Genomic DNA, 57671 nt, shown 5'->3' on the forward strand with positions numbered 1-57671 from the left:
ACACCACCACTTACACAGACAGATTGACAGGCTCCGACCTCGCGGGCGACCGTGACTCGCTGCTCTTTCAGCTCCCTCACCTGACCAGCCACTCTGGGGATCACGAGCTCGACCGCCGCGGTCGCCGGCACCCTGTCACTGTCTGCTCGCCCAGCGCCGTGAAGATCTGGTCGATGAGTGCTTCCGGATCGCGGCGCGAGTGGGAGCGCGCGAACCTCAGAACTCTGCCCCGACCAGCCGTGTTGAGCCCGGTGGGGCCGCCGAACTTCTCCAGCAGGTCCAGTACCAGCGCTGTGGAGAGGCTGCTGCCGGCGAAGACCCGCTCGAGCGCGGGATGGATCTGTGTGAGCAGGGTCCGGATGCGATTCAATGCCCGCGTGGTCTCGTGAGCGAGGTCTTCGTCGAACCCGGCAAGGACCTTCAACGAGGAGAAGACCTCGCTGTCACGATCGACGCTGCGGAGCGTGTGGGGCATGGCCCGGGCAGCGTCAGCGATGATGAACGCATCGCGCGCATCAGTCTTTGACCTGCCCGGATAGAGGTCCGCGGCCTTCCGCATCGCCAGCCCGGGCAGATAGGCCACGGTGCAGCCCGCGTCCCAGGCGACCTCGATCGCCAGCGCGCCGATGGTGTTGGGCTGATCGACGACCATCAGCACCTCGCCGTGCTCCTGCAGGCTGATGAACAACTCTCGAAGCTCGGCCTTGTCCTGGACGAGGGGCTTGTCGAACAGACGGTTCCCGTCCGGGTCGAGAGCGCAGGCGTGGTGCCCGCTCTTCCCGACGTCCAGGCCGATCACAACCGCGAATCGGGCCTCCATGATGCTGTCCCTCCTTGAACGCATCGCTGCTGGTCGCAGTCACGACACCCGATGCCGACACCCACGTTACGAAGAGACCTCAGACTGTGCTGGACCGTGCCCCCCCCCCCCATCGGCGGTCAACGCGTGTTTCCCGACCGGGCGGCAACACCCCCGGATCATCAATGGCAGGGCAGAAAAGCCATACCCGGCCGAGCGACCAGACCCCGTCCCTCGGGGCCCTCACAAGGTACGGGCTTCGACGCCGCCACCACTTGGACACCGGAAATGAGAAACACACTTCGAGGGCGTGGTGTGAAAAACGAAACTCCGAGGCAAGCCTCGCGTCCGGTCGCCTCCTCTCGAGCGCTTGCGCAACCGGGCGCTGTCTTCCAGTGGCGTGAGCGGATGCCGAGTTATGTCGCGGAACGGATCGCCTCACGTCGGGTCAATGTCGAGATATCCACCCATCCTGCCGTCATGTGTCAATATAGTGCCCTCACTATCAGGTCATATTTCACTACCTCTAGTTAGAACAAAATGGAGTGTCACGGTTACCGCGCAGAAAGATCATAAAGAACCGCTTCGAGCGCAGAAAAGTGCAATTTTTTGGGGAGGCCACGAACCACTTCGGTTGCGAAGCTTTCAGACGATGCATCTACCATGCCTGCAAGTCCCGCGATGGCCTCATCGACATTTGTGACCCACTTTTCGCCAGAGTGGCGAACGACCGATCTATAACGGCGAGCCCAATCGGGCTTGACGCCAACGAGGTCGAGTTCATCGATCAAAAAGAGAACGGATGCCACGCCAGATGCGAATCCGTGGTTTTGCGTGGTTTCCCAGGCGTTGCATCCAGCGAGACCGAGGCAACTGAGGGGGTACTCCATATCCGAGGCGCTGTGGATTGGAACTCCAGGTATATCGGCAATACTCAAGAGGCCGTAATGAACATTTTCGACGAAGCGATCCTTCGATCCTAATGCCACGCCGTACTCGTTGAGAGCGATGCGCAACGAGGTTTCCCGGTCAGGAGCCTGCCATGAAGTAGAGATAGCGTGCTCGCCGAGATCGATTGCGTCTTCGACTCGATCCGCTCGCCTGTACGAACTGCTCAACCTGGCGGAATAGGAGAGGCGGGCGGGGCATTCGTCGTAGGCGGCCTCGGCCGCTAGGGTGGCCAGTTCTCTGTCAGGGATGTTCCTTGAGATATACGCCACGTCAATCAATTCTGGACTGTAGCCATCCTCCTCGATAAGAGACACCGCCGCTTTAACGAGCCTTGACACCGCGTCGCCCAGCGAGAAGCCCTCTTCGGCGGAGACATCAATAATCGCCTCAGCGATTGCCCTGTGTCGCGCATACACGTGCGATCCTGAGACCGACAAAGGGGCCTCGTCGCCCAGTGCGCGTAAGACAAGAGTATCGAGTTCAATTTTGGATAGGGCGAGCGCCCTGGCCAACACTCTCTTAGGGACCCCTGCGTTACCGTAGATCTGTGGAATCGACGCAAGGAAAAGCGGGTAGGCAAGTGAGGACTCACGAACACCAGAATTGGCTGAAGGGGCATCTGAAAGTATATCGGAGAGCCGTAAGACAAGTTCTCTAACGTGCGATCTCAAACCTCCGCCGTAGCGGATCTCCAGCGAGGCCCCGAAGAGTGTGCTGCTCTCCCCGTCTCCAGATCTCGAGAGCCGGATAAGCTCGCTCACCTTGGCATCAAAACTCGGCTTTGATGCTAGATCGCCGAGTGCCCTTTCGCCAAGCTGTTCCCACGAGCGGACGATCGAGCTCGCGTCGAGGTGTGTGAGGCCCTTCAATCGGTACGACTTGTAGTCCAGATACCTCGCCCATGGAAACCGGAAACCCCCGACGGATGCCCAATCCGTATCCCTGGCGACCGCAATAATGTGGAGGGGGCGCGGTGACTCGTCGTTGAGCTTCTGTGCAAGTGCGCGTAGCTGCCCGAAGGACTCATGGGCGTGGTCGAGCACAATCACGGTTTGCTGATTCGTGGACGCCGTAAGAACAGCATCTGGAGAAAACTTCTCATTCCTTGAGTAGAGGACGGCGTTTGCATCAACTTTTGAGAGCCGGGCCGCCAATTGGCATGCAACTGTCGACTTGCCCTCGCCGGCCGCACCTGTAATGAAGGTTAATGTCGGAACCCCGTTGGCAATTCTGGCGGCTAGTTGATTGTGCGCGGTAGGCACTGCGTCTAGAGACGCGATTAATGGGTTAAAGCCGTCGCGGATGGCGGGTTCCCTGCCGTCCAGGAAGGAAAGGGCCCTCGATTCGAGGTCTTGCTTGGATTGATCGCCGTGTTGTGCGGGGTCGACAAGGTCGAAACCTGTGATGCTTGATCGACTCGCACTCGATCGGCTGTTGTCCCCATATCTCAGATATTCGGCAACGGACATCTCGATATCGGGGATCCACGCGTTTGCGTCGCAGCCAGAATAGAAGGTGACCGAGGGGGAGCGCTCCAAGCGCGACAACACGCGACTGTCGTCTATGGTCGTCCTCAAATTGGGCGCTTGTCCGTAACTGCACCAGAGAATATCAAGCGTGTCCCGCGACGCCTCCGAGACCACTGCATCCAAGGCATTAGTGACGACATCATTCCATCCCGAGTAGCCAAGGACTATGAGTGTATGGCGAGTCAGCAGTGCCCGCAAAGAAGCAGATAAGAGTGGTCGCGCACCAGAAAGCTCGCTCATTCTGCTTAGCGTTGCACCTTCGCGCCAGAATCCATGGATATGCATAACGGCGGCGCTCTCACTCAGTTGCGGAGCTTGCTGGAGGCTCCCATCCCTGTCAATTATGTGAGTCGAGGCGGGCATTCCTGCTCTGCGCAGAGACACTTCAAACAGCGGGTCAAAATTCGTGGTAATAACCGGGCCTCGAAGGTGAGCCGGAAGGCCAGCCCAAATTCTTCCCAGTGCAGCTTGCCCTGGAGGCAACATCCAGCTGTCTGTGTCTATTTCGGCAGCGTACAATTCCTCTCCATTGAGGCGCCTTTCTGGGGTGTTGCCATCTTTTTTGTATGCACTAAGGACGGCGCTTGCAATTATTCGGTCCAGGTATTCACGCGGGCGTCGTAGAGATAAAAATTGAAATGCGCGTTGATACTTCTCTCCGGAGGATGACGCGGCGCTGAGATATTCGTCGTATTCTTGCCGGTCCCCGACGTCCAGGCTCTTTCTGATCGCTATTGCGATCTTCTCCACGCCCGGGACGGAGGGGGTTGAAATTCCGGATCCGAGCAACAGTGCGAGCGGTCTCATTTCGACAGAAGGGTCACTGGGCGACAGTGCAAATTTTATTCGCGCACTGAAGTCGCGGAATGTTCCGAAAGAGTTGTGATCCACTTGCCCTCCATTGGGTTGCGTCGAGGGGTATAATGTCGAGGGGTATAATATAGAGTCTCGCGGGTTCGGGTGGTAGTTGTCTTGCAGTTTGAGCACAGGTCCTGTTGTCGCTGATAGCGGCCGCCGAGTCGACGATCGAGGCGCGACCTGGAACGGACTCAGTGCGGCCAGCAGGACCGTAGAGTCCGTTCGTGCGGTCTGTCCGGGGCTTTGTGTCCTCTTCCGGGGAAGGCTTTGGGTAAGTCACGGCGGATTCCGTGGCCCGTTATGATCCAGCTTCGTGGATCGGTGGAACTGAGGACGCTGGGGTCGTCCCGGTAATGCTTGAGAGTCTGCGTGGTATGCGTCAGCTGTCGTCATGTCTCCGACTACTGGGTCATGGGAGCAGGTTCCTGTGCCGTTTGCTCAGCTCCTCGGACAATCGATTGGAACCTCTCACGTAGCCAGGGGTCCACCACATACACGTACGTCCCCCGCATCCCTCGCGTCAGTAGCACCCGGTACACGTTGGTGATGTAGCGCAGCAACTCCTCGTCCGACGTCTTCTGCCCACGCATCGTGTTGTTGGCCTTGCCCTTGGCGTCGAAGTAGTTCTTGCGGTCGGCGACGAGGCGTCCGGTCTCCGGGTCGATGCGCAGGTCGCCGCCGATGATGACTCCGGCGTAGTTGAGGTCGTATCCCTGGACGGTGTGGATCGAGCCGACCTCCTCGAGCGAGGTCTTCGAGGCGATCCAGTCGACGTCGGAGACGTTCCAGTCCAAGGCGACGCCGTCGAGCTCGATGTCGTGCAGACCGCTCTTGCCCTTGCTGCGCCACTTCCAGGCGTAGCCAGCTACGAGACGTGCGAGTCCGAACTCGGCGTCCCGCTCGCGGATCCTCTCGTGCATCGCGCCGAGGTCGTCGAACAGCTCGAACTCGTAATCCCCGAGATCCGGGAGCTCCGACGGCGGGTCATCGGAGACGAGAGCGCGGGCGAACTCGAGGTACTCCTTGCCGCCCTTCACACGCATCTGCGTGTCCAAGGGGTACAGGCGCTTCTGCTCCCTGGTCTCGGTGAGCACGCGCTCGAAGACCTCGGGCTCGATGTCGATCGGCCGTACGCTCTGCGCCGTGTCGAGCAGCAGGATCGTGTGGCGGGAGCGCTTGCGGATCCAGTCGAGCTGGTTGATCGCGAGGTCGTCCTCGCCGAAGAGGCGACGGGTGATCTCGCCGTACCGCGCGGTGAGCGTGCCATGAGCCTGAGCACCGCGCTGGGTGAGGCGGTGGGCCTCGTCGACCACGATGACGTCGAAGTCCTCTTCTGCGTCGGCGACCTCGTAGGGCGTGAGCACCTCCGCATCGCGCAGCGCAGGCACCTTCTTGAAGACCCTGCTGATGGACTTGCGCAGGGACTTCTGCGGGATCACGAGCCCGATGCGCAGGCCGCTGAACAGGTCGCGGTTCCCCTCGACGAAGAGGTCGGAGAACATCGAGTCGCCCTCGACCTCGTCGGTCGGGTCGAAGACCGCGAGGTCGCGCATGAGCTTCATGAGGTAGATGCCGACGATGGTCTTGCCGGTCCCGGGATCGCCCTGGATCGCCGCGATGGTGCGCACCTCGGGATGGTGCAGGTCCTCGACCAGACCCTCCATGATGTCGAGGACGGCGACGCCCTGCTCGGTGTTGAGCGCCTTGTACGGGGACAGCTTGAACAGGTCGGAGTTCTCGATCTCGGGGATCGAGCGCTCGAAGTAGCCCCGGCTGCGGAGCTCCTCGAAGATCTCCTTGAAGGTGTCGTTGTACTCGCTGCGCTGGAAGTAGTCCTGGTTGGTGATGCCCTCGTTGCGGTTCAGCACCTCGTACTTGCCGTCCCCGCCCAGGAGCCGGATGAGGAGCGACTCGAGGTCCAGGCAGGCGGAGCCGTTGAACCGCTTGTCGAAGACGATGCGCACCTCCTTGAGGTGCTGCTTCTGCTCGGACTTGAGGTGCTGGCGCATCCGACGGTCGGCACTGCCCGTCTCGCCGACGTAGATGTCGTGGCCATCCTCGATGAGGTAGACGACCGGCCAGTTCGAGAACCGCGGAACGCGTCCCCTGGTCTCCTCGACCGACTCGGGAGTGAAGCGGAGCTCCTCGATCTCAAAGGCGGTCATACTTCGTGCTCCGTCCCTTCGCCTTCTCGACCGGGTACTTCCGACCGGTGCGCTCGAGCTTGTCGAGGACGATCTGCTCGGGGTCCAACTCGAGCCTGTCCGCGAGCAGCAGCGCGTAGGTGAGGACATCGGCGAGCTCGCCGGCGACCTCGTCGCGGTCGGCATCACCGTCCCACTGGTAGCACTCGAGCAGCTCGGCGGCCTCGATCGAGATCGACTTCGCGAGGTTCTCGGGGGAGTGGAACTGGCCCCAGTCGCGCTCAGCCATGAAGGTTCTCAGGGCCTCGATCGTGCGCTCTGTCGACATGATGGTGAACCTAACAGCATTCGTGGACTGTGCGGGAGGGTGTGAGGGCGTTCTGGGCGGTTGCCGCTCAGCGTGCGGCGCCCTGGAACGGAAGGGTCAGATCACCTCCAACAGCCCCCGAATGAACTCCTCATACGTCCCCGCCCGCCTCGCGAGCCGCTCCACGTTCCCCCGCTTGGACAGCGCCCGGATCAGCGCTTCGAACAGCTCGCCGAACTCCTTGCGGCTGTCCTTGCTGAAGGCCATCATCACGACGGTCGAGACCTCGTTCTCGCCCCGTGCGATGGGCTGCTTCGGCACGTAGACGGCGATCGACGGGGTGTGGGCGTCGATCTTCGTCGAGTGGGTGGGATGCGACGTCCGTGCCCAACGACGTCGGGGGCATCTTCTCGCGCTCCAGCACTCCGCGGTGGAAACTGAACTCGACCATCCCGGCCTCGCCGAGCACCGCGCGCACGCGAATGTTTCACATTCCGGCACGATCTCAAGGACTTGTTGTCGCACTTGTCTAACGTGTTGGAAGCCGCGAAGCATAGGGGGTTATGACGGCAGAGTCAGGGGCCCGCGGGGCTGCTGAGGGGGAGGGGAGGGCCAGGGGCCCACCGGGAGTCGGCGAGATGAAGTCTGGGAGTGCTGGGGTGCTCGGCAGTTGGGGTGGGCAGTCGCCATCCTCGATGCGTCGCGCACTTCATGGGTGTGCGACGCTGAGAAGTGACGATGTGCACGGGAAGGACGTGTCCATGTTGGTGTGGATGATCGTGGTTGCGGCAACGGCTTCCTATTCGATTGTGCTCGCCGTTGGCGGGATTGCGAACATGATGACGCCGCGGCGGGTTCCGGCGCGTGAATCGTTTTCGCAAATCAGAGGCCGCGCGATCCAGACAAGGGACATTGTTTTGCCTGCTGTTGCGGCGGCATTTCTTGGGTTCATCGTCAGTCTCGCAGCCAGTTTTGTGAACGAGGGATTTCGGTCACCATTCGCTTCACGACTTGGCGTTCGGGGCGTCGACTACCTGCTCTTGCTGGTCGTTGGTGGCGCGCTATGCCTCTTGGGTCTGATTGTGCTCGTGGAAAGAACTCGGGTAGGCGCAAGAGACCTTGCGTGTCATCCGGCGGCGATCAATCGAGTGGCAGTACTGATGGGCCGGGGCAATGTTGTTGAGGACCTTGACTTCACTGATCTTGAGCGCAATTTGCGAACGTGGGAGGCGGGTAGGGGGCGTTCTGCTGTCGGGATTGTTTTCGGGAAGAAGGCGTCGCCGCACCTAAATAAGCTACTCGCGGGTGCGGGTGCGGGTGCGGGTGCGGGTGCGGGTGTTGGCCGTCGACGGTCGCCGTCTTTTGAATTTTCGATTCGATTGGCGATTGCGATGGCTGCAGACTATCCCGCCAGGGGCGCGGTGGTGCCCGTTACGTTCTTGGTGGGATTTGTTTCGACCGCGCTCTCGTCGATCTGGGTGTCAGTGATGCCCCACGATGGAATGGGGGTGTCGACGGCGGTTGCCGTTGCGATTATTTGTGCAGTCTGCCAGACGGGGGCGTTGGTGTTTTACTTACAGACTCGTGCGCGGCAAGTGGTGGCGACTTACCGGATTGATTCAATAGAGCTGATGGCGGCCAAGAGAAGGGTTGATTCTCTACGTCGCCAATTGCATTCTTTGGCATCGCATGATCCGGGCGTCTCTATGTCGAATTCTGGCATACGGTGTTGGGCTGTACGGGTCCGTCATGCATTTGTGGCTCGTTGCCGCAGGCGATAGGACGCCGTGCCAACGGGGCGCGGTAGAGCGAAGGGTGGGGTTTTTCGGGCAGACAGGCTCCCGAATACCGGGATAGCGTGCCTGCCCGAGATTGGAGTCTACAGGCGCGTCAGTCGATCTCCGCCCCACCACTCTCGATGACCCGCCGGTACCAGGCGTACGAGTCCTTCGGGATGCGGCGACCGCTGCCGTTGCCGGCATCGTCGAGGTCTACGTAGAGGAACCCGTACCGCTTGCTCATCTCGCTCGAGGAGCACGAGACGATGTCGATCGGCCCCCAGGGGAACCAGCCCCGCAGGTCGACGCCGTCCTGGATCGCCTCCCGCATCGCGCGCACGTGCTCGCGCAGATAGTCGATGCGGTAGTCGTCGTGCACGGTGCCGTCGGCCTCGAGGACGTCCCGTGACCCGAAGCCGTTCTCGGTGATCATGATCGGCACCTGGTAGCGGTCCCAGTACTCGTTGAGGGCGCGCCGCAGTCCGAGCGGATTCTTCGTCCACCCCCACTCGGAGGCCTCGAGGTGCGGGTTCCGGAAGCCGTCGTACTCGCCGCCCTCCCACGTCTGAGCATCGATCGCATTCGTGTAGTAGTAGGAGAACGTCAGCAGATCGGCCGTGCCTTCTGCGAGCGCTTCGGCGTCGCCCTCTCCGAATTCCACCGTGATCCCGCGGTCGCGGAAGTGGCGCCATGCGTAGCCGGGGTATCGCCCGCGCAGGGCGACATCCGCGAAGAAGTACTGCATCTGGTTCTGCTGCGTGGCAGCGAACAGATCCTCCGGCTTGGGGGAGATGGGGTCGGCGAGCGTGTGGCACAGCATGACGCCGAACTGCAGATTCTTACCGAGGCTGTGGCCGTAGGCAGTGATCCTCGCGGCGCTGACCATCTCGTTGTGCACGGCCTGGTACTTGGCCGACGGCAGGTCCTCGACCTTGTCCGCGGCGACGCCCAGGTGGTTGAAGGACTCATGGGTGATGAGGTTGATCTGGTTGACGACGATCCAGTGCTTCACACGGTCCGCGTACCTGTCCAGCAGCACCTTCCCGAAGCGCTCGAAGAAGCCGATGACCTCCCGTGAGTACCACCCGCTGTACTTCTGGGTCAGTGCCAGCGGCATCTCGTAGTGGGACATCGTCAGGACCGGCACCATCCCGTGCTCGATGATCGAGTCGATGAGGCGGTCGTAGAACTCCAGGCCCTCCTCGTTCGGCGTCGTCTCGTCGCCCTCGGGGAAGATCCGCGCCCAGCTGATGGAGGTGCGGAAGGCGTTCATCCCGGTGCCGGCCAGGAGCTCGAGATCGGAGTCGAAGGTGTGGAAGAAGTCGATCCCCTGGCGCTTGGGGTACCGGCCCTCCGCGTCCTCCTGGTGGAAGCGGACGCGATCGCTCGTCATCTCCTTGTTGGAGCGCTTCTCGGGCGGGACATCGCCCCGGTATTCATTGATGTCCGCGAGGCTCCAGCCCTTGCCGCCCTCCTGCCAGGCGCCCTCGGCCTGGTTCGCGGCGATCGCGCCTCCCCAGAGGAAGTCGTCGGGGAAGGCATCCGCGCCCTGAGCCTGCGTGTCCGTGCGTGTCATCGGTTCTCCTCCAGTGCGGTCAGGCGGTCGTCGAAGCTGCTGAGGACGGGCAGGATGCGCTTGATGATGCGGTACTCGCTGTAGGCGGTCATCATCGTGTCCTGCGCGTGGCTGAACAGCATGGAATGGTCGGTCTGCTTGTCCGAGGCCTCGGCCTGGATGGTGTCGGTGTGGACCTTGTGCGCGACCTCGAGCTCCTCGTGGGCCTGGGCGAGGTGCTCCGCGGCCGCGCCGAAGTCGCCGGACTCGACGGCTCGCAGGCTGCGATAGACCGAGGAGCGTCCTTTCCCGGACTCGATGAGGATGGTCATGGCGGTCTCGACCAACGAACCGGCGGTCATTGGTTCCGGGCCGACGGGGATACCGGGGTCGGTCATCACGCATCACCCTTCGTGGTGGAGGACTTCGCTGCGGCCTGCAGCGCGGGGGAGAGCCGCTTGGACGAGCGGCGGATTCCGTTGTCGGCGCGCGCCCCGGCGGAAGGAGCCGACGGACCGTCCGAGGGCGGAGCGGCGGCCTGAGCGGCCGCTGCCGCCGTCTCCTTGCGGAGGGTCTCTCGGTCGTGGACCCGGAAGAACGGGAACCAGATGAGGCCCGAGACGACGAAGATGATCGCGACGAGCACGATGGCGCCGAGCGAGCTCGTGGACAGCCAGGTGGCCACGGGGAACGGCGTGTACCAGAGCGCGAAGGAGCGGGTGGGCACCGGTGCCAGCGGTACGACCTTGATGAAAAACCACATGATGAGCGGCAGGATCAGCCCCTGCAGCCACATGCCGATCATCATGGTCGGGTTCCAGGCGATGGTGCCGAAGATGATCGGCTCGTTGATGTTGAGGATGCTCGGGACGAGGCTCGCCCTGCCGAGTGCCTTGAGAGAGCGGGAGCGGGCGCGGAACGCCATGAAGAGTGCCAGCGAGAGCGTCGCGCCGATGCCGCCCACCCAGAGGTAGGTCGCGTAGATGGACGAGTAGGTCGCGAAGTTCTCCGCCGTGCCGGCGACGTTCTGGGCGTCCGCCGCGTAGAGCGCGGGGATGATCACGGGAGTGAGGACCCACGCGGAGATGCCCATCGAGTAGATGAAGCACGTGATGAACATGGCCGCCATCAGACCGAGCGGGTTCTGCAGCATGCTCGACAGCGGGCTCAGGACGAACTGCACCACTCCGAACAGGTCGAAGCCTGCGACCTGGACGAGAAGCCACATGGGGACGACGGTGAGCGCGATCGGGAGCATCGAGTCGAACCAGGCGCGCACGAAGTCCGGCACGGGCGAGTCGTCCTTGAAGAACGTGAACGAGCCGAAGATCTTCATCACGAGGCCGACGAACAGGCCGGTGACGATCGCGACGAACATGCCGCCGGCCCCGAGGGCGTCGTGCTGCAATCCGGGCTCGTCGGCCTTCAGCACCTGCGGGGTGACCGAGATGAGGAAGACGACGATGCCGGTGAGGCCTGCGATCTGACGCTGCTTGCGCAGCTTGAACTTCTCCATGAGGTTGAAGGGGAGAAGGAACGACACGAACAGGCCGATCATCCCCATCGTCCATCCGAACGGCACCCAGAAGCTCGGCAGCCACGAGATGTAGTCGTTGAGGACCGCGAGCATCGCGAACACGGACCCCAGGAAGATGAACGGAAGGGTCTGCATGACCGAGTCCTTGAGGGACACGATCCACGGATTGTTGTTGACGACGTTCAGGCGGGGGCCGAACGAGTGCTCGAGCCAGTGCATGAAGCCCTTCATGACGCACTCGCCCCGTCGTCCTCGGTGAACGCGCCGAGCAGGTGGTCGAGCGCCGCATCCCCGTCGAGCGCCGCGTAGTAGTCGGGGCGCATGAGCACCACGGCTACGTCCGCATCTCCGATGTAGTCATCGGCCTCCTCGAAGAGGTAGGCGAGATGCGGGCCGATCATGAGGGCGTCGATCTCCGACACGTAGTTCTCGATCTCGCTCTCGCCTCGCGCGAACGTCTCCACGCTGAGACCCCGCGATGATGCGGCTTTGCGGATGTTGCTTGCCATGAACCCGCTGCTGGCTCCTGAGCCGCAGACGAGCATCACGCGCAGATCAGCCATGATCCTTCTCCTTCGAACACGTCCCTGTGCTGGTGCTCCCATGATCAGAGCCCGCGACCCGTGGGAACCAGGCAAGTTTTCTGCCGCACCCCCGGCAGAGATCTACTCGAGAAGGCGCAGGAGCTGATCCAGGAAGGCGTCGAAGTCCCCGCCGAGCGCCGCCAGTCGCAGGACGTTCTCCGGGTCGGACAGCACGGAGATCAGAAGCTCCAGGACATCCCGGAAGGCGGGGAGTCCGTCGGGCGCGATGGAGAACAGCATCATCAGGCGCACCGGCGTTCCAGCCCAATCGATGTCCCGATCAGAGGTGAGCACGCAGATGGTGGTGCGCACGGCGTCGTGTCTCAGCGAGTGCGGGATGGCGAAGCGTCCTGGGAAGGCGGTGGGGGAGCGCTGGTCCCGTTCGAGAACATCGGTCTCGAAGGACGCGGGTACCGCGCCCACGTCGTGCATCGCGGAAGCCCCGTGACGCATCGCCGATTCGCCAGTGCGGACGGATGCGTCGCGGAGGAACAGCGCCGGGTCGAGCAGCCTCACGAGCCGTGCTCGCGCGCGGTCCCGGCGCTGTCGGTCCTGCTCGAGACGAAGCGCTCGCTGCACGGCCTGGAGATCCTGTTCCGTGAGCAGCGGGGAGACGCGGACGACGGGAGTGCCGCTCAGCTCCGGCAGGGGCACTGTGGTCACCACCAGGTCGGAGGTGATCGTCCCCAGGCGGGCGGCGTCCTGTATCCGATGCTCGATGACGGCCGATGGGTCGACCGCTACGCCCAGGCGGTCTGCGAACGAGCTGGTGACGGTTCCGTACCGGGGAGCGACAAGGGTGATCGTGACGCGTGGTCCGCTTTCCACCTGGAATCGGAACTCGGTTCCCAGATGGAGGGACAACAGCTCGATCTCTCCCTCGGTGAATCGCAGTCCCGTCCGCCGCTCAAGGTGATGGACGAAATGCACCGTGATCTCGTGGACCATCGGAAGGGTCCGCTGGAAGTCATGGCCGAAGGCGGACTCGATCTGACGACCGGCACGTGCCCGTTCGACGAGCAGTCGGGTATGGCGCGCGAGGGCGGTCCGCGAGCTGGAGCGCCCCCACTGCAGGCCGAACTCGCGGGCGACGGTGTCGAGTGCATCGTCGAAGCACATCATGAAGTCGTCGTCGAGCGACCTTCCCTGCGGATCCGCTGAAGGATGGCCGGTTCCGGTGGTGATTGCCTGGCTCAGGATGTCGAGCTCTCCGGCGGGCAGGTCAACACCGGTTGCCGTGCGGATCCGCGCCATGACGTCGGCGGCGACCCCATCGTCCGCTGTCGTCGAGGTCGAGGTCGAGGTCGATGCTCGTGCAGCAGGTGGCGTCGGATCGTCCACGGGCTCGCGATGCTCGATGGAGACCGCGAGGTGCACGAGGAGGTCGGAGAGCAGATACGGGTTCATCTCGCGGCCGTGGGCGCCGAGTCCGCCGGTGACCGCCCCGTGCAGCAGGGCGAGCAGACCTTCGGGGTCCTTCCGCACTGCCGCCATCACGTCGACGGGCGCACCGTCCTCGCGACTGAACAGCAACGAGCGCAGCAGGCGCCTCCGATCCCGATCCGTACCGCTGACCCGCAGTCGGTCACGGTGCCGGCGGAAGGTCAGAGCGTGACTCTTGAGGATCGCCCTTGCCTTGGTCAGATCCCCCTCCAACGTGGAGTCGCTGACGTGCAGCGACTCGGCGAGCTCATAGACGTCGGTCGACTCCGCGCTGATGATCGTGCGCAGGACCTGGTCGAGACGTGCCTGGGGGCCGCCGTCCGCGATCCCGCCGACCTGCGGGAGCGCACGTTGTCGATTGAGAGCGTCGCGGCTGAGCCGATAGCCGCGCTCATCGGAGAGGATCGCGGGAGATGGCGCCGTCGAATTGATCCGTGCGACGTCGTCCCGGATGGTCCGCGGAGCGGCCCCGAGGGCGGCCGAGAGCCTCCGCGCGGACAACGGCGCGTCGGCCTCGTTGAGCAGATCGAGCAGCGATCTCTCACGCTGCTCGCGGGTGCGGGCGATGGTGGTCTCCTTCGACCTCGGGGTGGTACTGATAGCTGACGATGCCTTCCCAAAGTAGCCGAGGAGGTGAGTGGCCGCGAGATCGGTAGATTGTGGGCCCTGGGCGCCGAGATGACTCACTCGCAAGGAACGATCGGCCTGATGGGGGAGTTGGAGCTCGACCTCGCCCCATACCCTGTCCCCATGCCTCCGCTGCTCTGCCTCGACCTCGGCACGTCCTCCGCGAAGGCGGCGCTGATCGACCTCGAGGGCCGGCCCCTCGCCACAGCCAGCGCTCCGTACCCCACCACCTCGACGCCCGACGGCGGCTCCGAGCAGGATCCCGCGCAGTGGATCCACGCGGCCCGCACGGCGATCGCGCAGGTGCTTCCGCGATCGGCCGACGTCGCGGCGCTCTGCCTCACCGGCCAGATGCAGGACCTGATCCTCGAGAGCTCGGCAAGCGGCGATCACGGCGCGGTCCGCCCCGCCGTCCTCTACACCGACCTCCGCGCGAGCACCGAGGCCCGCGAGATCCGCGAGGCCCTCGACCGTGCTGGCGAGGACTGGGACGTACTCGCCGGCAACCAGCAGGACGCGAGCAGTTGCGCCGCCATGTTCCGGCGACTCGTGCGTGTCGAGCCCGAGGTCGTCGGCCGAGCCCGCGGCATCACCTTCGGGCCCGCCGGCCACCTCGCGCGCCGCCTCGGCGCAGGCACCTGGTGCGACCCGACCACCGCCTCGACGACGGGTCTGCTCGATGCCCGCACTCGCGACTGGTCGCCCGCCGTCGCCCGCGCGGCCGGCATCGACCCGGTCCTGCTGCCGCGCCTCACGCGCGGGATCGGCGAGGTCGTCGGCCGCACGGGCGAGAGTGCCCGCGATCTGCTCGGCCTCCCGTCCGGCATCCCGATCTTGCTCGCCCCCGGAGATGCGGGCGCCGCGGCCATCGGTGTCACCGGCACCGCGCCCGGACGCGACCACGCTTCCCTCGGAACGAGCGGCTGGATCGCAAGGATCCGCGACGTGCCAGCCGAGCGCGCCTCGTCGGTTGACGCCTCCCACCGCCTCGCGCTCGGTGACCTGGAGCTCCGCATCTCCGCCGTCCTCGCCGCCGGCGCGGCCGCCGCGTGGGCCCGCGAGACCTTTCTGCGCGGTGCCTCGCCCGCCGGGGCCGACGCGCTGCTGGAGCAGCGGGAGCGCGAGCACGGACGCGGTCCGACGGGACTGCTCGTGCTGCCCTCGCTCGGCGGGGAGCGCTACCCCGTGCGGGACGACGCGCTGCGCGGCGCCGTGCTCGGCCTCGACCCCACGACCCGCCCCGTCGACCTGTACGCCGCGACCCTCGAGGGCCTCGCCCTCGCCCTCTCGCACGCGCTCGAGCCCGCGCAACACGGAGTTGCCCCAGCCGGAGGCGACGCCGCCAGTCCACCAGGCGATGCCCTGCTCACCGTGTTTGGCGGGGGAGCGGTCTCTGCTCCCTGGCGACGGATCCTGGCCGACGCCACCGGCCGACCCGTCCACAGCATCGAGCGCGACGGCCAGCAAGCCGATGCCCGGACGCCGGAGACCGCACAGGTCGACGCGACCCTGCTGGGCGCGGCGATCGCGGGCGCTGATGCCCTCGGACTCCCGCACCGGATCGCTCCGCTCGCCGAGCGCGACGGCGACCTCACCGACCCGGACCAGGCCTCCGCGGGGGCGTATGCCCGGCTGCGACCGGCCCACCGCGCGCTGTACGACGCGGCGGCGCAGATCGGCCGCCTGCGGTAGGTTCGGAAGCCGCTGCACGACGGACGGCCTCCGCGGCGCTTCCGGGTCGTTCCGGGGACGCGCCGACGCGGCACCGGTAACACTGCGCCGGCACCACGGCGCCGACGACCGGCCAGGGGGCGCGCCGCCCCGCATCAGCGGCGCAGTCACCGAGGAGGGAGCATCGCGTTGACACCATCACCGGAGCACACCGACCTCCACCGGACCGATCCCGCGGACCTCCTCGCGACCGTCGACTGGCGGCGCACGGTGTTCGACCTCTACCGCCGCGTGCGCGAGGCCGCCGACCCCGAGACGGGGCATCGGCTCTGGCGCGCCGAGCGCGATCGGCTGTTCGCGCACCACCCCGCCTCCCCGCTCCTGCCCGAGGACGCCGCGACCTTCCGCGGGCTCTCTGTCGCCGACTACGACCCCCGGTGGCGGTTCCGCGCCCGGATCGAGCCCGCGCCGCCGCAGTCCTTCGCGGTCACCACCGGCACCGACGGTGTCGTGACCTTCGAACGTCTTGGGTTCGTCCGGCTCGCGGACAGAGGGACCCTCGACGTCTGGTCCCACACCGGCTATGGCGGAGGCGTGTTCGGCCCGGTCAAGGACGCCGGAGCCGGAAGTACGACCTACGGCGGCGGTCGCTACCTCATCGACACGATCAAGGGCGCCGACCTCGGCGACGGCGACGACCTCGTGCTCGACCTCAACTTCGCGTTCAACCCGTCGTGCGCGTACGACCCGATGTGGGCGTGCCCGCTGGCGCCGTCCGGCAACATCCTCGCCGACGTCGTCCCCGTCGGCGAGCTGCACTCGGCGCACTGAGCCCGCCTCCGTAGGACGCTGCCGGGCGCAGTCCGGACCCCCTGTGGAGCACACGATCCGGAGCCGTCGGCCGCGTCGGTGGGTTCGTCCCGAGATGATGCACCGGTGCCCTCAGAACGGCGCCAACCGCTCCCGCGACCGATCCTCGGTCGCCACCAGCACGTCCAGCAGGAACGCCTGCATCTCCGCTCGTGTCTCCCGTGCTGACGCCTCGTCCCACAGGTTGTGCAGCTCGTCCGGATCCGCGGCGAGGTCGTAGAGCTCCCCGGTGCGTTCCCGGTCGGTCGAGGGACGCCCGTGGTGCACGACGATCTTCCACGTGCCCCGGCGGACCATCGTGGTCTGCACGGGAGGGTCGTACGCCCAGCAGCCGTCGCGGTACTCCGAGAGCACCCAGTCGCGATCATCGAACCGACCGCCCGACCACAGCGGCGCGAGGTCGCGCCCCTGCGCCCGCGGGAGCCCGTCCGATCCCGCCGCCGCGAGCAGAGTCCGCGTCAGGTCGATCCACTCCACGAGCTCGTCGGCGACCATGCCTTCGGGGATCCGCCCGGGCCAGCGCACGAGCAGCGGCACCTTCACCGAGCAGTCGAACATCATCGGCCCCTTGAGCAGCATGCGGTGATCGCCCAGCATCTCCCCGTGGTCGCTCGTGAAGACCACCAAGGTGTCCTCGGTCAGCCCCTCGCGCTCGAGGGCATCGAGGATCCGCCCCACCTCCTCGTCGACGAGAGTGACCATCGCGAAGTACTGGGCCTTGATCTCCTGGAGATCCTCGGGGGAGTAGTCGTCGAACCCCGGCATGTGCCCCGCGTAGGACTTCGCGGACTCCTGGGCATAGATCGGAGGCTTGGTCGCGAGCTCGTCCTCGATCGTCACGGGCGCCGGCAGCGCAGTGGCGTCGTACAGGTCCCGGAACCGCTGGGGCGCCTCGAACCCGTGATGGGGATCGAAGAAGTTCGAGATGAAGCAGAAGGGACGATCCTTCTGCCGCGAGTGACCGAGGAACTCGATGGTCTCCTCGGCGACCCAGTGCGAGTAGTGCGCCTCCTGCGGCAGGGAGTCGATGGACCTCTCGCGCCGCGCCACGGCGCTCTCGAACAGGTCCGGATGCGTGCGCCGCAGCCAGTGGTGGTACTCGTTGCCTGCCGAGCGCAGGTACGGGTCGTGCGCCCAGCGGAACACGCGCAGGCCGTCGTCCAGACGCGGCTCGATCCTCCCGTCGAACGCCGATCCGAGATGGAGCTTGCCGGCGAGACCGCAGTCGTACCCCTCGTCGGCGAGGGTCTTCGTGAACAGCTGCTCGCCGGGGTCCATGTCCACGCCGTTCGCCCACAGGCCGTGGTGGCGCGGGTACCGCCCCGTCATCAGGCTCCCTCGGGAGGGAGCGCAGATCGGCGACTGCGTGTAGCAGTTCGTGAACCGCGCGCCCTGCGCGGCCAGACGATCGAGGTGCGGGGTGCGGATGTGCTCGTTGCCCGCGGCGCCGAGCGCGTCAAAGCGCTGCTGGTCGGTGCACAGGAACAGGATGTTGGGACGGGGCATGGTTCCTCCGGGGCTGTCGTTCCGGGCCGCTGCGGACATCGGATCCGGCAGCGGGCGAGGGGGAGTGGGGCGCGGTCGTCTCGCGCAGGAGCAGGATGATGCGGGTCAGTTCTTCACGGCACCGGCGATCCCCTCGACGAAGTAGCGCTGCAGGAGCAGGAACAGCAGCACGATCGGCACGAGGGAGATCGACGCGGCGGCGGCCAGCCCCGCCCAGTCCGTGGAGTTGGTCCCCTGGAACGCCATCATGCCGACGGCGAGCGTGCGGTTCTGCGGAGTGCTGAAGGTGAACACCAGCGGCAGGAAGAAGTTGTTCCAGCTCGCAAGGAACGTCAGCACCACCACCGTGGCCGTCACCGGTCCCGACAGCGGCAGCATGACCCGGAAGAAGACGCGCAGGAAGCCCGCTCCGTCCATCACCGCCGCCTCCTCGAGCTCCTTCGGGACGCGCGAGAAGAAGCCGACGTACAGCAGCACCGCGGCGACGTTCCCGCCTCCCGCGATCGCGAGCACCAGGCCGGTCCGCGTGTTCAACAGTCCGAGCAGGTCGCTGAGCTCTACGACCGGCACCACGAACAGTCCGGTGGGAATGAACATGGTCGCCACCAGCACCGCGAGGACGACCCTGCGCCCCAGGAACCTGAAGCGTGCGATCACGTAGCCCGCCATCGCGCACCGCACCACGACCAGCACGATGCTGCCGGCGGTGATCAGCACCGTGTTGAGCATGTACCCGGAGAAGTTCGCGTCCCGCCAGGCCCGCAGATAGTTCTCGGGGTGCCAGGAGTCCGGGAGCAGTCCGAGGCCGCCCGAGAAGATGTCGAGAGAATCCTTGAACGAGGCCGCCAGCACCCAGAGCAGCGGATAGATCCACAGCAGGCCCAGAGCTCCCAGGACGAGGGTCTGCGCCCATCTCCCGAAACGCCGCCGCCCGCGGCCGCGGGTTCTCGGATCCGATATCGGTCGGCCGTGGCTGCGTCCGGGCTCTCGACGGGCGGGGAGGTCCCGCGAGGGCTCCCGTGCCTGTGTGGTCGTCATCTCTGCTCCTGTCGTCGCTGTGCCAGTCGCATCACGAGCGTGAGCAGCACCATCAGCAGGACCGTCAGGACGCCGAAGGCGACCCCGATGGCCGATGCGTAGCCCAGATCCGGTCTGGCCGCGCCGAACGCCGTGTCGTAGATATAGACCTCGGTGGCAAGGGTGGAGAAGTACGGGCCGCCGCCCGTCATCGTGACCACCAGGTCGAAGATCTGCATCGTCTCGATGACGGTGAGGACCACGATGATCACCGCGAAGGGACGCAGCAGCGGCAGGGTCACATGGCGCAGCCGTGCGGCGGGCCCCGCTCCGTCGGTCTCGGCGGCTTCGAGGAGCTCGCGCGGAACGGTCTGCAGGGCGGCGAGCCAGTAGATCAGGGTGACGCCCAGCCATTTCCAGACGTGCACGCCCATGACCGCCCACAGCGAGGTCCGCGAACTGCCGAGGAAATCGACAGGACCGGCGCCGAAGATCGAGAGCACCTCGTTGATCGGGCCCGCCGACGGGTCCAGGACGAAGCCCATGACGATGCCGACGATCGCCGTGGTCGCGACGACCGGCACGAAGAACGCGGTGCGCAGAAGACCGGCGAGCGGCAGCCGAGGATTGTTGAGCACGAGTGCGAGGAGGAGCCCCGCTCCCACCCTCAGGGGCACCGTGACCACGATGATCAGCAGGGTGATCCACAGGGACTTCCAGAACAGCGGATCCGTCAGCAGGCGCCGATAGTTCTCGAGGCCGGTGAAGGAGCGCTCGAGGCCCAGTCCGCGCCACTCGAGCGTCGAGTACACCAGGCTCGAGACGCTCGGCCACACCGTGTACATCCCGAAGAGCACCACCGTCGGCGCCAGGAATACGTAGATCCAAAGGGAGGGCCGGCGTCGCCTCGGGACCGTGCGCGCGGCGGCGGGAGTCGCTCTCGCGGCTCCCGGCTCAGTAGTCCGTGACATCGTAGTCATCGCCGCTCCTGTACTCCTCGAAGATCCAGTCCTGCACGGACACGTCCCCACCGGCGCCGTTGACCACGTCGATCGCCCGGTCGCGCTCCGCCGACAGACGATCGTTGAAGCGGGTGAGCTCCTTCCCGAGGTCATCGATATCGCCGCCCAGGTACCCCTGGGTGATGTCACCGAGGTCGGGCCGGATGTCGTTCATCTCCGCGATCACGGAGCCCACGGCGGGGTTCCGCACCACGGGGCTGGGCGCTGTGCGCACGTTCTCCTCGAGCAGCCGCACGGCGCGCGAGTACAGAGCGGGGACCTCGGCCCTGTCCAGGGCGTGCGGGTCCGCCGGCGGCTGATCCATGTTCTCGGCGAGCGCCACGGCGAACTCCGGCCGGGTCAGCAGCGAGAACAGCTCCCCGACCTCCTCGCGGTGGTGCGACGTCCCCGCGCACCAGAACTGGCCGTCGGCGGGCGGCCGCGCCGTGAGTCCGTGCCCGTCGGGAGAGGGCGGGCCCGACACGCGCACACCCTCCATGAACTCGGCGAACTGGCCGTTCAGGACGCCTGCGTTCCAGGGGCCGTCGAGGAAGATCGCGGCCTCGCCCGACGCCCAGCGCACGCGCGCCTCCCGTGCGTCCAGAGAGGTGGACGCGGGGAGCATGAAGCCATCCGATATCAGCGAGTGCAGGAAGGCGAACGCCTCGAGGAAGCCTTCGTTCGCGAAGGGGAACTCCCCGGTCCTGGCGTCGGTGATCCCGTTCCCGCTGGATCCGACCATCGCCAGGCTCTGACCGGCGGACTGCGCGAGGTCCACCAGATGCTCCTGCATCCGATCCGAGTGGGCGAGCGGCGCCACCCACGGATGCTCCGTTCCGGAGGCCACGAGGTCGCTGCAGAGGGTCCGGAAGTCGTCCCACGTGCCCGGCAGATCCTCCGGTTCGTGGCCGGCCTTCTCCAGCAGCCGGGAGTTCGCCCACGTCAGGGTGGAGTTCTGGCGATGGCTGAAGATCGGGACGGTGAAGATCTTCCCGTCGAACGTGTGCACTCCCTCGAACAGCGACCCCTCCAGCCCGCGGCGCGCCCCGTCGCTGAGCTCCACGGGAGCGACCGTGCCCCGATCGACCAGGGACGCGGAGGGTGCGCCGAAGAGATTCGTGAACACGTCGGGGAGCTGGTCGCTGCCTTCGGCCAGCTGCAGCGCCTGCCCCATGCTGTCCGGGTTGTAGACCGTCCGCTCGACCGCGACGCCGGCGCTTCCCTCGAACTCGTCGAAGAGTCCGGTCAGTGCCGACTTCAGGGGGTCGAAGTGATCCCACCACTGCAGGGAGCCCGCCTCGCCGTGAGCGACGCCGCCGCGTGTCGAGGATCGTGCGCAGCCGCTCGCCGTCAGGGCGGCGCCGGCGGCGAACAGCGCGAGCGCGCCCCGTCGGGGAATCCTCTCCATCACAGCTCCTCCACCCGGTACATCGGTGTACTGCGAGGACCGTATGCGGTGCGCAACGGGCCGTCAATGCTCAAGAGGCAGAAAAAGGCCAGGCAGAAACACTATGTGCCACGCTCGCGTACGACGTATGTGTCAGTATTCGTGCAACAATGCTGTCGCGGAACAGAAGACGGAAAGGGGACGGATGGGACGGGGACCTGCGAAAGCGCTCGGACTGCGCTCGGGCGACGAAGAGGTGCTCTCGTCCGCCGTGAGGAGGGCGGCGCCGGCCGTCGCACGGCGGGCAGGGATCCTGCTGCTCGCGGCGCAGGGATTCTCGAATGCTGAGATCGCGACGATGGAGTCGACCAGTCGCGGAACCGTCATCCGGTGGAGGGCGAGGTACGAGTCGGAAGGGGTGGACTGCCTCGGAGATCGTCCGCGTGGAGGTCGCCCGCCCGTGGCTGACCCGCGGCACATCGTCCTGCGCACGCTGGAGCCGCCCCCGTCCTCGTCGGGAGCGCGGAGTTTCCGGTGGACCACGCGGTCGCTCGGGGCGGCGCTGGGCGTCAGCGCCTCGTCGGTCTCGAGGGCCTGGAGCCTCTACGACGTGAGCCCGGCGCGCGGCGGCGGGGTGCGGCTGCCCGGCCGTCCGGGGCTCACGGTCACCGCCGGAACCATCGTCGGGCTGGTCCTCGATCCGCCGCGGGCCGTGCTCGCCTTCGCGCCGGGCGGCTCGGAGCGCGGAGCGCCGCGACCCTCCGCCTCCGCGCCGACGCCGTCGGTGGCGCTCTCCCGCGCGGTGCGCGAGCACGCGGAACGCCTCGTGGACCCCTCGGGGAGCGTGTCGGGCGCGGGTCGCGTGGGCGAGTGCGCCCCGTCGGCCGATCTCGAGGTGCGGGCCGCACTCGAGGCGTTCGTGCGATCCGGGGCGCAGCTCGTCTGCACCGGCATCACGCCGCCGACCGATGGCACGGACGGCGGCGAGATCGCCGCGGTGGACACCTTCTCGCAGTGGCTCAGGGTGCTGGACGTGCTCGCCCTGGCCGCGCACCGATCCCGGTCCGGGGCGGCTCTGGGGCGGGCCGTGCGCGCGGTACGTGCCGCACGGCCCCGCGATGGCGCCCTGGTCTGGTCGGAGCTCGGTGCTGAGCACGGGGCCGAGGCGGAGTATCGTGCGGACCGAGGGGAAGGGGCGCCGACCTCGCCACCCGGGGAGAGGGCTCCCTCGGGCGCGTCGGCGGACCCGGCGCGACGCACCGCTCGCGCCCCGCAGGACGCCTCGGGCGCAGGTGGCACCGAGCACGGGGACGACCGCGTCGCGCGGCGCCCGATCATGAGTGACGTCGCCGCTCGAGCAGGCGTGTCGGTGAAGACCGTGTCCAATGTGCTCACCGGCGCGAAGCATGTCTCCGCCTCGACGCGTGCGCGCGTGGAGGAGGCGGTCGGCGCGCTCGACTACCAGGTGCATCCCGCAGCGCGCCAGCTGCGCACCGGCAGACCCCGTGCGCTCGTCCTGGCGCTGCCCGAGCTCGGGCTCAGCTACTTCGCACAGCTGGCAGAGCAGGTCATCGCCACGGCGGCCGCCCGGGGCCTCGGGGTCCTCGTCCAGACCACGGGCGGACGGCGCGAGCGCGAGCTCGCGGCGATCGACATGGCGCGCCATCAGGCCGACGGGCTGATCATCGCGGCGCACGGTCTTCGCGAGGACGACATCCGGCGGGCCTCGTCGACGGTCCCGTTCGTGCTCCTGGGGGAGGGGGTGCCCCAGCACCGGGTCGCCCAGATCACGATCAGCAATGCGGACGCGGCGAGCACCGCCATGCAGCACCTGCTCCGCACGGGACGACGCCGGGTCGTCCTGCTCGGCCTCGCCCATCGCGCCGTCGCCGAGGCGCGGGTCCGCGGCTGTCGCCGCGCTGCCACCATGCACGGTGCGCAGATCGCCCCGGCGCTCCTCGCGCCCGCCCCGCGCTGGGATCGCGAGAGCGGAGAGCATGCGATCCACGAGCTCCTCGACCGGGGCGCGCGCTTCGATGCGGTCATCGGGTTCAATGACGAGCTGGCGCTCGGCGCGCAGCGCTCCCTGCTCTCCCGTGGACACGATGTGCCCGGCGAAGCGGCGATCATCGGCTTCGACAACTCGGAGGACGCGCGCTACAGCACGCCCAGCCTCTCCTCCGTGGCCCCAGCGTTCGACGTCATCGCCGACGCCGCTCTGGAACTGGTGACGGGACACGGCCAGCGCACCCCGGAGAAGCAGGCCGGCGCGCCGGCCCGCCAGCACATCACCGCCCCTCATCGGCTCGTGGTGCGCGAGTCGACTGCGGGGGTCGTGGTGCGCTCGGGCGACGTTGAGCTGCGATGAACCGAGACTCCTGGGTCCGACCCGTCTTCACCGCGGCGCCGCCCGCATCCACCGCGCTCGCCGTGGCGGGTCGCCGTGCAACCGTTGACAGCCGTGGCTAACGGCCGTAACTTTACGGGCGTTGGCGCTCAATGCATCGCTGCACATCGAGCAGGATCACGCTCGAGCTCGCAGGGGCGAGGACCCTCGTGGGGCCGGAACGCGGTGCCGGCGATGCCATGCCCCGAGGGGAGCCCGTCGTGGTCCTCTCGGACTTCCCCTCCCACGCGCAGATTCACGTGGACCGGCTCCCGGATCCATCGGGAGCCCCGATCCCATCCCCACCATCGACAAGGCCGTCATCGACGTCATCGACGTCATCGCCGCATCTGCGGCGTGAACTCAACCGTCGTCGCACCCGTCAACGGAAAGGCCCCACCCATGACCACGGAGCACTACGACACGATCATCGTCGGCGCCGGAACCGCCGGCTGCGTGCTGGCCTCGAGGCTCAGCGAGGACGAGCACCAGTCGGTCCTGCTCCTGGAGGCCGCGGAGGCCGTGCCGGACGCGGCGACACAGACACCCGGATCGGCGTTCTTCGCGCTCACGCCTGATCGTCTCTATGCGAACGAGACGACCCCTCAACCGGGGCTGGGCGATCGCACCAGCGCCATCCCCTCGGGGCGAGGTCTCGGCGGAAGCGGTTCGGTGAACCTGCTCGCCTGGTTCGAAGGGCATCCCGACGACTACGACGCCTGGGCGGCCGCGGGAGCGACGCGCTGGAGCTGGCGCGATGTGGAACCGGTGTTCCGACGCTTCCGATCAGATGATGCCGGCACGTCGCATCACGCCAGGGGGATGCGCACGGAGAAGGCGCCCGACATCGAGCAGTCCCTGCTGGCGTTCGTCGCAGCGGGCGCGGAGCTGGGCCTTCCCCTCACCGAGGACTTCAATGCGGACCAGCGCGTCGGGGCGGGCCTCGTGACCGCGAACACCGAGAACGGCGTCCGGAGCGGCCCCGTCGACGGCTATCTCGCGGCGGCGCGCCACCGTGAGAACCTCGAGATTCGACAGGGCGTCCGCGTCGACAGGATCGTGCACGACGCCGACCTCGCACGCGCGGTGGTCCTCTCGGACGGCACCGAGATCGCTGCCGACCGCATCGTGCTGTGCGCGGGTGCTCTCCGGAGCCCTCAGCTGCTGATGCTCTCCGGCATCGGTCCCGCGGATCATCTTCGTGAACGGGGGATCGAGCCCGAGCTGGACCTGCCCGGGGTGGGCCAGAACCTTCACGATCACCCGCTCCTCATCCTGGCGTGGGAGATGCTCAGAGGGAACACGCTTCTGGACAGCGACACTCCCGCGAACCGCGCCGTCTACGAAACGCTCCGACGGGGCCCTCTCGCGTCCCTGCCGACCGTCGGCATGATGGTGCCCGGTCCCGGAGGGGGCGCCGCGGAATGGCAGCTGCTCCCATACCTGCTCGGACTCGATGAATCGATGAGCCCTCATTCGACCCCCGCGCTGAGCGTGACTCTCGGATTGCTGACTCCGCGGAGCCGTGGAGCTGTCACTCTCGCCTCGAACGACCCGGCAGCTGCTCCGCAGATCGATCCCCGCTATCTGTCCGATCCGAGTGATCTCGAGCGCCTGGTCGAGGGGGTGAGGTTCGTCGAGCGCCTGATGGCGAGCCCGGCGATGGCGGACTTCGCCGGTGAGCGCTTGAACCCCGGTCCATCCGATGGCCTCGAGGACTGGGTGGTCCGCACCATGGGCACCCAATGGCACCCTGCGGGCACATGCCGTCTCGGCACCGATCCCGGCACGGTCGTCGATCCGACTCTCCGCGTGCACGGCGTGAAGAACCTGTACGTCGCTGACGCGTCCGTGATCCCCACGGCGACCCGCGGAAACCTCCAGGCGCCCGTGGTGATGATCGCCGAAAGGGCAGCCGAGTTCATCCAGGAATCCACCCCAGGTGGTCATTCCCAAGATCGGTGACGGATCCTGCTCGGCCTCGCCCATCGCGCGGTCGCCGACGCGACGGGCTGCTCAGTTCCCCGCCGCATCCAGCAGCCAGTGGTACCGCAGACGCAGCGCCCGCTCCATGCTCGCGGCCGCCGCGGCGGCTCCCAGGGCGATGTTCAGCCACAGCGGGAGGGCGACGAGGGGATCGACGTGTCCGATCCGCTCCGCGACCGGCGGGATGCGCAGCACCGGCACTGCGATCTGCTGCAGCAGCAGGGCGACGCCCACCAGCAGCGCCACGGTCGAGACCGCGCCGACCATGCGGCTCAGGCCGGGACGTCGTCGCTCGAAGCGGGCGCGTCGACCCTCCGCCGAACGCGGATCCGGGACGAGCTGGTGCTCGGCGCCGTCGTCGGCGACGAAATGGCAGCGCTTGAGCCCGAACTGGCTGACCGCGACCTCGATCGCCCCGCCCTCGACGGGGAACACGGCGGGCGCGCGGGCGACCGCGTACTGGCGTCCGTCCCGGAACAGGTGCACCTTCACGTAGCCGTTGTCGTCGGTCTTCCACTGGCGCACGTCCACCGTGTACCGCACGGGGCGGCGGCCCCGATCCTCGAGGTCGAGATGGAACAGCGACCGTCCCAGCAGCTGCCACCAGCGGAACCGCTTGAGGGGACTGCCGTCCCCCGGATCGATCCGCTTGATCGCGCGCCGGCGCCGCCACTGCTCGAACATCGGGGTGCCTCCTCGGCACTTGGGTGCGGCCGGCTCGCCCGTCGGCCGGACATGGCGCGACGCTAGCACGCTGTACTAGTACGCTGTATCAGCAGAAAGTAGGGGGCGGGCCGACGGCGGGGACGAGAGGACGGGCCGGCGATGAGCGAGGGCGGGGGAGCAGTGGACGACCAGCAGGAGCAGAGCACGCGGGAGAGGATCCTCGCGGCGGCCGCCGCGATCCTCCGCGAGGACGGTGCCACGGCGCGCCTCAGCGTCCGCGCGGTCGCCGCCCGCGCGGGCGTGAGCGTGGGCTCCCTCCGCCATCACTTCCCGACCCAGCAGGACCTGCGGGACGAGGTGATGCGGCGCGTGCTGGACTGGATGATGCCGCGCAGCAGCATCGGCGACCGCTCGGTGCCCCCTCGGGACCGCCTCGTGCAGTGCCTGCTCGACGTGCTGGACCTCAGCGGCACGGGCGCGCGGGCCCGCGAGGCGATGGCGACGATGACCAGCACCTTCATCACTGCGGAGCAGACTGCGTCCGTGCGGGAGGCCTACCTGGCGACCCAGCGCGACGGTCAGAGGCGCACCGAGGACTGGCTGCGCGCGCTCGCCGAGGAGTGCGCGATCCCCGCCGAGGACATCCCGCGCCGCGCGCGCTTCCTCAGCACGGTGCTCGACGGCCTCTCGCTGGAGCGCGCGCTGCCCGCCGTCGACTCCCTCACGCAGGTCGAGTCCGAGGTGCTGTTGGCCGCCGCCGACGTCGCCCTCGCCCCTGCGGATCGCGACGGGTGAGGGGCGCCCCGCTCACCTGTCGTGGTGCCCGTGTCCCCACTCATGGAGCGCCGCGAACACCTCATCCAGGCTCCGACCGCGCTCGGTGATGCTGTAGGTGACCTGCGGCGGAGTCGTCGGGACGACATCGCGCGCCACGAGCCCCTCGGCCACGAGCCGCTTCAGCTCCGCCGACAGCACCTTCTGCGAGATCCCGTCGACCCGGCGCTGCAGGTCCGCATAGCGCCGCTCGCTCTGCAGCAGCTCGAACAGGATGAGCATCGTCCACTTCCCGCCGATCATGCCGATCGTGGTGCGCACGCTCTGCCCGCAGTAGTCCTCGCCGGGTGCTCCTGAATCGTCCATGTCCTACCTCGAGGTCGGTACCTGAGAAGAAAGTGCCGTCTTCCGCGTTCCGCGTCCTCCGCGCAGTCTGGTGCACACAGCACCCGACCGCCAGGAGGCATCATGCCGATCGTCCATCTCGACATCGTCCCCGAGCTCATGTTCGGAGACCGCCAGGAGCAGTACCAGAAGATCGCCGCGGGGATCACCGACACCATCGTCACCAGCACCGGCGCGCCCGCCGAATCCGTGCACGTGCTGATCCGCGAAGTCTCCGACGCGAGGTACTCCGTGGGCGGCGAGCTGCTGCGGGAGAGCATGAAGGGCGAGGGACGACCCTGATCTCGAGGGGACGAGTGCTCAGGCCCGATACCGCTCCGGGCGGTGGTTCAGCGCGAGCACCACGTTCAGGATCATCCCGCCGACGGCCGACAGCAGCACCCGCGGGACGTCGAGCACCAGCAGCGACAGCAGGATCACCGTGACGTCCATGGCCATCTGCACGTAGCCCGCGCGCAGTCCCGCGCGCTCCTGCAGGATCAGCGCGAGGATGTTGAAGCCGCCCAGGCTCGCCCGGTGCCGGAAGATGATGAGGAGGCCGACGCCCACCAGCAGGTTCCCGCCGATCACCGCGTAGACCAGCGGCACGTGCCCGAGCGCGAGGAACCGCGGGTGCACGAGGCTGAACAGCGAGATCAGCCCCACGCAGATCACGGTCCGCACCGTGAACGACCAGCCCTTCTTCCACAGCGCGAGCACGAAGAACGGCAGGTTCACCACCGCGAACAGGACGGCGAAGGGAACCGGGAGGGCGTGGGTGAGCAGCAGCGCGAGACCCGCCGTGCCGCCGGTGACCGCGCCCGCGCACTGCAGCAGGTAGAGGCCGAGCGAGGCGAGGAAGGTGCCCGTGATGACGCCGAGCACGTCCTCCGTCGGACGATGGGGGATGACGACGTCGATCGGCGGCGGGGGAGGGCCGGCCTCCGTCACGGGGCCTGAGGGGTCGGTGGCGCTGGGCATGGCGTCACCTTAGGCGGCGCACCGGCCGCGCCCGGTGGTTCCGGGCCGGCGGCGTACGGTCCTCCGGAACCGGTCGCGTCCGGTGGCCAGGGGCCGCCGTCCGCCGTCCGCGCACTCGGACGCGATCGGGGAGATCATGGAGCGATGGGCGAGGACAAGGACAGCACGGCGGAGCCTGAGCGCGAGGGCGCCCACGAGCCTTCACACACCCACGGCCACGACCACGCCCCCGTCGGCCCCGCGGCCCTCGAGGGCGAGCACGCCGTGCGCGCCACGGCCGAGCTGCTCGAGAGCGCGCAGGACCTCGATGACCTCGCGCGACGGCTCTCGGTGCTGGCCGACGCCCGCCGTCTGCGGATCCTCTTCGCCGTCCACGCGCATCCCGGCATCCGCAGCTCGGACCTCGCCCGGGTGACCGGCGCCCTGGAGTCCACGACCTCCCACGCCCTCTCCCTGCTGCGCGCGAACGGCTGGCTGCGCACCGAGCAGCACGGCCGCGAGGTGCGCTACCACCTCGCCGACCCCCTGGGTCATCGCATCCTCCACGAGATCGGCTCCACCCACCTGCCCGGGGTCGAGCACAGCTCCTGACCGCCTCCGCGCCCACCGGGGCGCGGGCCGCGCGCGGGCCGTGCCATCCGACGGCAACTCCTCGACCCCTCTCCCGATACTTGCAAGGATCTGCAACCATGACGCGACTCGAGGCACCGGGAACCACCGCGCAGCATCCCGGCGCGCAGCGCCCCGGGGCGTCCGGTCCGGCCGCCGCGCCTGACCCGCCCGCGACCGCCGGCCCGACCACGGCACCGGGACGGGCTGCGCCATCCGACCCGCTCGCGACCCCCGATCCGCCCGCGACCCGCGACGCGGACCCGCTCGGTGCCGCCCGACGCGCGCGTCGGGCCCGCCTCTGGACCCTCGCGCTCGCCGCGGCCACGCTGGTGAGCATCGTCGTGTGCCTCGGCATCGGCCCGGTCGCGATCCCGCCCCTGCGGGCCGCGGAGATCGTCCTCGCCCACCTCGGCCTGCCCGTCGACCCCCACGCCACCCCCGCGCAGGACTCGATCATCTGGGCGGTGCGCACCCCGCGGGTCGTGCTCGGGGCGGGCGTCGGCGCCTGCCTTGCCGTGTGCGGGGCGGCGCTGCAGGCCATGGTGCGCAACCTCCTCGCCGACCCCTACGTGCTGGGAATCTCCGGCGGCGCCTCGGCGGGCGCGGCCGCCGCGATCCTGTTCGGCGCGGGCGGCATGCTCGGGGCGGCGGCCCAGCCCGTGCTCGCCTTCGCCGGCGCGATGATCGCCGCGCTCGCCGTCCTCGTCCTCGCGCGCGCCCACGGCGCGGTGACCTCGCTGCGGATGCTGCTGGCCGGCATCGCCGTCGGCTACGTGCTCTCAGCGGTGACGAACCTGCTGATCTTCACCTCGGACTCCGCGGAGGGATCCAGGTCGGTGATGTTCTGGATGCTCGGCTCGCTCGCCCTGGGGCACTGGGACGCCTTCCTGGCGCTGGTCCTCCTCGCCGGGGTGCTGGGCACGCTCCTGCTCACCGTGCTCGGCCCGGTCCTCGACGCGCTCGCCGCGGGCGACGAGACCGCCTGGTCCCTGGGCATCCACCCCGATCGGGCCCGGGTGGGGCTGCTCGCCGTGGTCTCTCTGTGCACCGGGGCGGCCGTGAGTGCCGCAGGGGCCATCGGCTTCGTGGGCCTGGTGATCCCGCATCTGGCACGGCGGCTGGTGGGCGGCGTGCACCGCCGGATGCTGCCCGTGACCGCCCTGCTCGGGGCCCTCTTCCTGATCTGGGCCGACGCGATCGCCCGCATCGCGCTCGCCCCGCGCGAACTGCCCATCGGCGTCCTCACCGCCCTGGTGGGCGCCCCCTTCCTGGTGGTGCTCGTGCGCCGCCTGCACACGAGAGGCCTGTGATGCGCCGACGGACGACGCCCCGCCGAACGATGCCCCAACGGACGACGCCCGGGCGATCCCTGCCCCGCCGCACCGCGCTGCTCGCCCCGCTCGTGCTGGGCGCGCTCGGCGCCGGCGCGCTCACGGGATGCGACGACGGCGCGGCCTCCTCCGCGGCGGCCGACGGCTCCTCCGACGGCCAGGGCAGAACGCGCTTCCCCCTCGAGATCACCAACTGCGAGGCGCAGCTGCGATTCGACTCCGCCCCCGAACGCCTGGTCCTGCTCGAGACCGCTCCGGTCACGCTGCTCGACGGCCTGGGCGCGCTGGACCGGGTCGTCGCCAAGGCCGGCGTGTTCCCGGCCGCCTACTACCAGGCGGATCACTACGGGGACCTCGCCGAGCGGGTCGCGGCCATCGACGTCCTCTCCGACGACATCAACGGCGCCGGCCACCTGCAGATCAACCAGGAGGTCGTGATCGCCCAGTCCCCGGACCTCGTGCTGGGCCTGCCCGACGGCGTGACCCGCGAGGGCCTGGCCGCTGCCGGTGCACAGGTGCTCGTCCAGAACGTCTACTGCGGCGGTGCCGGCGCCGCCACCTGGGACGACCTCTACGACGAGGTGCGGCTGTACGGGAGGATCCTCGACCGCCAGGACGCCGCGGAGCAGTTCGTCGCGGCGCTCACCAAGCGCCTGGACGCCGCGCGCGAGGGCGCCTCCTCGCGGAAGCGGATGAGCGCCGCGGTCCTGTATCCGACGGTGGGCGGCGGACCCCTGTACACCTACGGGGCCGCCTCCATGGCCACGCCGCAGCTGGACGCCGTGGGCCTGGACAACGCCTTCGCGTCCTCGAGCGAGCGCGTGTTCGAGGTCAGCAGCGAGGCGCTGATCGACGCCGATCCCGAGCACCTCATCGTGCTCTACCAGGGAGAGGGCGACGGCTCCGACGTGCTCGCGGAGCTCGAGCGCAGCGCGGGCATCGGCGACCTCGGCGCGGTGCGCGAGGGACGCGTGCGCGCCCAGCTGTTCAACGTCACCGAGCCCGCGTCGGCCCTCGTCGTCGACGGCGCCGAGCAGCTCTCGCGCTGGCTCTCGGAGATCCACGCATGAGCACACGCAGGCGTACGGACACGGGCACGCGCAGGTACACGGGCACCGGCACGGGCACGAGCAGGGACACCGGCACGGGCACGAGCACGAAGCCCTCTGCCGTGCTCAGCGCCCACGGCATCCACCACGCCTTCGGGACCGCGGCGGTGCTGGACGGCGTGGACCTGTCCGTCGGCCCCGGCGAGGTCCTCGGCCTCGTCGGGCCCAACGGCAGCGGCAAGACGACGCTGCTGCGCGTGCTCACCGCCGCCCTGCGCCCGGACCGCGGCGAGGTGCTGCTGCACGGGACGCCGGTGCGCTCCCTCGGCGGGAGGGAGCGGGCGCGACGGCTCGCGGTCGTCGTGCAGGAGAGCGGCGGCGAGCTGCCGATGACCGTCGCCGACACGGTGCTGCTGGGGCGCGCGCCCCACCGCGGCCTGCGATCGCGTCCCGGCGAGGACCGCGAGATCGCCCGCGCGGCCCTCGAGCAGGTGGGCGCGCTCGCGCTCGCGAGCCGGGACCTGGCGACCCTCTCGGGCGGGGAGCGCCAGCGCGTGCTCATCGCCCGCGCGCTCGTCCAGCAGCCCGAGGTGCTGCTGCTCGACGAGCCGACGAACCACCTGGACGTCGGCTACCAGCACGAGGTGCTGCACATCGTGCGGGAGCTGGGGCTCTCGACCATCGTCGTCCTGCACGACCTCAACCTCGCCGCCCGGTACTGCGACCGGATCGCGGTGCTGCACGAGGGCCGGCTCCTGGCCGAGGGGACACCGGCCGAGGCGCTGCACGCCGCGTCGCTCGAGGAGGTCTACAGCGTCGGCGCCCAGGAGCTGCAGGCGCCCGACGGCACCGTACAGTTCCTCTTCCACCATCGGAGCAGCGCATGAGCGTGCAGGAGCGGATGAACGCGTACTGGTCCCGATGGGCCGACGAGTACGACGCCCAGCAGACCGCGCGCCTGCGCTCCGAGGACGCCCGACGGACCTGGCGGGACGTGTGGGAGCGAGCCCTCGCGCCCGCGGCGACACGCCCGGAGGTGCCCCGGGAGGCGCCCGCGCCTGCGGCAGCGCCCCGGAAGGCGGCCGCGGAAGTGGCCGTACCGGTGGCGCGCACCGGACCACCCCGCGTGCTCGACGTGCTCGATGTCGGCACGGGCAGCGGGAACGTCGCCCTCCAGGTGGCCGAGCTCGGCCACCGCGTGACGGGCATCGACCTCGCCCCGGGGATGCTCGAGCGGGCGCGCGCCAAGGCGACCGGCGGGCGGGTCCCGATCGCCGACGAGCGCGCCGCGACGTCGGTTTCACACTTCGCGACCGCTGACCTGCGCTTCCTGCCCGGTGACGCCGTCGCCCCGCCCTTCGCCACCGGCAGCTTCGATGCGATCGTCAGCCGCTACGTGCTGTGGACGCTCCGGGACGCGGGTGCGGCCCTCGCGGCCTGGCGCGATCTGCTGCGGCCCGGCGGGATCATCGCGGCCGTCGACTCCGCCTGGTTCCCCGCAGGCCAGGACCTCGGGGAGGGACTGGCGGGGGAGCGACAGGCGGACTTCCGGCACGCCTACGGCGATGGGACGCTCGAGGATCTGCCACTGGCCGCCGGACGCGAGGACCAGGTGCTCTCGGCCCTCGAGTCCAGCGGATTCACGCAGGTGACGGTGACCCCGCTGCAGGAGGTGCTGGACCTGGACCGCCGCCAAGGAGTCGCGCCCGGGCACCACCCCCAGCTGCAGATGCTGTATCGGGCGATGCGCACGTAGCGGGGGCGGCGGCAGTCGTCAGTGCAGGCGGCCGGGGCCGACGCCGACGGTCGGGACGCACGGCCGTCGGCTCACGCGGTCAGAACACCGTCTCGACGGCCTCCCGCACGATCCCGTCCGCATCGACCACCGGCACCAGGCGCCACTTGTCGAAGGCCGTGCACGGGTGGGAGAGACCCAGCTTCACCACGTCCCCGATCCGCACCGGCGCGTCGTCCGCCGCGCCGGACGCGTCGTCCGCACCCGAGGTCGCCTCCCACCGCACGAAGGTGTGCTGGTCGTTCAGCGCCGTGACCTCGAAAGTCCCCGCCTTCACGGAGCGCTCCTCGCCGCCGAGTCCGTCCGCCACGGCGATCACCGTGGGCAGGCCCTCGTCGAAGGGCACGTCGCGCTTGCCGGCATCGAGCAGGGCGAGCCCCGGCTCGGGCCGGGAGACCACGCGCGCATAGGCGAACATCGCCGGGCGCAGGGCCTCGTCGTCCGTGACGCCGCGGGTCGCATCCAGGGGCGAGATGCCCCGGTAGAAGCCGCTGTCGTGCACGATGTACGCGCCCGAGCGCAGGATCGCGCGGGTGTCCGCGATGCCCGCGATCGCCTCGGCCACGAGGTCGAAGTAGGCGCTGCCGCCCGCGGTGACCCACGGGGTGCCCTCGACGAGCGGCCGCACCTGCTCCACGAGCGCGGCAAGGCGCCGGCAGTAGGTGCCGACGGCGTCGAGCGCGGCGGGGGAGCGGTCGTGTGCGAGGGCCCCCTCGTAGCCGGCGACGCCGCGCAGGGCGAGCACGGGGGAGGCGGCGATGCGCTCGGCGATCGCGAGGGCCTCGTCCTCGGTGCGTGCGCCCGTGCGGCCCCCGTCGGCCCCGAGCTCCACGAGCACGCCGAGACGCGCGCCGGAGGGGAGCGCCCGCTCCATGAGTTCGACCGCGGCGAGCGAGTCCGCCCAGCACACGACCCCCTGCTCCGGGTGCTCGGCCAGGTGCGCGGCGAGCTGCCCCAGCAGCCCCGGATCCAGGCACATGTTCGCGATCTGCACGGTGGGGATGCCCGCGCGCAGGGCCACACCGGCCTGCCAGCCCGTCGCGACGGTGATCCCGGTGGCGCCCGCGGCGAGCTGACGGTGCCACAGCGCGGGCGCCATCGTCGTCTTGCCGTGCGGCATCAGCTCGAGCCCGCGCGCGCTCGTCCACGCGGCCATCGTGGCGAGGTTGTGGTCCACCGCCGCGCCGTCCAGCACGAACAGAGTGGTCGAGAAGGCGGAGAGCGGCGCGTCGAGAGCGGCGACGTCGCGGCCGACGAGCGCGGCCGGGAAGGACTTGTCCTCCGCGGTGACGGTGCGGGGGGTCGGGGGAGTGGTCTGCGTCGTCGTCATGGTCTCCATCGTCCTCGGTCGGGGGTCGTGCGGTGCGGGGAGCGTCGTTCCGGGCGGTCAGCGCCCGATGATCTGTGCGAGCCGTGGCAGCTCGGCCTCGTCGGCCAGGGCGCTTCCGACAGCCACCACCTGCGCCCCCGCGGCGAGGAAATCCGGTGCGTTGCGCGCGTGCATGCCGCCGGTCGCGACGAAGCGCATGCCCGGGAACGGGCCGCGCATGGCCGCGAACCAGTCGGTGCCCAGCACCGAAGCGGGGAACGCCTTCAGCCAGGTCAGCCCGGCCTTCTGCGCGAGCTGCACCTCGGAGGCGGTGGCGACGCCGGGCAGCGACGGCATCCCGGCCGCCTCGCTCGCGCGCACCACGTCGAGGTCGAAACCGGGGCTCACCGTGAACGCCGCCCCCGCCCGCGCCGCGGAGCGGACCGTCGCCTCGTCGACGACGGTGCCGGCGCCCACGGACCTGCCGCGCTCGCGTCCGGCCGCGACCACGGCGGCCAGGGCCTCCTCGTCGGCCGGGCTCTGGATCGGGATCTCGACCGCGTCGATGCCCAGGTCCCACGCGGTGCGGGCCAGCTCGAGGCTGCGCGCGGTGCCCATGCCGCGCAGGATCGCCATCAGGGGCGCGGCGCGGAACGCCTCGTCGAACCATGCACCGGCGTCGCTCGACGTGCTCAAGCCGTCGCCTCCTGCGTCTCGTGCGCGGAGTCGATGCCCGAAAGGGCCGACCCGTCGCCCTCACGGCGCCCGCCGTGCTCCGGGATGTCCTGCGTGCTCGAGAGCGCGCGGGCCGCCCAGGCGTGGCCGCGCGCGAGCCGCTCGGCGGGCGGGGCCTGGTCGAGCAGGGCGTCGAGCCATCCGGCGGCGAAGGCGTCGCCCGCGCCGACGACCTCGACGACCTCCACGCGGGGCGTCGCCACCGCGGTGCGGCCCGCGCCGGAGCCGGAGCCGGAGCCGCCGGAGCGGTCGGAGCCGTCGGGGGCGCTCGACCCGTCGGAGACCTCGGAGGCGAACTCGACCGCCTCCACGTCCGCATCCTTGATCACCAGGTGCGGCACCTGCGGGAAGAGCGCGCGCACGTCGTCCGCGGTCCGGGCGGACCACAGCACCTCGGCCTCGTCCCGGCCGACGAGCACCACGTCGGCCCGCCGTGCCGCCTCCCCGATGGCCTCCGCGGCCTCGGCCGTCGTCGGCCAGAGGGACGGCCGATGGTTCACGTCGAAGCTCACCAGCGCGCCGGCGCTGTGCGCGAGGTCGATCGCGGCGCCCACGAGGTCCCGGCAGCTCGCGGACAGGGCGAGCGTGATGCCGCTGAGGTGCACGATCCGCACCTGGTTCGTGTCGATCGCTGCCAGGTCGCCGGGGCCCAGGCGCGAGGCGGCCGAGCCCCTCCGGTAGTAGGAGACGCCACGGCCGGGGTCCTTCACGTACAGGCCCGTCGGCGCCTCCGGATCGAGGCGCACGCGGGCGATCGAGACGCCGCTGGCCTCGATGAACGCGCCCACGCGCCGGCCCAGCGGGTCATCGCCCAGGGCGCTGAACCACTCGACCGCGCGCCCGGCGGACGCGAGGTGGCAGGCGACGTTGGACTCCGCGCCGCCGGTGCCCACGTGGAAGTCGCGGGCCGACTCCAGCGGCTCCGGCCGGGCGGGCGTCACCAGCGCCATCGTCTCGCCGATCGCGAGCACGTCGATGGGCCGGGGCCGCGTTCCCGGATCCGCCTGCGCGGCCCGGGCCGCCGCAGTCTCCTCGCTCGCCACCTCGTGTCCTCCCGTCACCAGCGTCCGCTCCTGGTCCTCAGGCCTTCACACGGGCGACGACGTCGATCTCGACGAGGATGTTCGCGAGCTGCGAGCCGACGGTGGTGCGCACCGGGTAGGGCTCGGTGAAGAACTCGGCGTAGGCCTCGTTGAACTCGGCGAAGTCGGCGAGATCGGCGAGGTGCACGGTCGTCTTCAGCACGGCGTCCATGTCCACGCCGTGCTCGGCGAGCACGGAGCGCACGTTGCGCAGCACCTGGCGGGTCTGCTCGGCGACGGAGTCCGCGACGGCGTTGCCGTTCGCGCGGTCCTGCGGGCCGAAGCCGGCGGTGAACAGCAGGTCGCCGCTGACGATGCCCTGGCTGTAGGGGCCCGCTGGCTGGGGTGCGCTCTCGCTGACGATGGCGGTCTTCTCGATGCTCATGGTGCTCCTTCGGTGGGTGAGCGGTGGTGCTCGGGTGAGCGGTCGTGCTCGGGGTGGACGGATGGGTCAGGGGCGGGCGGCGGACGCACGGATGCCGCCGCCCGGTGTCTCGCCGGTCAGTCTCCCGCCTGCGAGGACGGGGGTGCCGGCGACGATCACATCATCGATGCCCTCGGCGAGGGCGAGGGGCGCGGCGTAGGTCGCCGCGTCCCGCACGCCGCCGGGGTCGACGAGGGCGAGGTCGGCGATCGCGCCGGGCCGGATGCGGCCGCGATCGCCCAGGTGGAAGCGGTCGACGGCCGCTGTGGACAGATGTGCCGCGGCCTGCGACCAGTCCAGGAAGCCGTGCTCGCGCACGTAGGTGGCGAGGTAGGAGGCGAAGGTGCCGCGGGCGCGCGGATGCGGATGGGCGCCGATGAAGATGCCGTCGGAGCCGCCCATGTGCGCGGGGTGGGCGATCAGGCGTCCCAGGTCCTCGACGGGGCGCTGGTGGTGCGCGGCCATGATCGCGTTCGCGTCCAGGCGCGAGGCGACCAGCACGTCCAGGGCCGCATCGACCGCGTCGGTGCCGCGGCGCTGCGCGATCTGCGCGAGCGTGAGCCCCGGCGCCCAGGCGAGCTCGGGGGCGGCGGTGTGGGCGAGGGTGATCAGCGCGGGCCAGTCCTCGCCGAGGCTCGGGTTCTTGGCGACGCGCGGGAACCACTCGCGGCGCAGGCGCTGCCTCTGCGCGGGGTCCGACAGCAGCGGCACGAGGTCGTCCGTGCGCATCGCGTTCAGCTCCGGCGGCAGCATGGTCATCGCGAGGATCGAGCAGCCGCGCGTGTACGGGTAGGCGTCGAAGCTGCCGGTCACGCCCTGGCCGGTCAGCCAGTCCATGAGCCGTGCGGCCTCGTCGGCCGCGGTGTGGAAGTGGGAGATGTGCACGGGCACGCCGGCGGCGGCGCCGATGCGCCCGGCCTCCTCGACGCCCACGCGCGCATTGTCCTCGTAGCCGCCGCGCATGTGCGTCACGTACGGCAGGCCCGTGGGCGCGAGCGGCGCGCACAGTGCGGCGATCTCGGCGGCGTCCGCGAAGATCCCCGGCGCGTAGTCGAGCCCGGTCGAGAGGCCGACGGCCCCGTCGGCCACGCCGCCCGCGACCAGGGCGACCATGTGCTCGAGATCCTCGGCCGACGCCGCGCCCTGCGCGGAGCCCATCACCTCGTGGCGCACGGTCCCGGCGGGCACCAGGTAGGCGACGCCGAGGGGAACCCGGCCGTCGTAGCTCGCGAGCAGGTCCGCCACGCGGGTGCCTTCCCCCGGGTACCCCGGATGCGAGCCGTTGATCGGTGCGAAGTACTCCGCAGCGTAGGCACCGTCGGCCGGGGCGAAGGAGACGCCGTCCTGCCCGCCGATCACGGCGGTGATGCCCTGGCGCAGCAGCGCGAGCTGCACGTCCTCGTCGAAGACGGCGGCGTCGGCGTGGGAGTGCGCATCGACGAAGCCGGGCATCACGAGCCGGCCCTCGGCCTCGACCACGTGCGTCCCGGGGAGGTCGGCGCTGGGGCGCCCCATGCCCGGTGCGGAGACGTCGACGATGTGCTCGCCGTCCACGAGCAGGTCCGCGCGCACGGGCGCGGCGCCGTCACCGGGGACGACGCACCCTCCGCGGATCAGCAGCCGGCCCATGTCAGGTCGTCTCCAGGTCGCGGAGCCGGCCGGCGTCGGCCGTATCGGGACGGATCGAGGCGGCGGCGGTGGCGATCGCGCCGATCAGGCAGATGACGACGACGTAGACGATGACCGGCCAGATCTCGCCGCTCGCCCAGCCCACGAGCGCTGTCGCGATGAAGGGCGCGAGCCCGCCGCCGAGCGTGTTGGAGAGCTGGTAGCCGACGTTCACGCCGGTGGTCCGCTCCTCGACGTCGAACATCTCGGTGAGCAGGGTCGAGAGCGTCCCCTGCATCATGACGCCGGGGATCACGAAGCCCACGACCATCCCGAGCCAGATGAGCGCGGGCACGTGCGTCCCGTACAGCAGGAACGCCGGCCAGACGAGCAGGGCGAAGCCGATGCAGCCGGCGATGTAGACGCGGCGGCGGCCCACCCGGTCCGAGAGCGCCCCGTAGGCGGGGGCGACGAAGATCTGCAGCACACCCACGATCATCGTCCCCAGGAAGCCCACCTGGGGCGGGACGCCGCCGGAGACCATGTAGGAGAGCCCGTAGGTGAGCACCACGTAGCCCGCGATGGACTGCGGGAGGCCGATGAGGATCCCCAGGATCGTGTTCCGGGGGTGGCGCAGCACCTCGACGATGGGGGAGCGGCGCCGGATCCTGCCCAGCTCGATCTCCTGGGTGTGGGTCGTGAACTCCGCGGACTCCTGCAGCTGGCGCCGCAGCAGCACCGCGCACACGGAGAGCACCAGGGAGAACACGAACGGGATCCGCCAGCCCCAGGTCATGAAGAACGAGTCCGGCCCCAGGCCCAGGCCCGCCATCATGCCCGCGGAGAGCACGTTCGCGACCCCGGCTCCGCTGATGAGGAAGGCGCCGAACAGGCCGCGCCGGCCGACGGGCGCGTGCTCGACGACCATCGTCGCCGCGCCGCCCATCTCCCCGCCCACGAACAGGCCCTGGAGCATCCGCATCACCAGCAGCAGCACGGGCGCCGCGAGACCGATCATGTGGTCGGGCGGGATGAACCCGATCGCGGCCGTGGACAGGCCCATGCCGATCACCGTGACCAGCAGCGTGACCTTGCGGCCCATGCGGTCGCCGATGTAGCCGAACACGACGCCGCCGAGGGGGCGGAACAGGAAGCCGACGGCGAAGGTCGCGAAGGACTCGAGCTGGGCGACGAAGGGGTCGTTGCCCGAGAAGAACACCTGCGGGAACACCGCGGCGGCCGCGAGTCCGTACAGGTAGTAGTCGAAGTACTCCATGAGGGTGCCGACGGCGCCGCCGGCGATGGTGCGCGCCTGCCTGCGGCGCGGGGGCGGGGTCGTGGAGGCGTTCTGCGGCGGGCGGTCCCCGGGGGTTCGGCGTCCGGTGGCGGCGCTCATGATCGCCTCGCGGCGGGGGTTCGTGCCATGGCTCTGGTCCTCCTCGACGACGCGGCAGGTGACGCTGCCGCAAGAGCGGGTGCGTCGGCCTCCGGGGCCGACGGCAGAGGACGCTACCCGATGGTGTACTGAAATTCTAGTCAACTGACAGAACTTATGTGCGCCTGGGTGAGAGGATGTCGCCGACCGACGATCGGAGAGAGCTGTGACCACGTCCTCAGCCGCGCAGACCGACTCAGCCCTGCAGGCGGGAGCCTCCGCGCAGGCGGAATCCGCCGCGCAGACCGAGACCCGCTTCGCCGACATCGAAGAGGTCCATCGCGCCCTCGCGCCCGTGATGGAGGCGATCGCCGCCGTCGGCGGCGCGCACTGCGAGGTCGTCCTGCACGACCTCGCCGAGGGCGACCTCAAGCACTCGGTGCACGCGATCATCAACGGCCACGTCAGCGGCCGCAGCGTCGGCGGACCCTCGACGAACCTCGGGGCCGAGGTCCTGCACGATCAGAGCCGTGACCACGACGCCTACGGCTACCGCGCGCGGACGGCCGACGGCCGCGAGCTCATCAGCTCCTCCGTCTACTACCGCGACCACGGCGGCCGGATCATCGCCGCCCTGTGCATCAACCGTGACCTCTCGCCCCTGCGCGGCGCGATGGACGCGCTCGCCGGGCTCCTCCCGACTCCCGCCGACGAGCCGGCCGACCAGCCCCACGAGCTCGTGGTCCCCAACGTCTCCGACGTCCTGGACGACATGATCGACGAGGCCGTCGGCGCGATCGGCCGCCCCGTCGCCTCGATGACCAAGGCGGACCGCATCGAGGTGCTGCGCCTGCTCGAGGGCAGGGGAGCCTTCCACATCAAGCGCGCCGCCGAGCGGGTCTCTGCGCGGCTCGGCGTCTCGCGCGTGACCACGTACGGGTACCTGGACGAGGTGCGGCGGGGCTGAGCATCTCCGGTAGCGTCCATGCCACTGCGCTGCCGGCACCTCCCCGCGGCCCCGCTCCACCTCGACGAAGACGGTGATCCCCCGATGAGCATCCTCTCCACCTTCGACCTCACCGGCCGCACGGCGATCGTGACCGGCGGCTACCGCGGCCTCGGCCTCGCCTTCGCGCGCGGTCTCGCCGAGGCCGGGGCCGACGTCGTCATCGGCGCCCGCGACGGCGACGCCTCGCAGCAGGTCGCCCGAGAGCTCGCCGAGGAGACCGGCCGACGCGCGCTCGGGATCGCCCTGGACGTCACGGACCCTGCCTCCTGCGAGACGGCCGTCGCGGCCGCCGTGGAATTCGGCGGCGGTCTCGACGTGCTGGTCAACAACGCCGGCGCCTGCTTCCACGCTCCGGCGCTCGACGTCACCGCGCAGGAGCTGCGCACCGTGCTCGACACGAACGTGGGCGGGGTCTTCGAGATGAGCCGCGCCGCGGCGCGCGCGATGATCCCCGCAGGGCGCGGCTCGATCGTGAACATCGGCTCGATGTCCGGGGACATCGTGAACCGTCCCCAGCTGCAGCCGATCTACAACGCCTCCAAGGCCGCCGTCCACCACCTCACGAAGTCGCTCGCGATGGAGTGGGCGGAGCACGGCATCCGCGTCAACGCCGTCGCCCCGGGCTACGTGAAGACCGAGATGGCGCCGGTCGACGACCCGGCCCTGCGCCAGCGCTGGATCGACGATGCGCCCATGCAGCGCTACGCCCTGCCCGAGGAGATCGCCCCCGCGGTGCTCTACTTCGCCGCCGACGCCTCGAGCTTCGCGACCGGCTCCGTGCTCACGGTCGACGGGGGATACACGGTGGTGTGAGTGCGGGAGTCCCGGGCGGGCAAGCGACCTCCCGGGTCTTCTCTGCATGCCCTTCGCGGATTCGACACCGGCGCATTGGTCCCGGTGTCGTGCACCCGTGATCTCTCTTGCCCCTTGGAGTGCAACCGCGCCATTTTGCCAGTTCAGAGACTTGGGGCGTCGTTCCGGGCATTGATCGTTCGGCGCCTCGAAGTTTCCGGTCGAGCGGAAGTCATCGCGCCCCGTGGATCAGCACTCGTTGCCGCAATTGCATGTTGCATGTAATCTGCCGGTTCAAGGAGGGCGATGATGACTCAGCCGACACTGGATACGGGATCGATCAGCCGAGGCGACGCGCTGGTGGATCAGGCCTACATGGTCATTCGGGGTGCGATCCTCGACCGGGCGCTCGAACCGGGGGCCCGATTGTCCGTCCCGGAGCTCGCGCGTCAGCTCGATATCAGCCGGAGCCCGGTCCGTGAGGCGATCGCCCGCATCGAGTACGAGGGGCTCGCGAAGAGCGTGGCCCATCGCGGAGCTGTCGTCGTGGAGATCGGGTTCGACGAGCTGATCGGGATCTACGACCTGCGTGAAGTCCTCGAGGGGCTCGCCGCACGGCTCGCGGCCCGATCGTCGGATCCGCAGCTCGCGGAGGCGCTGGAGACGAACTGGAGCTCGCACCACGATGCCGTCGAGAGCGGAGACGTGGAGCGGCACATGGAGCTCGACGCCGCATTCCACAGGCTCGTGCGGGAGGCCAGCGGCAACCTTCGGCTGGCGGACAGCCTGCGCAGGCTACAGGGCCAGATCCGAGTCGCCATGAACACGACGGTCGCGCGCCGCGGCGGTATGCACGCCGCACTCGCCGAGCACCGTTCTCTCATCGATGCGATCACGGCGGGCGATCCGGAACAAGCAGAATCCGTGGCCCGCCACCACATCGTCCGACTGCGCGAGAGCCTGCACGACGCGGCTCTCGCGGACAACCAGGACCTCGACGAAAGGCGCGAATCATGACCACCACCGCTGTGATCGGACTCGGAACCATGGGAGGGCGTATCGCCCGCACTATTGCGGCCGGCGGCCACGAGGTGAGGGGCTTCGATCCCTTCGAAGGGGCTCGCGAGGCTGCTGCCGCCTCGGGCATCGACGTCTTCGAGACCGCAGAGGCCGCGCTCCAGGATGCAGAGCTCGTGGTGCTTTCGGTTCCGCGTCCCGAACACGTCCTCGAGACGGCCCGGGGGCCGCTCTCCACCGCTCACGGTGCGGTGGTCGCCGATATGTCGACCATCGATCCCGGCACAGCCCGCGAGGCAGCACGGATCCTTGCGGACCAGGACGTCGTCTACGTCGACGCTCCTGTCCTCGGACGCCCAGACAAGATCGGCCATTGGACCCTCCCCACGGGCGGGCCGGAAGACGCCGCTGAGCTGGCGCGCTCCGTCCTCGAGGGAACGGTGGCCACGAAGGTCACCAGGGTTGGCGACGTCGGCGCCGGGCACGCCGTCAAGGTCCTGAACAACCTGATGTTCGGTGCGATCAATACGATCACCGCTGAGGTCCTCACCACCTGCGAGGCTGCGGGCGTGGACCCGAAGGTCTTCGTGTCGACGGTCGCCGACTCAGGCGCCGCCACGGTGTCGAACCTGTTCCGCGAAATCGCCCCGAAGATGATCGCGGGCGACTTCGACCCCGCCTTCGCGCTGGGGCTGCTGGCCAAGGACAACAAGCTCGCGATCGATCTCGCCCGCTCGGTCGGAGCTCCGACCCATCTCGCGGAGGTCATCGACCGCGTGAACTCCGCGGCCATGGACCAGGGCCTCGCAAACGAGGACACGGGCGTCGTCCGGAAGCTGTACAGCACGCAGGTCGGAAACTCCTGATGAGCGAACTGCCCATCGACCGCATCGTCGCGCGGGTCCTGGAATGTCCACTCGAGGACCAGGTTCCGATGTCCTTCTCGCAGCTGAGCGCTCGCCGCACATTCCTCGTGGAGGTGCACGCAGGCGGCGAGATCGGGGTCGGCGAGAGCTGGATCAACTACCCGAACTGGGGGGCGAGCGAAAGGGTGGCGACCCTGCTCGAAGGCGTCGCGCCCCTGGCGCTGGGGCGCGACGCAGAAGACCCTGGCAACGTGCTCGACACCCTCGTCTCCGCGCTCGACGGCGTGGGGCGTCAGTGGGGAGCCCGCGGGCCGATCTGGCAGGCGATCAGCGGCCTCGACATCGCCCTGTGGGACCTGAAGGGGCGCTTGGCGGGCGTACCGCTCGCCGAGCTGATCGGGCCGAAGCGCGAGTCCGTCCCCGCGTATGCGAGCGGAGTGGGTCCCACGAAGGTCCGCGAGCTGACCGAACGCGCCATGGAGTTGGGACTCGGCGCGGTGAAGACGAAGGTGGGTTTCGGCGCGGACACCGATCGCGCCACGATTGCGGCCGTGCGCGAGACCGCACCTGATATGCGGATCTTCGCCGATGCCAACCAGGCGTGGACTTTTGACGAGGCCGTAGAGAACGCGGCCTGGCTCCGGGATGCCGGCGTCGAGTGGCTCGAGGAGCCCGTCTCCGGGGATTCCCCCCAGGATCTGGTCGCTCTGCACGAGGCCACCGACATGCCGCTCTCGGGCGGCGAGAACGTGTACGGACTCGAGAACCTCGTTCGCTATGCGGGCACTGAGGGCCTGATCCATGTCCAGCCTGACGTTGCGAAGTCCGGAGGGCTCACCATCCCGCTTCGACTGGCCGAGCACCTCCCGGGAACGGGGTGTGCGCTGAGCCCTCACTGGTACGCCGGGGCCATCGGCCTGCGGGCCTCGATCACTCTCGCGACAACGGTCGAACAGGCCGGATGGATCGAACTCGACGTCCGCGACAACCCGCTTCGCGACGCGCTCGTCACTGAAGGCTTCCCTCTCTCGGATGGAGCCATCAGCCTCCCCAACGCCCACGGGCTCGTCGCTGATCTCGACCCCGACGCCGTGGACCGATTCCAAGTCCATTCTGACGAACGGAGAATCTCATGACCGACAACCGCATTCCCGCCGCCCGGATCGCCGGGCGAATCGTCGAGGGCGGTGACGTCCACGACGTAATCGATCCTTCGACCGGCACCCCCATTACGAGCGTCGGATGGACGGGTGCCGGTGACGTCGAGAAGGCAGTCAGCGCCGGCGCGCAGGCCTTCCAGCTCTGGTCCGGGACCGCGGCCCGTGAACGTGCCGCAGCGCTGCGTGCCATTGCCTCGGATCTGCGCGCACAGACGACGGACATCGCTCCCTTGCTCGCAGCCGAGTCGGGCAAGCTCCTCGGTGAGGCGGAGGGTGAGGTCGAGTTCTCCGCCAAGTACTTCGACTGGTTCGCCGACGCTGCTGTGATCGCAGAAGAGGAGACGGGGCGCACCACTGCGAACCGTAGGTTCCGGGTGCGCCGTCATCCCGTCGGTGTCGTCGCCGCGATCGGAACATGGAACTTCCCCCTTTCGATTCCCGCCCGCAAGATCGCCGCCTCGATCGCGGCCGGCTGCCCGACAGTGCTCAAGCCGAGCGAACGGACGCCGATCTCAGCAGACGCACTCGTGCGGATCTGTGAGAGGCATCTGCCACAAGGCGTCATCGGACAGGTCATCGGCGAGGGGATCGAGCTCACGAACGCTCTCATCGATGACCCCCGCGTGGCTGCTGTGACCTTCACGGGCTCCACGCCTATCGGGAAGGTGATCGCCGAGCGCGCTGCACGCACACTGACCCGTGCATGCCTGGAGCTCGGTGGCAGAGCGCCCTTCATCGTGCGCGAAGACGCTGACGTGGCCGACGCCGTGGAGCACCTGATGGTCGCGAAGCTGCGCAACAACGGGGAGTCGTGCATCGCGGCGAACACGCTGTTCGTGCACGCCTCGCTCGCCGAAGAATTCCGGGATGCCCTCGTCGCACGGCTTTCCGGACTGCGCCCTGGGCGCCAGGACGACACCGGCGCCGACTTCGGCCCACTCATCGACACGGGGGCCGTGGACAGGCTGCGTGGCCTCGTGGCACAGGCGGAGCGCGCAGGGAAACGAGTGGTCCGGGGTCCGGAGGGCCCCGATTCCGGGGCCTTCATGCCTGCCGTCCTGGTCGAGGATGCGCGGGACTCCGAGTTGTATGCACAGGAGATCTTCGGCCCCGTGCTCGCCATGGCCATCTATGAGGACGAGGACGCCCTCGTCAGCGAGATCAACGGATGGGGCGTCGGGCTCGCTGGTTACGTGTGCGGACGTGACATCGCCGCAGCACAGGACCTCGCCGAGCGACTCCGCATCGGCATCGTCGGCATCAACAACGGCGCCCCGAACACGCCCGAGGTCCCCTTCGGCGGGTTCGGCGACTCGGGCGTCGGGCGTGAGGGCGGAGTAGTCGGCTACGACGAGTTCACCGAACTGCAGACCATCTCGGCGGCGCGCTGAGCACACCTATCAGGAGAGGGACCATCATGGACAGAGTCGTCCTGCGCACGAAGCGCGATGTGATCACGTTCGTCAACGACCACCCGACCGGAAGCTCGCGCGGAAGGATCATCGCCCTCATTGCGCTGGGGTCGATATTCATCGACGCCTACGACTTCACGTCCCTCGCCATCGGGCTGGACACCATGAAGGCGGAGCTGAACCCCACGCCCTTCCAGGTCGGCACCACCACCTCCGCCATGGCGGTGGGCGCCCTGCTGGGGGCGATCTTCGGGGGATACCTCGTCGACAAGCTGGGCAGGTACAAGCTGCTCATCCTCGATCTGGTGCTCTTCGTGGTGGCCGCGCTCGGTTCGGCCCTGTCACCCTCGATCGGGATTCTGATCTTCTGGCGTTTCCTGCTCGGGGTGGGCGTCGGCCTCGACATGCCGGCCGCGCTGAGCCTGGTCGCTGAATTCACGCGCAACAAGGACAAGGGAAAGTTCGTCAACCTCTGGCAGCCCATGTGGTACCTCGCGACCATCACGTCGGCGGCCTTCGTGCTGCCCCTGGTGTTCCTCGGAATGGGGGATCACATGTGGCGTTGGGCCGTGGGGTTCGGCGCGGTGCCGGCCTTGATCGTGCTCGCCCTGCGATTCCTCTTCGCCGACGAGAGCCCCATGTGGGCGGCGCACAATCTCGGCATGGGTGAGGCAGTGAAGATCCTGCGCAAGAACTTCCCCGGTACCGAGTTCGAGATCGAGGAGGGGGAGGAGGAGAAGGAAGCCGACACACGCCTCGGTCGCATCTTCGAGAGCGGATACAGGGTGCGCTCCCTCGTCGTCGCCGTGGTGAGCGGCTTCCAAGCGGTCCAGTACTTCGCGGTGGGGTTCTACCTGCCCGTCATCGTCGGCCTCATCTTCGGACTCGATGTCACGTCGATCGTGCTCGGCACGATCCTGCTGAATCTTTTCGGGCTGGTGGGCGGAGGGATCCAACCATTCCTCACCCACCGCTACGGAGGGCGCGCCCTCACCTTCATCGGCTGTGCCATCTGCGTGGTCGCACTCATCGCAGTGGGGATGGTCGACGTCGCATCTGCCCCGTATCTCGCGGCCATGCTCGTCGGGGCCTTCATCTTCGGTCACTCCTTCGGGCCCGGGTCCCAGGGGAAGACGATGGCGACGCTCTCGTACCCGACCGATCTGCGCGGCACGGGAACCGGGTGGGCAGAAGCATGCAGCCGCGTCGGATCGATCGGCGGGTTCTACGTCTTCCCGCTGGTGGTCGCGGCCGTGGGGCTCTCGCACACCATGATCATCCTGGCCGTCGTGCCACTGATCATCTTCATCACTGTGCTCGTGGCCCGATGGGACCCGAAGGACGTGGACATCGAGGGCGGTTCGATCCGCCCCGTGCGTGCAGGGAATGAGAAGGAGGCCCTGTCTCGGTGAGTTCGCCCCGGTAGGTGATCGGCGAGGCGAATCCTGACGATGGTGCTCCTCGAGTGAGGCCCGCGCGGTGCGGACCCTTACCCCAGATACAGCTGGCCCGGCGCGTCGAACATGGTCTCCGCCATCGCCAGGGACGCGGCGCCGACGGCGCCGACGTGGCCCCCGATCGCGGTTCCCCGCACATCCACCGTGTGATCGTCCTTCGCCACGTAGTGCTCGTTCACCAGGGACGGAGCGACCCGCAGGCAGGCCGCCTCGAACGCCGGCCACTGCGGACCGCCGAACACGATGCTGTCCAGGTCCAGCAGGTTGGCCAGCTGCATGCCGACCCGAGCGAAGCCGCGCGCGGCGTCCTCGAGGATCTTCCGGGCCACGGCGTTGCCGCGATGCTCCGAGCGCTCCGAGAGTCGGGACAGTGCGGCTTCCACGGAGCGTGCGTCGTCGAGGTCGGTCCCCTTCTCCAGGGCGCCCTGCTCCACCGCGGTCCCGACGATCCGTGACGGGAGAGAGGAGACCGCCACGCAGCCGCGGCCTCCGCATTCGCACGGCGGCCCATCCGGGTCCGCGGTGAGGTGCCCGATATTGCCCAGATGGGAGAGGCGCCCGGCGGCGTTCCCGAACCCGCGCAGCGGCTGTCCGTCCAGCACGATCCCGGCTGACACGCCGCTCCCCAGGTAGAGGAAGGCCAGATTCTCCGCATCGCGCGGTGTCCGCCAGATCTCGCCGATCGCCGCGGCGGTGCTGTCCTTCTCGACCACCACCGGGACGCGCAGGCGCTGCGCGATCTCGTCTCGGAGCTCGACGGTCCCCCACCCCGGCAGCAGGGGAGGGCCGACGACCGACCCGTGCTCGATGTCGAGCGGGCCGGGTGTCGCCACACCGACACCGGCGACCTCTTCGGTGGGGACCGCTGCCTGGTCGAGCAGAGCTCTCACCTGGGTATCGACCACTTCGAGAATGCGCTCAGGGCCGGGTGTCTGCGGTGTGGGCACGGTCAGCGCATGGACGTCATCGCCGGCGAGGTCGAGCAGCACCAGGGAGAGACGTGCGGGATCGATGTGGAGTCCGATCGAGTACCGGCCGGTGGGAACGACCTCGTAGACGATGCGCGGGGCGCCCATCCCTGAGCGCACGCGCCCTGACTCCCGGATCAGTCCCGCCGTCACCAGGCGCTGGCAGATGTTCGAGAGCGTCTGCGGTGTCAGTCCCGTGCGCTGCACCAGCTCGCTGCGACTGGTGCCGGGGGAGCGTCGGATCAGGTCGAGGACCAGGACCTGGTTGTACCCGGCGACGCGCGGAAGGTTCGTCCCGCGGCGCCCCGGCCGCTCCGTCGCCGGCTGCGGGTACTGCATTGCCATGGGCCGATAGTACGTCGGCCGTTGACTTATTCAAATTGATCATGTCTACTGACGAGCGCCGAGGCTCGACGTGGAGACCTCAGGAGGAGACCTGGTCATGAGACGACGGACGATGCTGGCAGCCGGAATGGCGGCACTCCCGTTGGCCGGCTGCGCCGGCAGGGGCGGGGAGGGCCGTCGAGTCTTCCGCCAGTTCGACCCTGCGGATCAGGCGACGGGACTCGCGAAGGCGGTCAAGGCGTGGAACACAGAGCATCCGGACTACACCGTCACCATGGAGACGCTGTCGCCGAACAATCCGCAGCAGTTCGCGCGCGAGGCCAATGCCGGTTCGGGGCCGGACATCGCTCAGCTCGCGTTCACCGATGTGTCCTTCATGGCGGAGCCCCGCATCCTCACGCCGCTCGATCGGCTCATGTCCAGCGCGCCGGCGGAAGGACAGGAAGATCTCCTGGCCACAGACATGACGACGTACGACCGCCAGACCTGGGCGATCCCCTGGACCGCAGACACGATGGCTCTCGTCTTCAGGCCCGACGTGCTGGAGAAGGCGGGAGTGGCAGACACTCCCGAGGACTGGGAGGAACTGGCCGAGGTCTCGGCGCGCATCACCAAGGATTCCGGGGGTGATGTCAGTGGTTTCGTGTTCCCGGCGGCCGCCCAGTACTCGAGCGCCCAGTGGTTCCCTATCAACTACTACCTCTGGGCACATGGCTCCCAACTGATCAGGGCCGACGGAGAATCGTGGGAGGTGGCTGTCGATCAGCAGCAGCTCACGGACGCGATGACCTACTTCAACACCTTCTTCACCGAGCACATCGCCCCAGCAGCCATGCAGGCGGTCACCGATTACGGCGACCCGAGCATCGTGGGCGCGCTCGGTGAGGGCAGCTGCGCGATGACGTTCATGCCGCCGACGGCATTCCGCGCCGCACGGGAGAGCATCGACGCCGAGCTGATGACGGCCCCCATGCCGTGCGGCCTCGTCGACGGCGCGACGCATCTCGGCGGCCGAGCACTCGGCATCAACGCGAACTGCAAGGAGCCGGAAGCTGCCTGGGCATTCGTCACCCACCTGCTGAGCCCGGAGACCTTCGAGCTGTACCCGCAGTACCCGGCGTCCGCCGCGACCCTCGACCGCGTGGACGTGGACCCGTCGGAGCGAGGGTTCACGAAGCAGCTCCCACACTCCGAATCGTTCGCACGCTACGCGGACGCGCCGATCACGATCGCTTCGCTCCAGGAACTGGTGAACCAGCAGTTCTCCGCCGTCTACTCCGGTCAATCGGAGCCCGAGGACGCGTCGGAGAAGCTCCTTGCCGCCCTCGCCCGCGGGCTCGAGGAGTGATAGACGTGATCGCACCCCGCCTCCGCTCGGCGCAGCCGTACCTGCTGAGTGCCCCCGCTCTGCTCGTGATCGGACTGCTGTTCCTCATCCCGTCCGTCTACAACGTGGTCCTCGCCTTCCAGCACCTCACGCCCTACCAGTCGCCGGGCGAGGCCGAAGCTGCGGGCCTCGAGAACTTCACCGACCTGTGGAGCAGCGGAGACCTGCCGCACGCCGCACTCAACACCGTTCTCTGGCTGACAGCGGCGACCGTGGTCCTGCGCCTCGGCATCGGGCTGGGGCTGGCCCTCGCGCTGGAGTCCCCGATCCTGAGGCGCTGGCGGCTCCGCGGTGTCTCCCGCACGATCATCCTCATCCCGTGGATGGTGCCCCAGGTGGTCGCGATCGCAGCGTGGCGGTGGATCCTCGACGGGAGCACCGGCGTGCTGAACCAGGCGCTCACCGGGCTCGGGCTCATCGATCAGGGCGTCCCGTTCCTCGCGCAGACCAGCACCGTGTGGTGGTCGATCATCGCGATCATCGTCTGGCGCGAGCTCCCGTTCGTGGTCATGGTGCTCGTCGCCGGACTGCAATCGATCCCGGCGGAGCAGTACGAGGCCGCCGCGGTCGATGGCGCGGGTCGGTGGGCGTCCTGGCGCAGCGTCACGGTTCCGCACCTGCGCCCCGTGCTGACCGTCGTGGTGCTGGTGACCGTGATCCAGACCTTCAACAATTTCGTGTACGTCTGGCTCACCACGGGCGGCGGGCCGGGGAATGCGACCGCCGTGCTGGCCACCGAGCTGTACAGCGCCGCGTTCTTCGACAACGACCTCGGCGCGGGCGCGGCGATCGGATTGCTGATGACCGCGATCATGGCGATCTTCGCCGTCGTCTACCTGCGTGTCACCTCCACGAAGGGGGATTCCCGATGACGACGACACGTTCCGCCCGGATGACCGCGGCCCGGCCCCGGCCCGCGCCACGGAGACGATCGCGGGAGCGCAGGCGCCTGCAGGACCTCGTGTTCCTCGTGCCGTTCGGCGTGGTCCTGCTGGTGATCCTCTTCCCTGTGATCTGGATGCTCTACAGCTCTCTGCGCCCGGTGCAAGCCATCTCGCAGGGCATCACCTGGCGCAACGTCTTCTCGGGACTCAGCCTGGACTCGTACGCGCGCCTGTTCGAGCAGACGGGATTCGGGCGCTACCTGCCGAACAGCATCATCGTGTGCGTCAGCGGGACGATCATCACGGTGGCGATCGCGACGCTCGCCGGGTTCGCGCTCTCGCGCTTCGCGTTCCGCGGCAGGCCGGCCGTGATGCTGGTCCTGGTCGCCACACAGCTGCTCCCCTTCGTCGTGCTGATCACGCCGGTCTACCTCCTCTTCGCCGAGCTGAGGCTGCTGAACTCCTTCGCCGGGCTGACCATCGTCTACGTCGCGATCACCACCCCTCTCGCCACGCTCCTCATGACCGGATTCCTGAACGCCGTGCCGCAGACCCTCGATGAGGCGGCGAGGATCGACGGCGCCTCGACGCTCACGGTCATCGTGCGCGTGATCGCGCCGCTGGTCTGGCCCGGGATCGTCACGGTCGGGGTCACCACATTCATCGCCATGTGGGACGAGTTCCTGTTCGCGCAGGTCTTCCTGACCAGCGACTCCCTGAAGACCGTCCAGGTGGGCATCGCGGGGCTCTTCGGCGAGTACGGCACGGACTGGGGAGTCGTCATGGCCGCCTCTGTGGTCGCCGCTCTGCCCACCGTGGTCCTGTTCTCCCTGCTGCAGCGTCGGCTCGTCGCCGGCATGACCGCGGGAGCCGTGAAGGAGTGAAGATGACAGAGCCGAGCCGCCCCAACATCGTGATCCTGTTCGCCGACGACCTCGGCTGGGGCGACCTCGGCTGCTTCGGGGCCGAGGACATCCCCACCCCGCACCTCGACGCCCTCTGCGCGGCCGGGGTCCGGCTTCCCCAGTGGTACGCGAACTCCCCGGTGTGCTCGCCCTCGCGCGCCTCGCTGATGACAGGCCGGTACCCCGCCCACGCCGGTGTGGAATCCATCCTCGGCGGGACCCGGCGCACGCCCGGGCTGCCCCATCAGCCCACCCTCGCTTCACACCTGCGCGAGCGCGGGTATCGGACGGGTCTGTTCGGCAAGTGGCACCTGGGGGCCGACCCCGCCTACGCGCCCGCTCATTTCGGGTTCGACGAGACCTTCGGCTTCCGCGCAGGCTGCGTCGACTACTACTCGCACATCTTCTACTGGGGGGACCACAACCCGGTGCACGACCTCTGGGACGGGGACGACGAGGTATGGCGCAACGGCGAGTACCTCACCACGGTCATCGGGGACCGCGCCGCAGAGTTCGTCACTCGTACCGCGCCCGAGTCGCCCTTCTTCTGCTGCGTCCCCTTCAATGCACCGCACTACCCGATGCACGCGCCCGACGAGCACATGCGGCGCGTCGCCCATCTTCCTCCTGGTCGGCGGGAGAGCGCGGCGATGATCGCCGCGATGGACGATGCCATCGGCGAGATCCTCGCGGCCCTCGATCGCAGCGGCGTCCGGGACGACACGATCGTGCTGTTCTCCTCCGACAACGGGCCCTCCCGCGAGAGCCGCAACTGGCTGGACGGCGAGGAGATCTCCTACACGGGCGGCTCCGCCGGCGGGCTCCGCGGCTCGAAGGGATCCGTGTTCGAAGGGGGGATCCGTGTGCCCGGCATCGTCTCCTGGCCCGCGCAGCTGCCCTCCGGCGCCGAGTACGACCGGGTGGGAACGATGATGGACCTGCTGCCGACGCTCCTGCACGCCGTGGACGGCGAGGAGCCGAAGCTGCCCGAGGTCGACGGGATCTCACTGCTCGATGCGCTGCGGGCCGAAGGTGGAATCTCGGGCCGAAGCGAGGGCGACGTCCCCTCGGCGGGCGAGTCCGCCGAGCGTGCCGTCGTGTGGGAGTACCAGGGCCAGTACGCGGTACGGCGAGGTCGCTTCAAGCTCGTCCACGATGCTCGCGAGGGCATGGACCCGCCTGCTGCAGTGGGCGCTGCACTCTTCGACCTCGAGACCGACCCGCAGGAGTCGACGGACATCTCCGGACAGGCGCCCCGGATCGTGGCCGACCTCGAACGCGTGCTCAGCAGCTATCAGGAGGCCGCAGTGCAGTGGGAGGACTCCCGCCGCGACGGCTGAGGGCGATGCGCCTCCCAAGCCACGACCGCCTCCCCGGGGCGTTCCCTCACGCGGCCGCGCGCCGCGCCCTGCGCTCGGCCTGCAGGTCCGGATCGGCCACCGGAGCCGCGGCGATCAGGCGCCGGGTGTACTCCTCGTGCGGATCGTGCAGCACCCGGGCGCTGTCGTCCGTCTCCACGAGGGCCCCGGAGCGCATGACCGCCACGCGTCCGCAGAGCTGGTCGACGACCGCGAGGTCGTGCGTGATGAACAGGCACCCGAAGCCCAGGGACTCCTGCAGCTCGCGGAAGACGTCGAGGACCTGCGCCTGCACGGAGACGTCGAGGGCGCTCGTGGGCTCGTCCGCGATCAGCAGGGCGGGATCGAGGGCGAGCGCGCGGGCGATCGCGACCCTCTGGCACTGGCCGCCGGAGAGCTGGTGCGGGCGGCGGTGTCGCCACGAGTCGTCGAGCCCGACGCCTGCGAGAAGCCGGGAGGTGCGCTCCTCGAGCTGCTCGCTCGAGAGTCCGAGGATCTTCACGAGTGGCTCGGTGACGGTCCGCTCCACGGTGTACCGAGGGTTCAGGGAGGAGCGCGGGCTCTGGAACACGACGCCCACGCGCCGGCGCATGGCGCGGCGATCGGCGCGGCCCGCGGTGACCACGTCCCGGCCCTCGACGAGGATCGAGCCCTGTGCGACCGGCACCAGACCGACGATCGCGCGGCCGATGGTGGTCTTCCCGCTCCCGGACTCGCCGACCAGCCCCAGGATCTCGCCGGGCGCGACATCCAGGCCGACCCCGTCGACCGCCCGCGACCGGCGCGCGCCGCGTCCGTAGTCGACGCAGAGGTCGCGGATCGAGAGTGCGGCATCCGGATCGCCCGCCGCGTCCGCGCGGCTCGCGCCCTCGTGTGAGTCCCCGGTCGCGCCCTGGGACGGACACTCGGTCGTCCCCGGGTCCTCGCCCCCGGGCTCGCGCTGCGGAGCCGGCTCCCGCCCGGGCCGTTCGTCGATCTCGAGGCGCGGCACGGCCTCCAGCAGCGTGCGCGTGTACTCCTCGCGCGGAGAGCCCAGCACCTCGCGCACGGGCCCCTGCTCGACGACCTTCCCGTCCTTGAGCACGACCACCGCATCGGCGAGGTCCGCCACGACGCCCATGTCGTGGGTGATGAGCAGCACTGCCGTGCCCGTGGACTCCCGCAGGCGGCGCAGCACGTCGAGGACCTCCGCCTGCACGGTGACGTCCAGGGCGGTCGTCGGCTCGTCGGCGATCAGCAGGTCCGGTCGGGAGGCGAGCGCCATCGCGATCATCACGCGCTGGCACTGCCCGCCGGAGAGCTGGTGCGGGTACCTGCGCAGCGCACCCTCCGGGTCCGGGATGTCGACCTCGCGCAGGAGCTCGAGGCTGCGCTCGCGCACCTCGCGGCGACTGGTCCCGGGGGCGGCGCGTCGGACCACCTCGGCCAGCTGGAAGCCGATGCTGAAGACCGGGTCGAGCGAGGCCGTGGGGTCCTGGAAGATCATCGAGACCCGTCGGCCCCGCAGCTCGGGCAGAGGGCTGGGACCGTCGCCGAGCACCTCCACCAAGCGATCGTCGGCGCCGCGCACGCGGATCGAGCCTGTGATCCGGGCGTCCTCGGGAGCGATGCCGAGGATCGACATCGCGGTCATGGATTTGCCCGAGCCGGACTCGCCGACCACGGCCGCGACCTCCGCCTGATGGACCTCGAAGGACGCCCCGTCGACCGCGAGGACCTCGCCCTCGTCGGTCTCGAAGCGCACCCGGAGATCTGCGATCTCCAGGACCGCCGCGGAGTCCTCGTCGCCGTGCTCCAACGCGTCCGGCCTCGTGCTCATGGTCAGTCCTCTTCCTCGTGGGTGGTCGGGGAGCGCTTCTTCCGGTTCCCGCTGCGGCGCTCCGCCTTGAACGCCTCCCACTCCGCGAGCATCGCCCGGTGATGCCCCTGGAGCCAGGTCATGTAGTCGCGCCCGTTCTCCAGGCGCTCGCGGACGGGGGCGTCCGCCGGGTCGTCGGGATCGGTGGTCGCGAGGCCGCGGGCGATCACGTCGCGCTGGCGGTCCAGGTAGCGGCGCTCGGTCGCGAGCCAGCTGCCCCAGACGTCCGTCTCGGTGCGGAAGTAGTGGCGGCGGTCCCCCGGGATCACGTGCCGCTTGACGAAGCCCGACTCCACCAGGCGCCGGGTGGCCATGGAGATCGCCCCCGAGCTCGCCTGCAGGCCCTGCGCGAGCTGCGCCGAGGAGGTGTGGTCGGCCTGGGTCATCATCAGATAGCCGAGCACGCGGCCGTCGGTGAGGGGGAGTCCTGCAGCGTGGTTCATCATCACGGCGAGGTCCTCGACGAAGCCCTGGCGATCGGCGTCGAGGTACACGTCGTGCTCGGCAGGCTCCTGCGCGTCCTCGGTGCTCCTGCGCGGATCGCTGCGGTCCTCGGCCATGCTCTCTCCTCCATCCGTCCGGGGTCGTCGGCCGTGCGGGGGAGTGCCGCGGGCCGTGCTCCGGATCTTCTCATTCCGCCCGCCCTCATCCGTGGGCCGGTTCGAGCAGGGTCCGCAGGGTCTCCCCGAGCGTGGTCACGGTCAGCACCGTGATCACGAGGAACAGGGAGGGGAAGACCAGCATGTGCGGGGCGGAGAGGAACTGCCCGGTCGCCGCGGAGAGCTGGAGCCCCCACGAGATCGCCGGGGCCTGGAGACCGATGCCCAGGTAGGTGAGGGAGGACTCGGCGACGATCACGCTGCCCACGGTGATGGTGGCGAGCACCAGCAGCGGGGAGAGCGAGGAGGGCAGCACGTACCGGGTGGCGATCCACCAGGGGGAGAGCCCCATCGTGCGTCCCGCGGAGACGAACTCGGAGCGCGCGACGGCGCGGACCGAGCCGCGCACGAGCCGCGCCATCGTCGGCCATCCGAAGAGGGCGAGCACGAGGGAGACCGTGAGCACCGAGCGCGTGCCCACGGTGTTCAGCACGACCACCGCCCCGAGCAGGAACGGGAAGCCGAGGAACACGTCGGTCAGGCGCGAGAGCACCGAATCGACCCAGCCCCCGCTCATGCCCGCGACGGTCCCGACCACGATCGCGACGATCCCCGCGAGCGCGGTGGTGAGGGCGGCGACGCCGATCGAGGTGCGCGTCCCGTAGATCACCTGGGCGTAGACGTCGCAGCCCTGGACGTCGAAGCCGAAGGGGTGGCCGGAGGTCGGCGAGGCGCCGCTGCGGGTGAGGTCGCAGAAGCGGGGGTCGCCGTGCCCGAAGAGCCCCGCGAACGGGGCCGGGGCGATCGCGATCAGCAGGATGAGCACGAGCAGGACCGCGGGGACGATCACCCCGGGCCGGCGCAGGGCGGGGGAGAGCACCCGGTGGCGCACGGGGGCGTCGGCGGCGCGGACGAAGCTGGTCATGACGTCGTCCCCCGGGTGCGGATCCGCGGGTCGAGCAGTGCGTGGAGGCCGTCCACGAGCAGGCTGGTGAGCAGGAAGACGAGGATCAGGGCGGTCGAGATGCCGACGATCGTGGCACCCTCGTGGGAGCGGATCCCCTGGAACAGCAGGTTGCCGATGCCGGGCACGTTGAAGATCCCCTCCACGATGACGGTCCCGCCCATGAGCAGTCCGAGGTCCGTGGCCAGGTACGTCACCGGCGGGATCAGCGAGTTGCGCAGCACGTGCACGCCGACGATCCGTCGGCGCGAGAGGCCGCTCGCCGTGGCCGCGCGGATGTGGTCGGTCGCAAGGGTCTCGATCACCGAGGCCCGCGTGAGGCGGGAGACGGAGGCGAGCCCGAACAGGGCGATGACCAGCGCGGGCAGCAGGAAGGAGACGGGCCAGCCCTGGGCGGTGCCGGCGACGGGGAACCAGTGCAGGCGCACCGCGAACACGAGCTGGAGCGAGACGCCGAGCACGAACACGGGGATCGCGGCGACCGTGATCGTCGAGATCAGCACCGCCCGGTCGACGGCCTTCCCACGGCGCAGCGCGGCGGCGACGCCCAGGGCGATGCCCACCACGACCTCGATCACCCAGGCGGTGAGCGCGAGGACGATCGTCACCGGCCAGCGCTGGGCCATCTG

The 57671-nt window shown here is 69.1% G+C and carries 50 protein-coding genes and 2 pseudogenes (1 of these 52 running past the window's edge); 24 read left to right on the top strand and 28 right to left on the bottom strand.

Annotation, left to right across the window (positions count from 1 at the left end):
* From FHG10_RS00005 to FHG10_RS18420, 5 genes and pseudogenes are all read right to left on the bottom strand, one after another.
* Positions 1-820 (bottom strand): annotated as a pseudogene (locus FHG10_RS00005) (IS110 family transposase); the annotation flags it as partial.
* Between the two features lie 533 nt (positions 821-1353).
* Complete coding sequence (locus FHG10_RS00010) at positions 1354-4086, bottom strand: P-loop NTPase (protein WP_152351307.1); 2733 nt, start codon at positions 4084-4086, stop codon at positions 1354-1356.
* Between the two features lie 452 nt (positions 4087-4538).
* A complete protein-coding gene (locus tag FHG10_RS00015; protein WP_152351308.1) occupies positions 4539-6302 on the bottom strand; it encodes a DUF2075 domain-containing protein in 1764 nt (587 codons plus the stop codon).
* A complete protein-coding gene (locus FHG10_RS00020; protein ID WP_152351309.1) occupies positions 6289-6609 on the bottom strand; it encodes a nucleotide pyrophosphohydrolase in 321 nt (106 codons plus the stop codon). Before FHG10_RS00020 ends, FHG10_RS00015 begins: the two co-directional genes overlap by 14 nt.
* A 96-nt stretch (positions 6610-6705) precedes the next feature.
* Complete coding sequence (locus FHG10_RS18420) at positions 6706-6909, bottom strand: hypothetical protein (RefSeq protein WP_193636132.1); 204 nt, start codon at positions 6907-6909, stop codon at positions 6706-6708.
* Positions 6910-7349: 440 nt separating this feature from the next.
* Between FHG10_RS18420 and FHG10_RS00030 the strand changes: the two genes are divergently transcribed.
* A complete protein-coding gene (locus FHG10_RS00030) occupies positions 7350-8369 on the top strand; it encodes a hypothetical protein (protein WP_152351311.1) in 1020 nt (339 codons plus the stop codon).
* A 109-nt stretch (positions 8370-8478) separates the two neighbouring features.
* On the opposite strand, the gene FHG10_RS00035 is transcribed toward FHG10_RS00030, so the two are convergent.
* The 5 genes from FHG10_RS00035 to FHG10_RS00055 form a co-directional block, all read right to left on the bottom strand.
* Positions 8479-9942 (bottom strand): glycoside hydrolase family 1 protein, encoded by a 1464-nt coding sequence (locus FHG10_RS00035; RefSeq protein ID WP_152351312.1) that lies wholly within the window; start codon positions 9940-9942, stop codon positions 8479-8481.
* Positions 9939-10319 (bottom strand): PTS lactose/cellobiose transporter subunit IIA, encoded by a 381-nt coding sequence (locus tag FHG10_RS00040; protein WP_152351313.1) that lies wholly within the window; start codon positions 10317-10319, stop codon positions 9939-9941. Before FHG10_RS00040 ends, FHG10_RS00035 begins: the two co-directional genes overlap by 4 nt.
* On the bottom strand, positions 10319-11689 hold the full coding sequence (locus FHG10_RS00045) for a PTS sugar transporter subunit IIC (RefSeq protein ID WP_152351314.1): 1371 nt from the start codon (positions 11687-11689) through the stop codon (positions 10319-10321). Before FHG10_RS00045 ends, FHG10_RS00040 begins: the two co-directional genes overlap by 1 nt.
* A complete protein-coding gene (locus tag FHG10_RS00050) occupies positions 11686-12021 on the bottom strand; it encodes a PTS sugar transporter subunit IIB (RefSeq protein WP_152351315.1) in 336 nt (111 codons plus the stop codon). Before FHG10_RS00050 ends, FHG10_RS00045 begins: the two co-directional genes overlap by 4 nt.
* Positions 12022-12123: 102 nt before the next feature.
* Positions 12124-14172, bottom strand: a complete 2049-nt coding sequence (locus FHG10_RS00055; protein WP_152351316.1) for a BglG family transcription antiterminator — start codon at positions 14170-14172, stop codon at positions 12124-12126.
* 63 nt (positions 14173-14235) lie between these two features.
* Between FHG10_RS00055 and FHG10_RS00060 the strand changes: the two genes are divergently transcribed.
* Positions 14236-15804 (top strand): FGGY family carbohydrate kinase, encoded by a 1569-nt coding sequence (locus tag FHG10_RS00060; RefSeq protein WP_152351317.1) that lies wholly within the window; start codon positions 14236-14238, stop codon positions 15802-15804.
* A gap of 168 nt (positions 15805-15972) precedes the next feature.
* Complete coding sequence (locus tag FHG10_RS00065) at positions 15973-16614, top strand: DUF1684 domain-containing protein (RefSeq protein WP_152351318.1); 642 nt, start codon at positions 15973-15975, stop codon at positions 16612-16614.
* Between the two features lie 111 nt (positions 16615-16725).
* On the opposite strand, the gene FHG10_RS00070 is transcribed toward FHG10_RS00065, so the two are convergent.
* From FHG10_RS00070 to FHG10_RS00085, 4 genes are all read right to left on the bottom strand, one after another.
* Positions 16726-18159 (bottom strand): sulfatase-like hydrolase/transferase, encoded by a 1434-nt coding sequence (locus FHG10_RS00070; RefSeq protein WP_152351319.1) that lies wholly within the window; start codon positions 18157-18159, stop codon positions 16726-16728.
* Between the two features lie 105 nt (positions 18160-18264).
* Complete coding sequence (locus FHG10_RS00075) at positions 18265-19197, bottom strand: carbohydrate ABC transporter permease (protein WP_152351320.1); 933 nt, start codon at positions 19195-19197, stop codon at positions 18265-18267.
* Positions 19194-20036: a carbohydrate ABC transporter permease gene (locus FHG10_RS00080; RefSeq protein WP_227487926.1), complete on the bottom strand. Its 843-nt coding sequence runs from the start codon at positions 20034-20036 to the stop codon at positions 19194-19196. The genes FHG10_RS00075 and FHG10_RS00080 overlap by 4 nt, the downstream gene beginning before the upstream one ends.
* Positions 20037-20130: 94 nt before the next feature.
* Positions 20131-21585, bottom strand: coding sequence for an ABC transporter substrate-binding protein (locus FHG10_RS00085; protein ID WP_152351321.1), 1455 nt, complete (start codon positions 21583-21585; stop codon positions 20131-20133).
* Positions 21586-21769: 184 nt separating this feature from the next.
* On the opposite strand from FHG10_RS00085, the pseudogene FHG10_RS18480 reads away from it, so the two are divergent.
* From FHG10_RS18480 to FHG10_RS00095, 3 genes and pseudogenes are all read left to right on the top strand, one after another.
* Positions 21770-22150, top strand: a pseudogene (locus tag FHG10_RS18480) (helix-turn-helix domain-containing protein); the annotation flags it as partial.
* 24 nt (positions 22151-22174) lie between these two features.
* Entirely contained in the window at positions 22175-23932 is a 1758-nt protein-coding gene (locus FHG10_RS00090) for a LacI family DNA-binding transcriptional regulator (RefSeq protein WP_227488009.1), read from the top strand.
* Between the two features lie 420 nt (positions 23933-24352).
* Positions 24353-25915 carry a GMC family oxidoreductase gene (locus FHG10_RS00095; RefSeq protein WP_193636134.1) on the top strand — a complete coding sequence of 521 codons (1563 nt, stop codon included), beginning with the start codon at positions 24353-24355 and terminating at the stop codon, positions 25913-25915.
* A 51-nt stretch (positions 25916-25966) separates the two neighbouring features.
* On the opposite strand, the gene FHG10_RS00100 is transcribed toward FHG10_RS00095, so the two are convergent.
* Positions 25967-26620 (bottom strand): hypothetical protein, encoded by a 654-nt coding sequence (locus tag FHG10_RS00100; protein ID WP_152351324.1) that lies wholly within the window; start codon positions 26618-26620, stop codon positions 25967-25969.
* Between the two features lie 141 nt (positions 26621-26761).
* Between FHG10_RS00100 and FHG10_RS00105 the strand changes: the two genes are divergently transcribed.
* On the top strand, positions 26762-27397 hold the full coding sequence (locus FHG10_RS00105; protein WP_152351325.1) for a TetR/AcrR family transcriptional regulator: 636 nt from the start codon (positions 26762-26764) through the stop codon (positions 27395-27397).
* Positions 27398-27409: 12 nt separating this feature from the next.
* Here the strand turns inward: FHG10_RS00105 and FHG10_RS00110 are convergent, their stop codons facing one another.
* Entirely contained in the window at positions 27410-27742 is a 333-nt protein-coding gene (locus FHG10_RS00110; protein ID WP_152351326.1) for a winged helix-turn-helix transcriptional regulator, read from the bottom strand.
* Positions 27743-27844: 102 nt separating this feature from the next.
* On the opposite strand from FHG10_RS00110, the gene FHG10_RS00115 reads away from it, so the two are divergent.
* Entirely contained in the window at positions 27845-28063 is a 219-nt protein-coding gene (locus tag FHG10_RS00115; protein ID WP_152351327.1) for a 2-hydroxymuconate tautomerase, read from the top strand.
* An 18-nt stretch (positions 28064-28081) separates the two neighbouring features.
* Here the strand turns inward: FHG10_RS00115 and FHG10_RS00120 are convergent, their stop codons facing one another.
* On the bottom strand, positions 28082-28741 hold the full coding sequence (locus FHG10_RS00120; protein ID WP_152351328.1) for a YitT family protein: 660 nt from the start codon (positions 28739-28741) through the stop codon (positions 28082-28084).
* A gap of 144 nt (positions 28742-28885) precedes the next feature.
* Here FHG10_RS00120 and FHG10_RS00125 point away from each other — a divergent pair, with 144 nt between their 5' ends.
* The 5 genes from FHG10_RS00125 to FHG10_RS00145 all read left to right on the top strand — a co-directional run bounded on the left by FHG10_RS00125 (position 28886) and on the right by FHG10_RS00145 (position 33489).
* Positions 28886-29332 carry an ArsR/SmtB family transcription factor gene (locus tag FHG10_RS00125; RefSeq protein WP_152351329.1) on the top strand — a complete coding sequence of 149 codons (447 nt, stop codon included), beginning with the start codon at positions 28886-28888 and terminating at the stop codon, positions 29330-29332.
* A 98-nt stretch (positions 29333-29430) separates the two neighbouring features.
* Positions 29431-30663, top strand: coding sequence for a FecCD family ABC transporter permease (locus FHG10_RS00130; RefSeq protein WP_152351330.1), 1233 nt, complete (start codon positions 29431-29433; stop codon positions 30661-30663).
* A 29-nt stretch (positions 30664-30692) separates the two neighbouring features.
* The gene (locus tag FHG10_RS00135; RefSeq protein ID WP_152351331.1) at positions 30693-31754 is read left to right on the top strand and encodes an ABC transporter substrate-binding protein; all 1062 of its coding nucleotides are present in this window, start codon (positions 30693-30695) and stop codon (positions 31752-31754) included.
* The gene (locus FHG10_RS00140) at positions 31751-32620 is read left to right on the top strand and encodes an ABC transporter ATP-binding protein (protein ID WP_193636135.1); all 870 of its coding nucleotides are present in this window, start codon (positions 31751-31753) and stop codon (positions 32618-32620) included. The genes FHG10_RS00135 and FHG10_RS00140 overlap by 4 nt, the downstream gene beginning before the upstream one ends.
* Positions 32617-33489 carry a class I SAM-dependent methyltransferase gene (locus FHG10_RS00145; protein WP_227487927.1) on the top strand — a complete coding sequence of 291 codons (873 nt, stop codon included), beginning with the start codon at positions 32617-32619 and terminating at the stop codon, positions 33487-33489. Before FHG10_RS00140 ends, FHG10_RS00145 begins: the two co-directional genes overlap by 4 nt.
* 79 nt (positions 33490-33568) lie before the next feature.
* Here FHG10_RS00145 and FHG10_RS00150 read toward each other — a convergent pair whose 3' ends face one another.
* The 6 genes from FHG10_RS00150 to FHG10_RS00175 form a co-directional block, all read right to left on the bottom strand.
* Entirely contained in the window at positions 33569-34858 is a 1290-nt protein-coding gene (locus FHG10_RS00150) for an alanine racemase (RefSeq protein WP_193636136.1), read from the bottom strand.
* Between the two features lie 57 nt (positions 34859-34915).
* Positions 34916-35533, bottom strand: a complete 618-nt coding sequence (locus FHG10_RS00155) for a bifunctional 4-hydroxy-2-oxoglutarate aldolase/2-dehydro-3-deoxy-phosphogluconate aldolase (RefSeq protein ID WP_152351333.1) — start codon at positions 35531-35533, stop codon at positions 34916-34918.
* Positions 35530-36633, bottom strand: a complete 1104-nt coding sequence (locus tag FHG10_RS00160) for a sugar kinase (RefSeq protein WP_227487928.1) — start codon at positions 36631-36633, stop codon at positions 35530-35532. The genes FHG10_RS00155 and FHG10_RS00160 overlap by 4 nt, the downstream gene beginning before the upstream one ends.
* Before the next feature lie 19 nt (positions 36634-36652).
* Positions 36653-37039 carry a RidA family protein gene (locus FHG10_RS00165; protein ID WP_227487929.1) on the bottom strand — a complete coding sequence of 129 codons (387 nt, stop codon included), beginning with the start codon at positions 37037-37039 and terminating at the stop codon, positions 36653-36655.
* Positions 37040-37105: 66 nt separating this feature from the next.
* Positions 37106-38707, bottom strand: coding sequence for an N-acyl-D-amino-acid deacylase family protein (locus tag FHG10_RS00170; RefSeq protein WP_152351334.1), 1602 nt, complete (start codon positions 38705-38707; stop codon positions 37106-37108).
* 1 nt (position 38708) lies between these two features.
* Positions 38709-40082 (bottom strand): MFS transporter, encoded by a 1374-nt coding sequence (locus FHG10_RS00175; RefSeq protein ID WP_152351335.1) that lies wholly within the window; start codon positions 40080-40082, stop codon positions 38709-38711.
* Positions 40083-40287: 205 nt separating this feature from the next.
* Here FHG10_RS00175 and FHG10_RS00180 point away from each other — a divergent pair, with 205 nt between their 5' ends.
* The 7 genes from FHG10_RS00180 to FHG10_RS00210 all read left to right on the top strand — a co-directional run bounded on the left by FHG10_RS00180 (position 40288) and on the right by FHG10_RS00210 (position 47729).
* On the top strand, positions 40288-41028 hold the full coding sequence (locus FHG10_RS00180; RefSeq protein WP_152351336.1) for a helix-turn-helix transcriptional regulator: 741 nt from the start codon (positions 40288-40290) through the stop codon (positions 41026-41028).
* An 84-nt stretch (positions 41029-41112) separates the two neighbouring features.
* Positions 41113-41883 carry a glucose 1-dehydrogenase gene (locus FHG10_RS00185; protein WP_152351337.1) on the top strand — a complete coding sequence of 257 codons (771 nt, stop codon included), beginning with the start codon at positions 41113-41115 and terminating at the stop codon, positions 41881-41883.
* Between the two features lie 285 nt (positions 41884-42168).
* A complete protein-coding gene (locus FHG10_RS00190; protein ID WP_152351338.1) occupies positions 42169-42879 on the top strand; it encodes a GntR family transcriptional regulator in 711 nt (236 codons plus the stop codon).
* Positions 42876-43745, top strand: coding sequence for an NAD(P)-dependent oxidoreductase (locus FHG10_RS00195; protein ID WP_152351339.1), 870 nt, complete (start codon positions 42876-42878; stop codon positions 43743-43745). Before FHG10_RS00190 ends, FHG10_RS00195 begins: the two co-directional genes overlap by 4 nt.
* On the top strand, positions 43745-44881 hold the full coding sequence (locus FHG10_RS00200) for a mandelate racemase/muconate lactonizing enzyme family protein (RefSeq protein WP_152351340.1): 1137 nt from the start codon (positions 43745-43747) through the stop codon (positions 44879-44881). The genes FHG10_RS00195 and FHG10_RS00200 overlap by 1 nt, the downstream gene beginning before the upstream one ends.
* Complete coding sequence (locus FHG10_RS00205) at positions 44878-46296, top strand: aldehyde dehydrogenase family protein (protein WP_152351341.1); 1419 nt, start codon at positions 44878-44880, stop codon at positions 46294-46296. Before FHG10_RS00200 ends, FHG10_RS00205 begins: the two co-directional genes overlap by 4 nt.
* A 26-nt stretch (positions 46297-46322) precedes the next feature.
* Positions 46323-47729, top strand: coding sequence for an MFS transporter (locus FHG10_RS00210; RefSeq protein WP_152351342.1), 1407 nt, complete (start codon positions 46323-46325; stop codon positions 47727-47729).
* Between the two features lie 77 nt (positions 47730-47806).
* Here the strand turns inward: FHG10_RS00210 and FHG10_RS00215 are convergent, their stop codons facing one another.
* Positions 47807-49087, bottom strand: a complete 1281-nt coding sequence (locus FHG10_RS00215) for an ROK family transcriptional regulator (protein WP_152351343.1) — start codon at positions 49085-49087, stop codon at positions 47807-47809.
* A 97-nt stretch (positions 49088-49184) separates the two neighbouring features.
* Between FHG10_RS00215 and FHG10_RS00220 the strand changes: the two genes are divergently transcribed.
* Genes FHG10_RS00220 through FHG10_RS00235 form a run of 4 tightly spaced genes read left to right on the top strand, consistent with a single transcriptional unit; the run spans position 49185 to position 53603 of the window.
* Positions 49185-50435 (top strand): ABC transporter substrate-binding protein, encoded by a 1251-nt coding sequence (locus FHG10_RS00220; protein ID WP_152351344.1) that lies wholly within the window; start codon positions 49185-49187, stop codon positions 50433-50435.
* Between the two features lie 5 nt (positions 50436-50440).
* Positions 50441-51346, top strand: coding sequence for a carbohydrate ABC transporter permease (locus tag FHG10_RS00225; RefSeq protein ID WP_193636137.1), 906 nt, complete (start codon positions 50441-50443; stop codon positions 51344-51346).
* Positions 51343-52242: a carbohydrate ABC transporter permease gene (locus FHG10_RS00230; protein WP_152351346.1), complete on the top strand. Its 900-nt coding sequence runs from the start codon at positions 51343-51345 to the stop codon at positions 52240-52242. Before FHG10_RS00225 ends, FHG10_RS00230 begins: the two co-directional genes overlap by 4 nt.
* Positions 52243-52244: 2 nt before the next feature.
* The gene (locus FHG10_RS00235) at positions 52245-53603 is read left to right on the top strand and encodes a sulfatase family protein (protein ID WP_152351347.1); all 1359 of its coding nucleotides are present in this window, start codon (positions 52245-52247) and stop codon (positions 53601-53603) included.
* 46 nt (positions 53604-53649) lie between these two features.
* On the opposite strand, the gene FHG10_RS00240 is transcribed toward FHG10_RS00235, so the two are convergent.
* The 4 genes from FHG10_RS00240 to FHG10_RS00255 all read right to left on the bottom strand — a co-directional run.
* Positions 53650-55440, bottom strand: coding sequence for a dipeptide ABC transporter ATP-binding protein (locus FHG10_RS00240; RefSeq protein ID WP_152351348.1), 1791 nt, complete (start codon positions 55438-55440; stop codon positions 53650-53652).
* 2 nt (positions 55441-55442) lie between these two features.
* On the bottom strand, positions 55443-56039 hold the full coding sequence (locus tag FHG10_RS00245) for a GbsR/MarR family transcriptional regulator (RefSeq protein ID WP_152351349.1): 597 nt from the start codon (positions 56037-56039) through the stop codon (positions 55443-55445).
* A gap of 85 nt (positions 56040-56124) precedes the next feature.
* Positions 56125-57003 (bottom strand): ABC transporter permease, encoded by an 879-nt coding sequence (locus tag FHG10_RS00250; RefSeq protein ID WP_152351350.1) that lies wholly within the window; start codon positions 57001-57003, stop codon positions 56125-56127.
* Positions 57000-57671: the 3' portion of an ABC transporter permease gene (locus FHG10_RS00255; protein ID WP_152351351.1), read on the bottom strand. Its footprint extends 276 nt past the window's final position; the window shows 672 of its 948 coding nt (coding positions 277-948); its start codon lies beyond the right edge, outside the window — the gene reads right to left on this strand; its stop codon occupies positions 57000-57002. The genes FHG10_RS00250 and FHG10_RS00255 overlap by 4 nt, the downstream gene beginning before the upstream one ends.

The sequence above is a fragment of the Brachybacterium subflavum genome (assembly GCF_009299795.1).
In the GTDB taxonomy this organism is placed as follows: domain Bacteria; phylum Actinomycetota; class Actinomycetes; order Actinomycetales; family Dermabacteraceae; genus Brachybacterium; species Brachybacterium subflavum.

Coding starts and splice junctions, on each gene's coding strand:
- FHG10_RS00070 (WP_152351319.1), bottom strand. CDS start 18,159: ATGCCCCGTCCCAACATCCTGTTCCTGTGCACCGACCAGCAGCGCTTT.
- FHG10_RS00040 (WP_152351313.1), bottom strand. CDS start 10,319: ATGACCGACCCCGGTATCCCCGTCGGCCCGGAACCAATGACCGCCGGT.
- FHG10_RS00135 (WP_152351331.1), top strand. CDS start 30,693: ATGCCCCAACGGACGACGCCCGGGCGATCCCTGCCCCGCCGCACCGCG.
- FHG10_RS00195 (WP_152351339.1), top strand. CDS start 42,876: ATGACCACCACCGCTGTGATCGGACTCGGAACCATGGGAGGGCGTATC.
- FHG10_RS00115 (WP_152351327.1), top strand. CDS start 27,845: ATGCCGATCGTCCATCTCGACATCGTCCCCGAGCTCATGTTCGGAGAC.
- FHG10_RS00210 (WP_152351342.1), top strand. CDS start 46,323: ATGGACAGAGTCGTCCTGCGCACGAAGCGCGATGTGATCACGTTCGTC.
- FHG10_RS00100 (WP_152351324.1), bottom strand. CDS start 26,620: ATGTTCGAGCAGTGGCGGCGCCGGCGCGCGATCAAGCGGATCGATCCG.
- FHG10_RS00050 (WP_152351315.1), bottom strand. CDS start 12,021: ATGGCTGATCTGCGCGTGATGCTCGTCTGCGGCTCAGGAGCCAGCAGC.
- FHG10_RS00245 (WP_152351349.1), bottom strand. CDS start 56,039: ATGGCCGAGGACCGCAGCGATCCGCGCAGGAGCACCGAGGACGCGCAG.
- FHG10_RS00130 (WP_152351330.1), top strand. CDS start 29,431: ATGACGCGACTCGAGGCACCGGGAACCACCGCGCAGCATCCCGGCGCG.
- FHG10_RS00205 (WP_152351341.1), top strand. CDS start 44,878: ATGACCGACAACCGCATTCCCGCCGCCCGGATCGCCGGGCGAATCGTC.
- FHG10_RS00220 (WP_152351344.1), top strand. CDS start 49,185: ATGAGACGACGGACGATGCTGGCAGCCGGAATGGCGGCACTCCCGTTG.
- FHG10_RS00140 (WP_193636135.1), top strand. CDS start 31,751: ATGAGCACACGCAGGCGTACGGACACGGGCACGCGCAGGTACACGGGC.
- FHG10_RS00015 (WP_152351308.1), bottom strand. CDS start 6,302: ATGACCGCCTTTGAGATCGAGGAGCTCCGCTTCACTCCCGAGTCGGTC.
- FHG10_RS00235 (WP_152351347.1), top strand. CDS start 52,245: ATGACAGAGCCGAGCCGCCCCAACATCGTGATCCTGTTCGCCGACGAC.
- FHG10_RS00030 (WP_152351311.1), top strand. CDS start 7,350: ATGTTGGTGTGGATGATCGTGGTTGCGGCAACGGCTTCCTATTCGATT.
- FHG10_RS00215 (WP_152351343.1), bottom strand. CDS start 49,087: ATGGCAATGCAGTACCCGCAGCCGGCGACGGAGCGGCCGGGGCGCCGC.
- FHG10_RS00125 (WP_152351329.1), top strand. CDS start 28,886: ATGGGCGAGGACAAGGACAGCACGGCGGAGCCTGAGCGCGAGGGCGCC.
- FHG10_RS00190 (WP_152351338.1), top strand. CDS start 42,169: ATGATGACTCAGCCGACACTGGATACGGGATCGATCAGCCGAGGCGAC.
- FHG10_RS00075 (WP_152351320.1), bottom strand. CDS start 19,197: ATGACGACCACACAGGCACGGGAGCCCTCGCGGGACCTCCCCGCCCGT.
- FHG10_RS00010 (WP_152351307.1), bottom strand. CDS start 4,086: ATGAGACCGCTCGCACTGTTGCTCGGATCCGGAATTTCAACCCCCTCC.
- FHG10_RS00240 (WP_152351348.1), bottom strand. CDS start 55,440: ATGAGCACGAGGCCGGACGCGTTGGAGCACGGCGACGAGGACTCCGCG.
- FHG10_RS00020 (WP_152351309.1), bottom strand. CDS start 6,609: ATGTCGACAGAGCGCACGATCGAGGCCCTGAGAACCTTCATGGCTGAG.
- FHG10_RS00120 (WP_152351328.1), bottom strand. CDS start 28,741: ATGCCCAGCGCCACCGACCCCTCAGGCCCCGTGACGGAGGCCGGCCCT.
- FHG10_RS00035 (WP_152351312.1), bottom strand. CDS start 9,942: ATGACACGCACGGACACGCAGGCTCAGGGCGCGGATGCCTTCCCCGAC.
- FHG10_RS00250 (WP_152351350.1), bottom strand. CDS start 57,003: ATGACCAGCTTCGTCCGCGCCGCCGACGCCCCCGTGCGCCACCGGGTG.
- FHG10_RS00170 (WP_152351334.1), bottom strand. CDS start 38,707: ATGGGCCGGCTGCTGATCCGCGGAGGGTGCGTCGTCCCCGGTGACGGC.
- FHG10_RS00230 (WP_152351346.1), top strand. CDS start 51,343: ATGACGACGACACGTTCCGCCCGGATGACCGCGGCCCGGCCCCGGCCC.
- FHG10_RS00165 (WP_227487929.1), bottom strand. CDS start 37,039: ATGAGCATCGAGAAGACCGCCATCGTCAGCGAGAGCGCACCCCAGCCA.
- FHG10_RS00095 (WP_193636134.1), top strand. CDS start 24,353: ATGACCACGGAGCACTACGACACGATCATCGTCGGCGCCGGAACCGCC.
- FHG10_RS00110 (WP_152351326.1), bottom strand. CDS start 27,742: ATGGACGATTCAGGAGCACCCGGCGAGGACTACTGCGGGCAGAGCGTG.
- FHG10_RS00185 (WP_152351337.1), top strand. CDS start 41,113: ATGAGCATCCTCTCCACCTTCGACCTCACCGGCCGCACGGCGATCGTG.
- FHG10_RS00175 (WP_152351335.1), bottom strand. CDS start 40,082: ATGAGCGCCGCCACCGGACGCCGAACCCCCGGGGACCGCCCGCCGCAG.
- FHG10_RS00105 (WP_152351325.1), top strand. CDS start 26,762: ATGAGCGAGGGCGGGGGAGCAGTGGACGACCAGCAGGAGCAGAGCACG.
- FHG10_RS00150 (WP_193636136.1), bottom strand. CDS start 34,858: ATGACGACGACGCAGACCACTCCCCCGACCCCCCGCACCGTCACCGCG.
- FHG10_RS00045 (WP_152351314.1), bottom strand. CDS start 11,689: ATGAAGGGCTTCATGCACTGGCTCGAGCACTCGTTCGGCCCCCGCCTG.
- FHG10_RS00085 (WP_152351321.1), bottom strand. CDS start 21,585: ATGGAGAGGATTCCCCGACGGGGCGCGCTCGCGCTGTTCGCCGCCGGC.
- FHG10_RS00145 (WP_227487927.1), top strand. CDS start 32,617: ATGAGCGTGCAGGAGCGGATGAACGCGTACTGGTCCCGATGGGCCGAC.
- FHG10_RS00060 (WP_152351317.1), top strand. CDS start 14,236: ATGCCTCCGCTGCTCTGCCTCGACCTCGGCACGTCCTCCGCGAAGGCG.
- FHG10_RS00200 (WP_152351340.1), top strand. CDS start 43,745: ATGAGCGAACTGCCCATCGACCGCATCGTCGCGCGGGTCCTGGAATGT.